At 39.8% G+C, this 57,671-nt stretch carries 46 protein-coding genes and 2 tRNA genes (2 of these 48 cut by a window edge); 40 read left to right on the forward strand and 8 right to left on the reverse strand.

From position 1 onward, the window contains the following. The 16 genes from spoIIE to BUF11_RS08750 all read left to right on the forward strand — a co-directional run. Window positions 1-2,152, forward strand: the 3' portion of a protein-coding gene (gene spoIIE / locus BUF11_RS08675) for a stage II sporulation protein E (RefSeq protein WP_073588461.1). It extends 146 nt beyond the left edge of the window; the window shows 2,152 of its 2,298 coding nt (coding positions 147-2,298); the start codon falls outside the window, past its left edge; its stop codon occupies window positions 2,150-2,152. A 48-nt stretch (window positions 2,153-2,200) separates the two neighbouring features. After that, entirely contained in the window at window positions 2,201-3,613 is a 1,413-nt protein-coding gene (gene tilS, locus BUF11_RS08680; RefSeq protein WP_073588462.1) for a tRNA lysidine(34) synthetase TilS, read from the forward strand. Beyond that, a complete protein-coding gene (hpt, locus tag BUF11_RS08685; RefSeq protein ID WP_073588463.1) occupies window positions 3,606-4,124 on the forward strand; it encodes a hypoxanthine phosphoribosyltransferase in 519 nt (172 codons plus the stop codon). The genes tilS and hpt overlap by 8 nt, the downstream gene beginning before the upstream one ends. Before the next feature lie 12 nt (window positions 4,125-4,136). After that, the gene (gene ftsH / locus BUF11_RS08690; protein ID WP_073588464.1) at window positions 4,137-6,029 is read left to right on the forward strand and encodes an ATP-dependent zinc metalloprotease FtsH; all 1,893 of its coding nucleotides are present in this window, start codon (window positions 4,137-4,139) and stop codon (window positions 6,027-6,029) included. 363 nt (window positions 6,030-6,392) lie between these two features. Then, a complete protein-coding gene (locus BUF11_RS08695; RefSeq protein WP_073588465.1) occupies window positions 6,393-8,468 on the forward strand; it encodes a glycoside hydrolase family 13 protein in 2,076 nt (691 codons plus the stop codon). A gap of 43 nt (window positions 8,469-8,511) precedes the next feature. After that, window positions 8,512-8,597, forward strand: a tRNA-Leu gene (locus BUF11_RS08700). Between the two features lie 53 nt (window positions 8,598-8,650). Then, window positions 8,651-8,721: transfer RNA gene (locus BUF11_RS08705), tRNA-Gly, on the forward strand. A gap of 153 nt (window positions 8,722-8,874) precedes the next feature. Next, entirely contained in the window at window positions 8,875-9,300 is a 426-nt protein-coding gene (locus BUF11_RS08710; protein ID WP_073588466.1) for a putative ABC transporter permease, read from the forward strand. Window positions 9,301-9,379: 79 nt separating this feature from the next. Next, window positions 9,380-11,179 (forward strand): B12-binding domain-containing radical SAM protein, encoded by a 1,800-nt coding sequence (locus BUF11_RS08715; protein WP_073588467.1) that lies wholly within the window; start codon window positions 9,380-9,382, stop codon window positions 11,177-11,179. A gap of 17 nt (window positions 11,180-11,196) precedes the next feature. Continuing rightward, complete coding sequence (gene nth / locus BUF11_RS08720; protein ID WP_073588468.1) at window positions 11,197-11,859, forward strand: endonuclease III; 663 nt, start codon at window positions 11,197-11,199, stop codon at window positions 11,857-11,859. Further along, entirely contained in the window at window positions 11,852-12,586 is a 735-nt protein-coding gene (locus BUF11_RS08725; RefSeq protein WP_073588469.1) for a 3'-5' exonuclease, read from the forward strand. The genes nth and BUF11_RS08725 overlap by 8 nt, the downstream gene beginning before the upstream one ends. A 235-nt stretch (window positions 12,587-12,821) precedes the next feature. After that, entirely contained in the window at window positions 12,822-14,384 is a 1,563-nt protein-coding gene (locus tag BUF11_RS08730; protein WP_073588470.1) for a VanW family protein, read from the forward strand. 117 nt (window positions 14,385-14,501) lie between these two features. After that, on the forward strand, window positions 14,502-15,497 hold the full coding sequence (locus tag BUF11_RS08735) for an AIR synthase family protein (RefSeq protein ID WP_073588471.1): 996 nt from the start codon (window positions 14,502-14,504) through the stop codon (window positions 15,495-15,497). Between the two features lie 62 nt (window positions 15,498-15,559). After that, complete coding sequence (locus tag BUF11_RS08740) at window positions 15,560-16,045, forward strand: Lrp/AsnC family transcriptional regulator (protein ID WP_073588472.1); 486 nt, start codon at window positions 15,560-15,562, stop codon at window positions 16,043-16,045. Next, on the forward strand, window positions 16,042-17,205 hold the full coding sequence (locus BUF11_RS08745) for an aminotransferase class I/II-fold pyridoxal phosphate-dependent enzyme (protein WP_073588473.1): 1,164 nt from the start codon (window positions 16,042-16,044) through the stop codon (window positions 17,203-17,205). The genes BUF11_RS08740 and BUF11_RS08745 overlap by 4 nt, the downstream gene beginning before the upstream one ends. 18 nt (window positions 17,206-17,223) lie before the next feature. Then, a complete protein-coding gene (locus BUF11_RS08750) occupies window positions 17,224-17,721 on the forward strand; it encodes a tRNA (cytidine(34)-2'-O)-methyltransferase (RefSeq protein ID WP_073588474.1) in 498 nt (165 codons plus the stop codon). Between the two features lie 150 nt (window positions 17,722-17,871). Here the strand turns inward: BUF11_RS08750 and BUF11_RS08755 are convergent, their stop codons facing one another. From BUF11_RS08755 to BUF11_RS08765, 3 genes are read right to left on the reverse strand one after another with little or no spacing between them, the layout of a single operon-like run. Beyond that, a complete protein-coding gene (locus BUF11_RS08755) occupies window positions 17,872-19,290 on the reverse strand; it encodes a HAMP domain-containing sensor histidine kinase (protein ID WP_073588475.1) in 1,419 nt (472 codons plus the stop codon). A 16-nt stretch (window positions 19,291-19,306) separates the two neighbouring features. Then, complete coding sequence (locus tag BUF11_RS08760) at window positions 19,307-20,026, reverse strand: response regulator transcription factor (RefSeq protein ID WP_073588476.1); 720 nt, start codon at window positions 20,024-20,026, stop codon at window positions 19,307-19,309. A 16-nt stretch (window positions 20,027-20,042) separates the two neighbouring features. Next, the gene (locus BUF11_RS08765) at window positions 20,043-22,436 is read right to left on the reverse strand and encodes an endonuclease MutS2 (protein WP_073588477.1); all 2,394 of its coding nucleotides are present in this window, start codon (window positions 22,434-22,436) and stop codon (window positions 20,043-20,045) included. Window positions 22,437-22,705: 269 nt separating this feature from the next. On the opposite strand from BUF11_RS08765, the gene BUF11_RS08770 reads away from it, so the two are divergent. The 5 genes from BUF11_RS08770 to BUF11_RS24310 are packed head-to-tail and all read left to right on the forward strand — an operon-like array spanning window position 22,706 to window position 26,879. Further along, window positions 22,706-24,070, forward strand: coding sequence for a S1C family serine protease (locus tag BUF11_RS08770; RefSeq protein ID WP_073588478.1), 1,365 nt, complete (start codon window positions 22,706-22,708; stop codon window positions 24,068-24,070). Further along, window positions 24,057-24,350 (forward strand): hypothetical protein, encoded by a 294-nt coding sequence (locus BUF11_RS08775; RefSeq protein WP_073588479.1) that lies wholly within the window; start codon window positions 24,057-24,059, stop codon window positions 24,348-24,350. The genes BUF11_RS08770 and BUF11_RS08775 overlap by 14 nt, the downstream gene beginning before the upstream one ends. Continuing rightward, window positions 24,307-25,248 carry a 3'-5' exoribonuclease YhaM family protein gene (locus tag BUF11_RS08780; protein ID WP_073588480.1) on the forward strand — a complete coding sequence of 314 codons (942 nt, stop codon included), beginning with the start codon at window positions 24,307-24,309 and terminating at the stop codon, window positions 25,246-25,248. The genes BUF11_RS08775 and BUF11_RS08780 overlap by 44 nt, the downstream gene beginning before the upstream one ends. Window positions 25,249-25,308: 60 nt before the next feature. Next, window positions 25,309-26,682: a 23S rRNA (uracil(1939)-C(5))-methyltransferase RlmD gene (gene rlmD, locus BUF11_RS08785; RefSeq protein ID WP_278277135.1), complete on the forward strand. Its 1,374-nt coding sequence runs from the start codon at window positions 25,309-25,311 to the stop codon at window positions 26,680-26,682. Window positions 26,683-26,717: 35 nt separating this feature from the next. Beyond that, on the forward strand, window positions 26,718-26,879 hold the full coding sequence (locus tag BUF11_RS24310) for a hypothetical protein (protein ID WP_175562023.1): 162 nt from the start codon (window positions 26,718-26,720) through the stop codon (window positions 26,877-26,879). Between the two features lie 425 nt (window positions 26,880-27,304). Here the strand turns inward: BUF11_RS24310 and BUF11_RS08790 are convergent, their stop codons facing one another. The 3 genes from BUF11_RS08790 to BUF11_RS08800 all read right to left on the reverse strand — a co-directional run bounded on the left by BUF11_RS08790 (window position 27,305) and on the right by BUF11_RS08800 (window position 34,324). After that, window positions 27,305-31,216, reverse strand: coding sequence for a DUF7402 domain-containing protein (locus BUF11_RS08790; RefSeq protein ID WP_073588481.1), 3,912 nt, complete (start codon window positions 31,214-31,216; stop codon window positions 27,305-27,307). 2 nt (window positions 31,217-31,218) lie between these two features. Beyond that, window positions 31,219-32,499, reverse strand: coding sequence for a glycoside hydrolase family 125 protein (locus BUF11_RS08795; RefSeq protein ID WP_073588482.1), 1,281 nt, complete (start codon window positions 32,497-32,499; stop codon window positions 31,219-31,221). Between the two features lie 157 nt (window positions 32,500-32,656). Next, the gene (locus BUF11_RS08800; protein WP_073588483.1) at window positions 32,657-34,324 is read right to left on the reverse strand and encodes a glycoside hydrolase family 76 protein; all 1,668 of its coding nucleotides are present in this window, start codon (window positions 34,322-34,324) and stop codon (window positions 32,657-32,659) included. 319 nt (window positions 34,325-34,643) lie between these two features. On the opposite strand from BUF11_RS08800, the gene BUF11_RS08805 reads away from it, so the two are divergent. From BUF11_RS08805 to BUF11_RS08885, 18 genes are all read left to right on the forward strand, one after another. After that, a complete protein-coding gene (locus tag BUF11_RS08805) occupies window positions 34,644-35,564 on the forward strand; it encodes an ABC transporter permease (RefSeq protein ID WP_175562024.1) in 921 nt (306 codons plus the stop codon). A gap of 17 nt (window positions 35,565-35,581) precedes the next feature. Next, window positions 35,582-36,475, forward strand: coding sequence for a carbohydrate ABC transporter permease (locus tag BUF11_RS08810; RefSeq protein WP_073588485.1), 894 nt, complete (start codon window positions 35,582-35,584; stop codon window positions 36,473-36,475). 56 nt (window positions 36,476-36,531) lie between these two features. Further along, window positions 36,532-38,250: an extracellular solute-binding protein gene (locus BUF11_RS08815; RefSeq protein ID WP_073588486.1), complete on the forward strand. Its 1,719-nt coding sequence runs from the start codon at window positions 36,532-36,534 to the stop codon at window positions 38,248-38,250. A 90-nt stretch (window positions 38,251-38,340) separates the two neighbouring features. Further along, the gene (locus BUF11_RS08820) at window positions 38,341-40,176 is read left to right on the forward strand and encodes a sensor histidine kinase (protein WP_073588487.1); all 1,836 of its coding nucleotides are present in this window, start codon (window positions 38,341-38,343) and stop codon (window positions 40,174-40,176) included. Further along, window positions 40,154-41,746, forward strand: a complete 1,593-nt coding sequence (locus BUF11_RS08825) for a response regulator transcription factor (protein WP_073588488.1) — start codon at window positions 40,154-40,156, stop codon at window positions 41,744-41,746. The genes BUF11_RS08820 and BUF11_RS08825 overlap by 23 nt, the downstream gene beginning before the upstream one ends. Window positions 41,747-42,399: 653 nt before the next feature. Beyond that, window positions 42,400-43,194, forward strand: coding sequence for a sensor histidine kinase (locus BUF11_RS08830; RefSeq protein ID WP_242952348.1), 795 nt, complete (start codon window positions 42,400-42,402; stop codon window positions 43,192-43,194). 16 nt (window positions 43,195-43,210) lie between these two features. Next, on the forward strand, window positions 43,211-44,332 hold the full coding sequence (locus tag BUF11_RS08835) for a response regulator (RefSeq protein ID WP_073588490.1): 1,122 nt from the start codon (window positions 43,211-43,213) through the stop codon (window positions 44,330-44,332). Between the two features lie 174 nt (window positions 44,333-44,506). Further along, window positions 44,507-46,768 (forward strand): right-handed parallel beta-helix repeat-containing protein, encoded by a 2,262-nt coding sequence (locus BUF11_RS08840; RefSeq protein ID WP_073588491.1) that lies wholly within the window; start codon window positions 44,507-44,509, stop codon window positions 46,766-46,768. Between the two features lie 38 nt (window positions 46,769-46,806). Next, window positions 46,807-46,986, forward strand: a complete 180-nt coding sequence (locus BUF11_RS08845; protein ID WP_073588492.1) for a hypothetical protein — start codon at window positions 46,807-46,809, stop codon at window positions 46,984-46,986. A 263-nt stretch (window positions 46,987-47,249) separates the two neighbouring features. Beyond that, window positions 47,250-47,600, forward strand: coding sequence for an inorganic pyrophosphatase (locus tag BUF11_RS08850; RefSeq protein ID WP_073588493.1), 351 nt, complete (start codon window positions 47,250-47,252; stop codon window positions 47,598-47,600). A gap of 269 nt (window positions 47,601-47,869) precedes the next feature. Next, the gene (locus BUF11_RS24320) at window positions 47,870-48,016 is read left to right on the forward strand and encodes a hypothetical protein (protein WP_175562025.1); all 147 of its coding nucleotides are present in this window, start codon (window positions 47,870-47,872) and stop codon (window positions 48,014-48,016) included. 201 nt (window positions 48,017-48,217) lie between these two features. Further along, complete coding sequence (locus tag BUF11_RS08855; RefSeq protein ID WP_073588494.1) at window positions 48,218-49,042, forward strand: Ig-like domain-containing protein; 825 nt, start codon at window positions 48,218-48,220, stop codon at window positions 49,040-49,042. Window positions 49,043-49,696: 654 nt separating this feature from the next. Further along, on the forward strand, window positions 49,697-50,347 hold the full coding sequence (locus BUF11_RS08860; RefSeq protein ID WP_073588495.1) for a hypothetical protein: 651 nt from the start codon (window positions 49,697-49,699) through the stop codon (window positions 50,345-50,347). 345 nt (window positions 50,348-50,692) lie between these two features. Further along, window positions 50,693-51,604, forward strand: a complete 912-nt coding sequence (locus tag BUF11_RS08865; protein WP_139243353.1) for a hypothetical protein — start codon at window positions 50,693-50,695, stop codon at window positions 51,602-51,604. 79 nt (window positions 51,605-51,683) lie between these two features. After that, complete coding sequence (locus BUF11_RS08870) at window positions 51,684-52,295, forward strand: ATP-binding cassette domain-containing protein (protein ID WP_073588497.1); 612 nt, start codon at window positions 51,684-51,686, stop codon at window positions 52,293-52,295. Continuing rightward, window positions 52,285-53,511 (forward strand): ABC transporter permease family protein, encoded by a 1,227-nt coding sequence (locus tag BUF11_RS08875; protein WP_073588498.1) that lies wholly within the window; start codon window positions 52,285-52,287, stop codon window positions 53,509-53,511. The genes BUF11_RS08870 and BUF11_RS08875 overlap by 11 nt, the downstream gene beginning before the upstream one ends. 121 nt (window positions 53,512-53,632) lie before the next feature. Continuing rightward, window positions 53,633-54,121, forward strand: coding sequence for an RNA polymerase sigma factor (locus BUF11_RS08880; RefSeq protein WP_073588499.1), 489 nt, complete (start codon window positions 53,633-53,635; stop codon window positions 54,119-54,121). Next, window positions 54,122-55,333, forward strand: a complete 1,212-nt coding sequence (locus tag BUF11_RS08885) for a hypothetical protein (protein ID WP_073588500.1) — start codon at window positions 54,122-54,124, stop codon at window positions 55,331-55,333. A gap of 64 nt (window positions 55,334-55,397) precedes the next feature. On the opposite strand, the gene BUF11_RS08890 is transcribed toward BUF11_RS08885, so the two are convergent. Continuing rightward, window positions 55,398-55,601 carry a cold-shock protein gene (locus BUF11_RS08890; RefSeq protein ID WP_073588501.1) on the reverse strand — a complete coding sequence of 68 codons (204 nt, stop codon included), beginning with the start codon at window positions 55,599-55,601 and terminating at the stop codon, window positions 55,398-55,400. Between the two features lie 305 nt (window positions 55,602-55,906). Then, complete coding sequence (gene rsmH, locus BUF11_RS08895; protein WP_073588502.1) at window positions 55,907-56,956, reverse strand: 16S rRNA (cytosine(1402)-N(4))-methyltransferase RsmH; 1,050 nt, start codon at window positions 56,954-56,956, stop codon at window positions 55,907-55,909. Window positions 56,957-57,317: 361 nt separating this feature from the next. Between rsmH and BUF11_RS08900 the strand changes: the two genes are divergently transcribed. Continuing rightward, window positions 57,318-57,671, forward strand: the 5' end (the start) of a protein-coding gene (locus BUF11_RS08900; protein WP_073588503.1) for a nucleotidyltransferase domain-containing protein. It continues 726 nt past the right edge of the window; the window shows 354 of its 1,080 coding nt (coding positions 1-354); it begins with the start codon at window positions 57,318-57,320; its stop codon lies beyond the right edge, outside the window.

Genomic DNA, 57,671 nt, shown 5'->3' on the forward strand with positions numbered 1-57,671 from the left:
TATGGTAGCGCTGGGAGTCGTATCCGTAATGGGAATATCGGAGATGATTAAATATCTGATTGCCATTATTGTATTTTCCATTCTGGTATCTATGGTTGAATACCGCAGTAAGAAAATCAACATATGGGCTATGGGCGGAATAGCCGCCGCCGTTACTACGGTACTTACCTGTTTTTACAGCACGCTAAACAGTAACATAGGGTATTATATCATGATGGGGTTTGCGGAAGGAGTCATTGTCTTTGTATCGGCGCCGGTATTTCGGAAAGGACTGGAGTCGGTCATCAATCCCAGGGCAAAGAGTGAAGTCTTGTCAAATGAAGAAATTATCGGTCTTGCAGTTATGGGGGGAGTTATCATATACAGTATACCGGATATGAAATCTCTGGGCTTTTCTCTTCCGCTAACCTGTGCAATGTTTAGCGTGCTTATTATCGGCTTTCGGTATGGGGCCGGCTTTGGCGCAGTCATAGGAGCGGCCGGCGGCATTATAATGGCACTGCGAACAGGGGAATTGAACCAGCTGGGCCTTATGTGCATGCTTGGTATCATCAGCGGAAGCTTTCGGGAGATGGGAAGAATCGTGGATTTTTTGGCTTATGCGGGAGGCTTTTTAGTCTTAGGAGAGCTTTATAAGGACAGTAAGCTTAATCTGGAAGGGTTTGGAGTGCTGATTTCCTGTGCGGTACTGTTTTTCCTCCTGCCTAAAAATCTGATATACGGTAAAGGAACAGGAGAGAGTGACAGAGAGGAGGAAGTGTTTGTCCATCAGAATCTGCAAAGTATTGCCAGGGGGAAGCTGAGGGACTTTTCAGAATCTTTTCATAATCTTTCTACAACCTTTCACTCCATCTCCGAACAGAAGGAAGGGCTTGATAAGCTTGATAAAAGGGAGCTGTTTGACCAATTATCCGAAAAGCTCTGCAAGGATTGTGAGAATTGCAGCTTTTGCTGGGAGGGGCATTTTTATGAGACTTATGAGGGGGCCTATCGTATTATGGAGCAGGTGAATGAAAACGGAACCGTATCCTTAAATGAGATTCCGGGAGAATTTACTTCCAGATGCATCTGCCTGGATAATTTTCTGGAAGAAGCCAAGCGAAGCATAGAAGTGGCGAGAATTAACATGACCTGGAGCAATAAACTGGCACAGAGCCGGGCAGCCATTGCAGAACAACTGGGAGAGGTGGCCAATATTATTGATGATTTCTCCCTGGATTTATATAAGCCATCGGAAGAGGAAGGGAAGAAGGAAAAAATCGCCTCGGAACTAAGGCGCAATCATATCATGGCTAAAAAGGTTGCAATATTTGAAAAACGGGATGGCAAGAAAGAGATTTATCTAACGGCAAGGACGGATAAGGGACGCTGTATTACCGTAAAGGAGGCGGCAGGCATCATAGGAAAAGCCTACGGCAAACCCATGAGACCCTATGAGGGCTGCAAAAAGGTGATTGCAAAGGAACCGGAAACCTTTACCTTTGTGGAAGATACGGATTATATGGTATATACCGGCTTTGCCAGAATGAATAAGGAGAAAAACCCTGTTTCCGGGGATAATTATTCCTTCTTAAATCCCGATACGGGAACCTTTATTATGAGCCTGGCAGACGGCATGGGTACAGGGCAGGGGGCCTATGAAGAGAGTGAGTCGGTAATTGAACTGTTAGAGCAGTTTATGGAAGCGGGCTTTCGCAAGGAATCTGCCATTAAGCTGATAAATTCCATTATGGTATTACGGGACAGGGAGGAGAGCTTTTCCACCATTGATTTGACCATTATTAATCTTTACACGGGCTTTTGCGATTTTATCAAGATGGGAGCTGCCGCTACCTTTCTTAAAAAAGCAGGAGAGGTGGAAGTAATCCATTCCACCTCTTTGCCGGCTGGTATCATCCAGAAGGCAGATTATGAAATCATAACCAAGAAATTATACAGCGGCGAATTTGTCATTATGGCTACCGACGGGGTAGTAGACTGTATACCTGGGGAGGATAAGGATGAATTCATCAGTGAATTCTTAAAAGACCTTAAGACTAATAATCCGAAGGAGATGGCGAATGCCCTCTTAAATATGGCTCTGGAACAAAATGGCTGGGTTCCTGTAGATGATATGACAGTGCTGGTAGCCGGCTTTTGGAGCAAGGCTTGATATTTCCTGCCGTTCGAGGTAAAATGATAAAAAACGCTGGAGTTATTCATGACAAATAAGGTAAAACAGTATATAGATAACTATAAAATGCTTGAAAAGGGGGACCAAATTATTGTCGGTGTTTCCGGCGGAGCGGATTCGGTCTGCCTTTTTCATGTACTTTTAGAGCTTCAAAGAGAATATGAGCTGACCCTTTATGTAATCCACGTAAATCATGGAATAAGAGGGGAGGAGGCCCTTAGGGACGAAGAATATGTGCGGGAACTCTGCAGAAAGGAAAAGGCATCCTTTACAGCGGTTTACAAGGATATTCCATTGCTTGCAAAGGAAGGCGGCATGTCTTTAGAGGAAGCAGGAAGAAAAGCAAGATATGAGGTTTTTAATCAGTATCTTATTGCATATAAGTGTAATAAAGTCGCAATTGCACATAATAAAAATGACAATGCGGAAACGGTTCTTTTTCATATGTTCAGAGGAAGTGCCCTTAGGGGATTGACGGGTATCAGTCCTGTAAGGGATAAGATCATAAGACCCCTGCTTTGCCTTGAAAGATGGGAGATAGAAGCATATTTACAGGAAAGGGGAATCCCTTATCTGAACGACTCCACCAACTTTACCATGGATTACAGCCGGAACAAAATACGCTTGGGTATTCTAAAGGAAGCAGAGGCAGTAAACAAAAAGGCGGTATCCCATATTGCAAAGGCCGCACAAAGTTTGACGGAAATTAAAGAGTTTATAGAAAAATCCACACAAAAGGCAGAAGAGAGAATACTCATAAAGAAAGAGAAAACCTGCATTCTCTTAAAGGCAGAGGAACTTGCGGCAGAAGACGTTGTGATACAAAAAGAAGTGGTGAGAAAGGCATTTTACTTATTGAGTGAAAGCTTAAAGGATGTAGAGTCACTTCATGTGGCAGCGGTATTAAATCTTTTGGATAAACAGGCTGGAAAGAGAATAAATCTGCCCTATGGGATTACTGCTGTAAGAGAATATCATCATATCGAGCTGACCCTGGGGAAAAAGGGGATGGAAGAAGTAACCGGCGCCGGAGAGGCGGTACAGGAAAGAGAGCTTATGATACCTGGCATCACTCCTCTTTTCGAAAAAGGAAAGATTCTTACGGCAAGTCTGCTGAATTATAAAAAAAATATGATAATTCCTCAAAGTATCTGTACTAAATGGTTTGATTATGATAAAATTAAGGATACTGTGTTAATCCGCTCCCGTAAACAGGGAGATTATCTTTGTATCGATGAGAAGGGTGGCACAAAAAAGTTAAAGGCCTTTTTCATAGATGAAAAGATACCGAGACAAGAGAGGGATATCCTGCCTTTGTTAGCGGATGGTCCCCATATTATGTGGATAATCGGAAGCAGAATCAGTGAAGCCTATAAGGTGGATGAGAATACAAAGAGGATACTTCAGATAAAATTAACGGAGGAAGAACAAAATGAATGAGACAATTAATGTATTAATATCCGAAGAAGAGGTTAATAAGAAAATACAAAGTTTGGGAGAGCAGATAAGTAAGGATTATGCAGGAAAAGAGCTGCATCTTATCTGTGTATTAAAGGGTGGTGTCTTTGCAACCTGTGAGCTGGCAAAGCATATCAGTGTTCCCCTTTCCATTGATTTTATGTCAGTTTCCAGCTATGGAGATGGTTTCGTAAGTTCAGGAAGGGTTAAGATAATTAAGGATTTGGATGATTCCATAGAAGGTAAGGATGTACTTATTGTCGAGGATATCATTGATTCCGGTAATACACTGAAATATCTTGTGGATCTTTTAAACACCAGGAAGCCAAATAGTGTTAAAATATGCACTCTTCTGGATAAACCTGACAGAAGGACCACAGATGTTGCAGTGGATTATGTGGGTTTTCAAATCCCCGATAAATTCGTGGTGGGCTACGGACTGGATTACATGCAAAAGTACCGCAATCTTCCCTATATCGGCGTAATTGAATAATAGAAAGGAGGGGTGTCTGTGAAAAGACAACTGAAAGGATATGGGGCCTATCTCGTTATCCTCGGTATTATTTTGGTCTTATCACTTGTTCATCAAAATATAAAAAGCAACCCTGGTAATAATTATGAGTACAGTAATTTTTTAGAGGATTTAAGGAATAATAATGTTACGGATGTTAAGATTTATCAGAATCAGGAGACTCCTTCCGGAAAAGCGATCATTACCTTAAAGGATAAGAGTGTGGAGAAATTTAATGTATCTGATGTCAATGAGATGCAAAAAGTTATAGATGATAAGATCGTAAATCAAAACAATAAAGACCTTACTTATCATTTATATGATGTTTCCAAGCCAAGCTGGTTTCTGACACTGCTTCCCTACCTTTTGGGCTTTGTAGTGATAATTCTTTTGTTCTCCTATCTTACCAACCAGGCAGCAGGCGGCGGTGGTGGCGGCAGCAAGGTGATGAACTTTGGCAAGAGCCGTGCAAAGATGACCACTGATGAGAATAAGAAAACGACCTTTAAGAACGTAGCCGGTCTGGAAGAAGAAAAGGAAGAATTACAGGAAATCGTGGATTTCTTAAAGACTCCCAAGAAATACACCCAGGTTGGCGCAAGAATCCCCAAAGGTGTACTCCTTGAAGGACCTCCCGGAACCGGTAAGACACTCCTTGCAAAGGCAGTAGCAGGAGAAGCAGGAGTACCCTTCTTTAGTATCTCCGGTTCAGACTTTGTGGAAATGTTTGTAGGTGTGGGTGCTTCCAGAGTAAGGGATTTGTTTGAGGATGCCAAGAAGCATTCTCCCTGTATTGTGTTTATTGATGAAATTGATGCCGTGGCCAGAAGAAGAGGAACCGGTATGGGCGGCGGACATGACGAAAGAGAACAGACCTTAAACCAGTTGTTGGTTGAGATGGATGGGTTTGGTGCCAATGAAGGAATTATCGTAATGGCTGCAACCAACCGTGTGGATATCTTAGACCCTGCTATCTTAAGGCCCGGCCGTTTTGACCGAAAGGTTATGGTAGGCAGACCGGACGTAAAGGGAAGGGAAGAGATTCTTCAGGTTCATTCCAAGGGAAAACCTCTTGGAGAGGACGTAGACCTGAAGCAGATTGCCCAGACAACGGCAGGCTTTACAGGGGCAGATCTTGAGAACCTTTTAAATGAATCTGCCATCAGTGCGGCCAAAGAGAACCGCTCTTATATTGTTCAGGAGGATATCAATAAATCCTTTATCAAGGTAGGTATCGGTACCGAGAAGAAGAGCAGGGTAATCTCTGAAAAGGAAAAGAAAATTACAGCTTACCATGAAGCCGGTCATGCAATTCTCTTTCATGTGCTTCCGGACGTGGGACCTGTTTATACCATATCCATTATCCCTACAGGAAACGGAGCAGCAGGCTATACCATGCCTCTACCGGAAAAAGATGAAATGTTTCAGACAAAGGGCGGTATGAAACAGGATATTATTGTAGGCCTTGGCGGAAGGGCGGCAGAAGAATTAATCTTTGACGATATTACAACAGGTGCTTCCCAGGATATCAAAGTAGCGACAAAGACAGCCAGAGCCATGATTACAAAGTATGGTTTCTCCTCCTCTGTGGGCATGGTTAACTATAACAACGATGACGATGAGGTGTTTATCGGAAGAGATTTAGCACATACCAGAAGCTACAGCGAAAATGTTGCCAGAATCATTGACGATGAAGTAAAAGGCATTATTGATAATTGCTACATTGAAGCAAAAAAAATTCTTACGGAATACATGGATGTGCTTCATAGCTGTGCGAAACTCTTAATTGAAAAAGAGCGCATTAACAGAGAAGAATTTGAATCTCTTTTTCTTCAAAGAGGCGAAGGTAAGTCAAACAATGAAAACTCCCCTATTTTAGAGGGATAAAGAACGATTACAAAAAAATGTTTGAAATTGCAAGGTTTTTATATATTTTATTTAGGAGAGGTATTTACGAAGGTAAATAATAAGAAAAAAACAGACAAAAAATATTTTTAAAAAATTTGATGTTTGTGCACACTTTTTGTATATAGGATGGTATACTAATAATCGTAAACCCCAATACATTATATAGTTTTTGCTACACCCCATAAGTAACAAAATACCTTCTCCAAGAAGAAGACAGCACTCGGAAAGCTGTCTTTTTCTTTGTCTAAAAATAGATATCGGTTGCTATTTTTAATAAATTGATTTAATATAGGTTATCAGAAATGAGAGGATTAGGAAAGCGGAAAGGTTTGACTGGAAATTATGATAAATAAAAGTGCGCTGTACAGTGACGGTACGAAGGATTATAGAGTTCCCCCGGAACCGGAGGAATTTGAAGCTGTAAAAGTCCGTCTGCGAACCGAAAAAGGTGATTTAAAAGTAAATATTAATCTTGCCACAGAGGCAAAAGAAATAGAAGCTGTAAAGATGGAAAAAGTGGCTGGCGACGAGTATTTTGATTATTATGAAAGTACTATTCATCTTACGGATGTACCGGTAAGGTATTACTTTGAAATAAGTGACGCTGCAGGCACCTGCTATTATAATAAAGCAGGTGGTGTTGACAGGCTGCAGGATAAATTCCATTTTAACTTAACGCCGGGTTTTCATACACCTGACTGGGCAAAAGGTGCAGTAATCTATCAGATATATGTGGACCGGTTTTATAATGGAGACACAACGAATGATGTGGAAGACAGGGAATACTTTTATGTCGGAGATTATACCCGAAAGGTAGAAGATTGGTACCAGTATCCCGCAGCTGTTGGAATCCGTGAGTTCTATGGAGGAGATTTGGCAGGAGTTATTAAGAAGCTTGACTATCTTAGCGGGTTGGGAGTAGAGGTGCTTTATTTGAACCCTATTTTTGTGTCTCCTTCGAATCATAAATATGATACCCAGGATTATGATTATGTAGACCCTCACTTTGGCATTATTGAAGAGGACTGTGAAGAAACCATGCCGGAAGGTGTATATGATAACCGTAAGGCTTACCGCTATAAAAAAAGAGTAACCAGCCTCGTGAACCTGAATAAAAGCAATGAGCTTTTTGCTAAGCTTGTAGAGATTGCCCACGAAAGGGGCATGAAAGTAATATTGGATGGAGTCTTTAACCATTGCGGTTCCTTTCATAAATGGCTTGACAGAGAAGGTATTTATGAAGGGGAGGAGGGATTCCAGGTTGGGGCTTATTGGGAAGAGGAAAGCCCTTACAAGGATTATTTTAACTTCCAGGAAAAAAGCTGGCCGGAAAACAGAAGCTATGATGGCTGGTGGGGTCATGAAACCCTGCCAAAGCTAAATTATGAGGGCTCTGAAAAATTGTATGAGGAGATATTAAAAATCGGTGCCAAATGGGTATCTCCCCCCTATAACTGCGACGGCTGGAGGCTTGATGTGGCCGCTGATTTAGGACTATCCAGAGGATTTAACCATAAGTTCTGGAAGGACTTTCGAAGAGTTGTAAAAGAGGCCAATACAGAAGCGGTAGTCCTGGCAGAACATTATGGTGACTCCAGGGAGTGGCTCTTAGGAGACGAATGGGATACCGTCATGAATTATGATGCATTTATGGAACCTTTGACCTGGTTTTTAACCGGAATGGAAAAGCACAGTGATTCCTACGAAGAAACTCTTTACAATTCAGGAACTGCCTTTGAAGGACTTATGAAGAATGCCATGGCAAGCTTTCAGATGCCTTCCCTTCTTACGGCAATGAATGAGCTTTCCAACCATGACCATTCCCGTTTTCTTACCAGAACGAATAAGAAGGTAGGCAGGACGGCAACTATGGGGCCGAAAGCAGCCGAGGCAGGAATCAATAAAGGAGTTTTTAGAGAAGCTGTAACAGTCCAGATGACCTGGCCCGGTGCTCCGACGGTTTACTACGGAGATGAAGCCGGTCTATGCGGTTTTACAGACCCTGATAACAGGAGGAGCTATCCATGGGGCAGAGAGGATATGGATCTGATACAGTTTCATAGAGATATCATTCATATTCACAAGTCCTATGAGGCTCTTAGAATCGGTTCTCATCTTATGCTCCATGCCGGATACGGCTATTTATGTTATGGAAGATTTGATAAACAGGATAAATTTATCATAGCTCTTAATAATACCGAAGCCCCCATGGAGGTCAGAATTGATGCATGGCGAATCGGTATAAAAGATACGGACACACTTTCCAGAATGATATTAACAACAAGAGAAGGACACTCAAACGACTCTGAAATGTACTATACCGATGGAGGAATATTAAATCTGTACCTTCCTCCGGTATCCTCTCTTATTATTAAAAACTTTGTGGAAAGAGAAAGCAAAAAAACTATTGAAATGTAAAGGTAACTATGTTATAATCTAACCTTGTCAGAAAGTTTCAGATGCCGGCGTGGCGGAACTGGCAGACGCACAGGACTTAAAATCCTGCGGGCCTAATCGCCCGTACCGGTTCGATTCCGGTCGCCGGCATGACTTCAAAGATATATTCTTTGGGTGGAAATCTGATAATATCATAGTAATTTGCGGGTGTGGTTCAATGGTAGAACACTAGCCTTCCAAGCTAGATACGTGGGTTCGATTCCCATCACCCGCTTTTTTCATGCCCATTTTTAAGAAAAAGAATGTGTTAAAAAAATTCTGGAAACCACTGTCAAGGGAAGTGATGGAATAGGGCAAAATTTAGATTTTGAAAAAAATAATCGAGTATACTAATTCCAAACCAATAAGATATTTTAAGAGGAAAGGAATGAATAGTATGCTCAAAATAAACAATAGTAGTCTGAAATATCTCCTTTTTTTCTTTGTAGGTGGTTTTACCTACTGCGGTATTGAAACCCTGTTTCGGGGCTATTCCCATATTTCCATGTTAATAGCAGGCGGAATCTGCTTTTTGCTAATCGATCATATCAACCAAAAATACCGGCAGGAAATCCCTCTGGCGGGAAGAATGTTTCTGTCTTCTTTAGCCATAACTATGGTGGAATTATTGGCAGGTCTAATAGTCAACCTGTGGATGCATCTGAATGTGTGGGATTATTCCGGTCAGCCCTTAAATGCCTGGGGCCAGATATGCCCTCTCTTTAGTCTGGTGTGGTTTACTCTATCTGCACCTGCAATATGGCTGGATAATCATCTTAACAACCTGTTAACAGACAGAAAAATAACCGGATGAAAAGGAATATTCCATTTTTCCGCTATTTGTGTTATGATAAGCTAACCAAGGCAAATAAGCAAAACATCAGGAGCTTGTTGTGAAAATTTTATTAGTCGGAATTAACGCAAAATATATACATTCAAACCTGGCAATCAGGAGCCTAAGAAGCTATGCGAGTGACTACATGGAATCCATAGATCTGGCGGAATATACGATAAATCAGTACACGGATGACATTCTTATGGATATATACCGGAAAAAGCCTGATTTCATTGGGTTTTCCTGCTATCTGTGGAATCTTGGCATGGTAAAGAAGCTGTGCAGGGAATTAAGAAAGATTCTCCCGGATGTCCTTCTGTGGCTTGGAGGCCCGGAGGTTTCCTATGATCCGGAGGAAATTTTAAAAGAGCTGGACTGCGCCAACGGAATTATGTGCGGAGAAGGCGAAGAAACTTTTCATGAGCTTCTTTGCTATTATATGGAGAAGAAGGGAAGCTTAAGGGATATTAAAGGTATTTGTTTTAGGAGCAGAGAGAGAAGCAGAGCATTTCCTGACAATGAATCAGTAGAATCGGATGAGCTTATCAGAACCTCTGTCAGACAGGAAATGGATATGAATGCTCTTCCTTTTCCCTATGAAGAGCTGAAAGATCTTGAAAATAAGATAATCTATTATGAATCCTGCCGGGGTTGTCCTTATTCCTGCAGTTATTGCCTGTCCTCGGAGAGAAAAAAAGTACGCTTCCGTGACTTGGATAAGGTAAAAGAGGAATTATCCATTTTCCTAAAAGCTAAGGTGCCCCAGGTTAAATTCGTAGACAGAACCTTTAACTGTAACCACGGACATGCGATGGCAATCTGGCAGTTTTTAAAGGAAAATGATAATGGAATAACCAATTTTCATTTTGAAATTGCCGGGGAATTGCTTCGGGAGGATGAGCTTGGGCTTCTTAAGACCTTAAGAGAAGGACTTATCCAACTGGAAATAGGCGTACAATCGGCAAATGAAGTGACCCTTGGTGCCATTCACCGTGTAATGAGCCTTGAAAAAATCAAGGAAGTGGTTGCTAAGATACAGGAGGGCAGAAACATTCATGTGCATCTTGACCTGATAGCAGGACTTCCCTATGAGGATTATGCTTCTTTTCGCACTTCCTTTAACGAAGTATATGCCATGAAGCCCGACCAGCTTCAGCTGGGCTTTTTAAAGGTACTAAAGGGGTCTTCCCTTTACGGGGAAAAGGACCTTTGGGGCATTGTTTATCAGGACGAGCCTCCCTATGAGGTGCTTTATACAAATTGGATAAGCTATGACGAAATTCTGCTTCTTAAAAAAATAGAGAGCATGGTGGAAGGCTATTATAACAGCGGTCAGTTTGAATACTCCTTGCAGTATCTTATGAAATTCTTTGAAACTCCCTTTGACCTGCTTTTAGAGCTTTCCGGTTATTATGAGGAGCAGGGGCTTTTTCTTTTGAATTCCTCCAGAATGGGGCGCTATGATGCGTTATTGTCATTCTTTCTGAAATATGAAAAGGGAAAGATAGAAGAAGAGAGGCTGGCAGAAGAAGCAGAGGTACTAAAGTGTCTTATGGTACATGATTTATATTTAAGAGAGAAGCTAAAGAGCAGACCTTCCTTTGCGGAGGATTTTGAAAGCTATAAGAAGCGCTATCAGGCTTTTTATCAGGATAGGGACAGGCTTTTTGGCTATTTGAAGGAAGAGAGAAGCACAGAGGAGATTAAAGGCAGGCTTCATATAGAGCACTATCCTTTTGACTTAAAAGAGTCAGCAGAAAAAGGCAGGGCGGTCAGAAGAGATTATTATATTCTGTATGATTATAAGCATAGAAATCCTCTGAACAAACAGGCGGAACAGATGATAATTGATTTATAAAGATAAGAGGGATAAGTATGGCAGTTAAAAGAATTACGGGGAAAGAACGTGAGAGAGTGGGAGAGGTTCTTGCCCTTTTGGATGAACACTATTCAATGGAATACAAATGCTATTTAGACCACGAGACACCCTGGCAGCTTCTGATTGCCACCATTCTAAGTGCCCAGTGTACGGATGCAAGGGTTAATCTGGTTACAAAAGACTTATTTGTAAAGTACAAAACCTTGGAAGACTTTGCGGCGGCGGACTTAAAGGAGCTGGAACAGGACATTCACAGTACAGGATTTTACCATAACAAAGCAAAGAATATCATCGAATGTGCAAAGACCCTTGTAACGGAATATGGGGGAGTTGTTCCAAGTGATATTGATGCACTTACAAAACTGGCGGGCGTAGGAAGAAAGACAGCCAATGTCATCCGGGGAAATGTGTACCACGAACCAAGTATAGTTGTGGATACCCATGTTAAGAGAATATCCGGAAAGCTTGGGTTTACCAAGGAAGAAGATCCGGTTAAGATTGAGTTTGACCTTATGAAAGTCTTACCCAGGGACCATTGGATTTTATATAATCTTCAGATTATCGCCCACGGCAGGAGTATCTGTACTGCCAGAAGCCCAAAGTGCAGAGAATGCTTTCTTTTTAACCTTTGCAGATGGGAGGGAAAAAACGATGAATAAAAGTGACAGGATAACATCTTTTGTATGCTTTGACATAGAGACTACAGGGTTGTCACCGGAAGAGGATTACATAATAGAGATTGGCGCTGTTAAAGTAAGAGAAGGAAAGATAACAGAATATTTCAATGAGCTGGTAAAGCCTCCGGTGGCTTTGCCGGAAAAGATTATAGAACTTACCGGCATCACGGAGGACATGTTAAAAGAGGCGCAGAACCAGGACAAGGTTATACCCCGCTTTGTGGAATTTGCAGGGGATGATATTTTAATGGGTCATAATATCATGTTTGATTATAGCTTTTTGAAGGTGGGGACTTCACGCCTTGGAATTCCTTTTGAAAAGCAGGGAATCGATACCCTTAAGATCAGCAAGGGAACCATTCCGGAAGAGGAAAGCAAGAGCCTTGCCAATCTTTGCAGCCTCTATAAAGTTGTAAATCCAAGTGCCCACAGAGCTTTTCATGATGCAAAGGCTACAGCGGTTATCTATGCTTATCTTTGCAATGATTTCTTCACGGAACACGGTGGACTTTTTATGCCGGCAGACTTAAATTACAAGGTGAAAAAAAGCCAGCCAATTACTGACAAACAAAAAAATTACTTGAATCATTTACTAAAATATCATAAGATAGAGTATGTGGAACAAATAGAGGGGCTGACCAGAAATGAGGCCTCCAGACTGATTGATAAAATTATCCTGAATAAAGGCAGAATAAATGAAGGGTTTTGAATTATACTATAATTGAAAGGAAAGGCAAAAATATGAACTTTAATAGCAGTAAAGTAAAGAGAATGATATCAACTATTATCGTAATCATTTTGGTATTAGCGATGGTAGCACCTATGGTAATTAATGTATTATTCTGATGAGGTATTCGGCTAATACATAAGAAATGTGTCTTGTAAAGAAATAATACGGAAATATGTCAGTAAGTTTGAATTATGCTGGCAAAGGAGGGTAAGAGATGAATTACGGCAAGAGAATGGTAAGAATAGTGCTTTTTTTGTTATCATTATTCCTATTATCCGCTGGCAATTTCACAAAAGTCCTTGCGGCAGGTGAGGAAGATGTAATAACAAAAGGAGTATACATCGACACGGTGGATATCGGCGGAATGACAAAAGAAGAAGCCGAAAAAGCAGTAGCAGATTATGTGGATACGCTAAAACAAAAAAACGTGACCGTTGATATAAAGGGTGAAAAAGAGCAGATAACAGTCGGTGATTTAGGCTTTGCCTCTAAGGAAAATAATTATATCGAAGAGGCTGTGGAAATCGGTAAAACCGGCAATCTTATAAAGCAATACAAGGAACTTAAAGATACGCAGGAAAATAAAATCACATATCACATGGAGTACTCCATTGACGAAACAAAGCTGAAGAGTTTTGCCAAAAAGAAGCTTTCCGGCCATAATGTAAAGGCAGTGAATGCCACAGTAACCAGAAAAAACGGGGACTTTGTATATACGGATGAAACAGTAGGACAAAAAGTGGATACGAAAACAACGATGGCAGCTATTGAGGATGCCATCTTAAATAACTGGACGGGAGATAATATCGGCCTGACTGCCAAGGTAGATGAGACACAACCTAAGTATACCAGGGAAATGGTAGAAAAGTGCAATACTGTATTAGGAAGTTTCCAGACAACCTATGCAACCTCAACATCGGACAGGGCGGCGAATCTTGCTAACGGTGCAAGGCTTATCAATAACACAGTATTATATCCGGGAGAAGTTTTTTCCGCTTATGATAAACTGGCTCCCTTTACTACACAAAACGGTTATTATCAGGCCGGAGCGTATTCCAACGGAAAGCTTGTAGATTCCATCGGAGGAGGCGCCTGCCAGGTAACAACGACATTATATAATGCGGTACTGCTTTCAGAACTTGAGGTGGTGGAGCGTTCTTCCCATTCTATGACCATAAGTTATGTAGACTTATCAAGGGATGCTGCCATTGCAGGAACCTGGAAAAATTTGAGATTTAAAAATAATACGGATGCGCCTATTGTAGTTGAAGCTACAACCTATGGGAGAACCATTTATTTTAAGATATGGGGACATGAAACAAGGGATACCGAGAATAGAAAGATAAAGTTTGAAACGGTAATATTAAATGAAAAGCAGCCGGGTGGGGATGTGGTAACAAAGGACCCGAACCAGCCTACGACTTATGAATATACTACCCAGTCAGCTCATATCGGATATACGGCAGAGCTTTATAAGATAGTATATGAAGACGGCGTGGAAGTAAGCCGCACCAGAGTAAACAGAAGTGTTTACAATGCTTCTCCAAGGTATGTAACCGTTGGTACCAAAAAGATAGAGGAACCGGATAAAAATGCCGCAGATGACAAGAAGGGGAAGGATAAGACCAAGACCTCTTCCGAAGATCCAGAGGAAGTACCTGTATGGACAGGAAATGAGAACAGCGGCAGTACAGACGGTAATAAAGCCAATAATAAAAGAACGGGCACGGAAGACGATAGCGGAGATAGTACCCAGGAAGATGATACAGGCTTTTAGGTCTGTGTGGGTTGCTGCATAACATATTTTTGTTATGCAACAACCCCTTTTCACAATCAAGAGTTATGTATTAACGGCTGTCTTATCAAATATCTGACAGCTGGGAAAGAGGTTACCATGCAGATTGGAAAGGTATCGGAACCGATATTAAAGCGTTCTGTTTTAAGACAAATAAATCATAGAAGAGAAGAAGTGCTTTTACGTCCCGGTGTGGGAATGGACTGCTGTCTGCTTGGCACCGGAGAGGAAGAAGGAATCTTACTTACCTCTAATCCCATAACCTTTGGTAAGGACCTGCCTTCCCATGTTGCTGTACATAGTGCTGCCAATGATATTACGGCAGCAGGAGGAGAAATGATAGGAATCCTGTTAACCCTTCTCTTGCCGGAAGGGTCACCGGAATCTCTGTTACAGAATATGATAAAGGAAACAGAAAAAGCCTGTGAAGCTTATCATATCGAGATTATGGGAGGGCATACCGAAATAACTGCCTTTGTAAACCAGCCGGTAGTTACTGTCACAGGAGTGGGCAAGATACGCCGCAGCAGGGTTACCGCATCCGCGGGCGTCCTGCCCGGAGATGAGATTGTAATGACAAAGTGGGCAGGACTATTAGGGACTGCCATCCTTGCCAGAGAGCATAAAAATGAGCTTACAACCAGGTATAATCATGACTTCATCCAGAATGCGGTACAGTTTATCAGTTATTTACCTACAGAAAAAGAAGCAGCACTTTCTGAAAAATTAGAGGTAAAGCTAATGCACAACGCATCAAATGGCGGAATTTTTGGTGCTTTGTGGGAACTGGGAGCCAGAACGGGAATGGGATTAACAGCGGATTTGAATAAGATTCCAATAAAGCAGGAAACAATCGAAATCTGTGAATTTTTTGATATTAATCCCTATCAGCTTCTTAGCGGAGGCTCGCTTTTACTGGTTACCGGGAAAGGAAACGAACTGGCAGATATGCTTTGCGACAATGGCATACCTGCGGTTGTAATCGGAAGATTAACAGAGGACCTCGGAAGGATAATACGGAATCAGGATGAAAGACGGTTTCTGGAACCGCCTAAGAGTGATGAACTTTACCGGATTAAAGCTGTAAAACAATAAACTTATTGAGGCAATATCGCAGACAAGCAGATGCTTTATGCTATGAAAGGAGTTGGGTTGAAATGTTAAAAGAAAAAATATTACAGGCAATTGATAAAAACAGCAAACTGACACCAAAGGATTTGGCAGCTATGTTAAATTCTACGGAGGAGGAAGTTAGCACCACTATAAAAGAATTAGAAGAGCAGACCATTATTTGCGGCTATCCTACCTTAATCAACTGGGATAATACCGGGAGTGAGAAGGTTACTGCCCTGATTGAACTTAAGGTTACTCCCCAGAGAGGACAGGGCTTTGATAAGATTGCTGAAAGAATCTATAAATTTGATGAGGTAGAGTCTGTTTATTTGATGTCAGGTGGCTTTGACCTTACGGTAATCATTGAAGGAAGGAGCATGAGGGAAGTGGCTAATTTTGTATCCAGCAAGTTAGCACCCATGGAAGCAGTCCTTAGTACCGCTACTCATTTTGTTCTGAAAAAATATAAGGAACATGGACTTCCGCTGGTTCAAGAATCGAAGGATGAAAGGATGCTGATTACACCGTGAGAGACCCGTTATCAAAGAAAGTTGTAACCATAGAGCCTTCGGGCATACGTAAGTTTTTCGACATTGTAAGTGAAATGAAGGATGCAATCTCTCTTGGTGTGGGAGAACCGGATTTTGATACTCCCTGGCATATCAGGGAGGAGGGAATTTACTCCCTGGAAAAGGGCAGAACCTTCTATACTTCCAATTCCGGTTTAAAGGAATTAAAGATTGAAATCTGCAGTTATTTAAGCCGCAGATTTGGACTTTACTATGATTATGATCAAGAGACAGTTGTAACCGTGGGAGGAAGTGAAGCCATTGACATTGCATTAAGAGCAATGTTGGATCCTGATGATGAGGTTTTAGTTCCCCAGCCAAGCTATGTATCCTATGTGCCCTGCGTTGTCTTAGCAGGCGGAAAGCCGGTTATTATCGAACTAAAGGAAGAGGATGAGTTTAAGCTTACCAGGAAAGGCCTCTTAGATTCCATCACGGACAAAACCAAAGTCCTAGTGCTTCCTTTTCCCAATAATCCCACCGGGTCTGTCATGACAAAAGAGGATTTGGAGGAGATTGTACCGGTAATTATTGAAAAAGATCTCTTTGTTATATCGGATGAAATATATTCAGAGCTTACCTACGGAAGAAAACATGTATCCATTGCAGAGTTCCCTGGCATGAAAGATAGAACCATTGTCATAAACGGATTTTCCAAATCCTATGCCATGACCGGCTGGAGGCTTGGATATGCCGTGGGGCCTGCACCTATCATAGAGCAGATGATAAAGATTCACCAGTTTGCCATTATGTGTGCGCCTACTACCAGTCAGTATGCAGCTGTGGAAGCACTAAGAAACGGTGACGGGGATGTGGAAACCATGAGAGAGGCATACGACCAGAGAAGAAACTATCTGGTAAAAGCCTTTAACGACATGGGACTTACCTGCTTTGAGCCTTATGGAGCTTTTTATATTTTCCCCAGTATCAAGAGCCTTGGAATGACCTCGGATGAATTTGCCACAAAGCTGTTGCTGGAAGAAAAGGTGGCGGTTGTCCCGGGTACAGCCTTTGGAGGCTCCGGCGAAGGATTTCTTCGTATTTCCTATGCCTATTCCATAGACAATCTAAAGATTGCCACGGAGAGAATTGAGCGGTTTGTAAAGAAATACCGCAGTTAAGAAAAGAGGATTTAAGTTATGAATATCGTATTACTGGAACCGGAAATCCCCGCTAACACGGGAAATATCGGACGTACCTGTGTGGCGGCGGGAGCAAGGCTCCATTTGATAAAACCACTTGGCTTTTCTCTGGATGAGAAGGAGATTAAAAGGGCAGGACTTGACTACTGGAAAGATCTTGATGTCACAGTTTATGAAAACTATGAAGATTTCCTTATCAAGAATCCCGGAGCCAAGGTTTATATGGCTACTACCAAGGCTCTAAAGGTCTATACGGAAGCTACTTATGAACCGGACTGCTATATTATGTTTGGCAAGGAGAGTGCCGGCATACCGGAGGAAATTCTGTTAGATAATAAGGAAAATGCTATCAGGATTCCCATGATGGGAGATATCCGTTCGTTAAATTTGGCTAATTCCGCAGCAATTGTTCTGTATGAGGCGTTAAGGCAGAATGATTTCTCCGGCATGCGGCTGGCAGGAAAGCTTCACCGCCATTCCTGGGATGAAGCATAAATCACGAAGCCAATGGGATAAAAAGCCCGGAAAAAGAAAAGGATTATAAAAAGCAGTATCACATGGGATATGCAATGATATCAGAATGTGGTACTGCTTTTTTGAACCTGTTTCCATAAGAATTATAGCAGGACAGGATCCAATGCTGTATTAAATAAAGCCTCCGGTGCGCGGCAGTGTAAAGATAAATTCCGTTCCGACACCCTGGGTGCTGACAACATTGATATTCTCATTATGGGCGGTTATGATTTCCTTGGTGATAGATAAGCCAAGGCCTGTCCCCTTCTTGTCCTTTCCTCTGGAAGAATCTGTTTTATAGAAGCGTTCCCATACCTTGTTAATACTTTCCTTTGGTATGCCGATCCCGTAATCCTTTACGGATACAAAGACCTTATCCCCTTTTTCCTGGGTGGAGATTTTGATGATGGAATTCTGATGGCTGAATTTAATGGCATTGTCTAACAGGTTATAAAGGACTTGCTGAATCTTACCCATATCGGCATTCACCAGAGTTACCTTATTGGAAAAGATGAGGTTTAAGGTGATTTTCTTATTCTTGCAGATTCCCTCAAAGCTTTCGGCTGTTTTCTTGATAATGTGATTGATGTCAAAGGAGGCTATTTCAAGAAGAATTCCTTTGTTCTCAAAGCCATTAAGGGTTAACAGGCCGCTGGTTAATTTATTTAAGCGGTCCGTTTCAAAGAGAATGATACCCAGATATTTGTCCTTCATCTCATAAGGAATGGTACCGTCTTGCAGGGCTTCCGCATAGCCCTTAATGGAGGTCAGAGGAGAACGGAAATCATGGGAGATATTTGCCACGAATTTCTTCTGATAATTGTCAAGGTTTCTTATCTCACCGGCCATAAAGGAAAGAGAAGAAGCCAGGGCACCGTATTCATCTTTGGTGTTTACCGGAATGGAATAGGAGTAATTGCCCTTGGTATATTCCAGAGCAGCTTTATTAATCTTATTTAAGGGATGTACGGTTATAAAATACAGGAAGGAAAAGATAACAGCCTGTAAGGCGCAAAATACCAGGAGGCAGAGATTTAAGGTATCCGTAAAGGATAAACTGCTCGTATGTATCTTGTTCATGGAATAATGGATAACCACATAGCCTCGTACCTGATACTTAAATAAAACCTTATATACAACACTGACCATAGGTTCTGAAAGAACATTTTGTAGGCTGGCGGAGTTCGGAAAGGATTGGTATAAAAAATCGGGGTCCAGTCCGAAGATATCAATGGAGCCGCTTCCATTTGCAGCAGGGGCCGTATCCGAGATAACGATTCCGTTTTTATTGACAATCCATATTCTGGAGTCCAGCATAATTGCCATTGCTTTTATTTTAGCGGTCAAATCTTCAGGAGATAAATTCTGGTTGTAGAAGTCTGCCATGTAATCGTTGGATATGGAAAGAGCCTGGGTATAAAGCTGCATCTTCTTTTCTTCCACCAGCTTTTGTTCGTAATGCTTTTGACCGTAGGTATTTAAAAGCAGGAACATAAATACTGCTGAGAAAAGATAAAGTATCACAAGTTTTACAAAAAGGGACTGCTTCATATTCCATCTCCATTGATCATTTCTTTACTTCAAATTTGTATCCGATACCCCATACGGTGGAAAGACTCCAGGAGGTATGGTCCTTGATTTTTTCCCGCAATCTTTTGATGTGTACGTCCACGGTTCTGGTATCACCGATGTATTCATAGCCCCATATGTGATCTAAAAGCTGTTCCCTGGTAAAGACCTGATTAGGGTGGGAAGCCAGAAAATAGAATAGTTCCAGTTCCTTGGGAGGCATTTCAATGGTATTTTCGTAGTACAGTACGGAATAGTTGCTCTGATTGATAATAAGATCCGGATAGGCTACATAATCCCCTGTCTGTTCTGAAAGAGGTGCCTGGGACACAGGCTGCTGGGGCACCTGATGGAAACGCCTTAAGACAGCCTTTACCCTTGCTACTAATTCCTTGGAATCAAAGGGTTTTATGACATAATCATCCGCTCCTAATTCTAAGCCAAGTACCTTATCAAAGATTTCTCCTTTGGCAGAGAGCATAATAATGGGAACGGAGGAATTCTTTCTGATTTCACGGCATACCTCATAACCGTCAATGCCGGGAAGCATCAGGTCCAAAAGCATCAGGTTCGGCTGGTATTCCTGAAATTTTACAATGGCCTCTTCTCCGTCATGTACCATAAGGGTGTCAAAACATTCCTTGGTAAGGTATAGGGAAATAAGCTCTGCGATATTAACATCATCATCTACGATGAGAATTTTCTGTTTGGCAACCATACAGGGCTCCTTTCTATTATTTGAATTCTACGATTGTAACTCCCTGACCGCCTTCTCCAAAAGCACCTTCCCTGTAGGATTTTACGTATTTGGTTTTCTTTAGGTGGGAGTGTACGGCATTGCGCAGGGCGCCGGTGCCGCGGCCGTGTATTACCGTTACCTGGGGCAGATGGGACAGATAAGCATCATCCAGGTATTTATCCAGCTCTGACAGTGCCTCATCTACGGTTTTCCCGATGAGGTTAATTTCAGTGCTGATATGAAGGGTTTTGGAAAGCTTAATCTTTCCGCTGCCGGATTTGTTAATGTTAGGACCTGTGATGTCCGGTTCGTCAATAAGTTCGATATCGCTGATATTTACCTGTGAACGGAGGATTCCCATTTGCACGTACAAATCACCCTTGGCATTTGGCAGCGTGCTTACGGTTCCCTTTAAGTCAAGGCTGATAACATGGATGGCATCTCCGATCCGGAATTCTCCGGGTTTGGGAGTTTTAGAGGATTTTTGCCTTCCTTTTATGGCGAGCTTACTCTCTGTTTCGGAAAGCAGACCTCTGATTTTACTGCGTTCATTTTCCATCTCTTTTCCGAGACCGCCCTCCGCTCCCCATTTGTTGAAATTCTTAATGGTGCGGTCAGCAGCATCCTTGGCCTCCTGAAGGACCTTTCTTGCTTCTTCATTGGCGTCTGCCATAATACGGTCCTTTGCCTTGACAAGTTTTTCGTTCTGCTGCTCTAATTTTAACTGAAGGTTCTTTGCCTGCTCCTTTAAAGCGGCAATTTCTTCTTTTTCCCGTTCAATCTCTATGCGGTTCTTCTCAAGGTCTGATATTACATCCTCAAAGCTCTTTTCCTGTACACCAATCAGATTCTTCGCATCCTCGATAATGTGGGAGGGAAGCCCAAGCTTTGAGGAGATAGCAAAAGCGTTGCTCTTACCGGGAATTCCGATAAGGAGCCTGTAGGTGGGACGGAGAGTTTCTACGTCAAACTCACAGCAGGCATTGCTTACCCCTTCTGTGGTAAGGGCATACACCTTTAACTCGCTGTAATGGGTGGTTGCCATGGTGCGGACACTCCGTTTATGCAGGTGATTTAAGATAGCCATAGCCAGGGCCGCACCTTCTGTGGGGTCTGTGCCGGCACCTAATTCATCAAACAGAACTAAGGATTTATAGTTTGCCTTTTCCAGTATGGACACTGTATTGGTCATATGGGAAGAAAAGGTACTTAAAGATTGCTCAATACTCTGCTCATCACCGATATCAGCATAAACCTCTTCAAAGACCGCAAGTTCTGAACCGTCGAAGGCGGGAATATGAAGACCGGCCTGACCGAGAAGGGTGAAGAGCCCCACTGTCTTTAAGGATACTGTCTTACCGCCGGTATTAGGACCGGTGATTACAAGAAGATTAAAATCTTTTCCGAGGGTAATATCGATGGGAACCACCTTTTTAGCATCAATAAGGGGATGGCGGCCTTTCTTGATATTCACAACGCCTTTGTCATTAAACACTGCTTCCGTACCCTTTATCTGCTTGGAGAGGGTGGCCTTTGCAAAGATAAAGTCAAGCTTTGGAAGTATTCTTATATTGTCATAAAGCTTTTCTATGTGGGCGCCGGCCTGTTCGCTTAAAGCCGCCAGTATACGTTCTATTTCCTGGAGTTCTTTGATTTCCAGTTCCCGCAGATCGTTGTTTAGCTTTACAACTGCCATCGGTTCCACAAAAAGAGTGGAGCCGGAAGAGGACTGGTCGTGAATCATACCAGGAAACTGACCGCGGTATTCCTGCTTGATTGGGATACAATACCTGCCGTTACGCATGGTAACGATATTCTCCTGGAGCATGGTCTTGGAGGAGGAAGAATTCACGATGGAATTCAGCTGGTCATGAATCTTATCGTTGGTAACCTTTAAGGATTTTCGGATACTTTTAAGAGCAGGGCTTGCATCATCTGCAATCTCCTCCTCGCTTATGATACAGCGCTTTATTTCGTTATTCAAAAGGGTTAACGGCTCCAGGGAGCGAAACATTTCCTCCAGGGAATCGGGGGTGCTTTGTGAGGACTCACCGTCACCGGAATCCTTTGCGCCGTAAGCCCTTATCCTGGCGGTAGCATCCAGTACGGAGCTTAAGGATAACAATTCCTGTGCACTTAGGGCAGAGCCTACTTCCAACCGCTTTAAGGAAGCTCTGATATCATGAACGCCATAAAAGCCAAGACTTCCCTTCCTTAGGATGCGGGACAGGGCGTCAGAAGTTTCTTTTTGGGCTTTTCTGATTTCTTCTATATCACTTACAGGCAGGAGGCTGTTACATAAGGCTTTTCCCAGCCCGGAACCTGCAAAAGCGGATAATTTCTCTATAATTTTATAATATTCAAGGGTTTTTAATGCTTTTTCATTCATAGTAACCTCTTTCCTAAACAATTAATACCGGATAATGATAGCTCTACGTTCCCTATTTTACCTTATTTATGCCGAAATTAAAACCATTAATTTGAAAATAGGCAGGTATCTGGCTTTTGTTTACAATTCATTCATATAATGTTCATAAGTGCATGGTACAATAAGTATACTGATTGTCCTAAGGGAGGATGGAATTGAAACAGTCTGATTTATCAAAAATCAGGTTTCTGATACAACATCAAAGATTGAATAGCCGGAGAGAATTAAAGATGCCAGAAGATAAATCTAATAAGGATTCCAGTGAATTTTTGTTTATACAGGAACAGATATCGTCCAAAAGAAGAAGCAGGAAGGTTCATATGCTGCGCTCACTCCTATGGACGATTATTTTAGCTTGTGTATTTGCCGTTGTGGCCTGTGCGGTATTCTATCTTGCCAATCCTTTCATTGCCAGGCTTTTAGGGGAAGGAACGGATAAGAAAACAGTTCAATTTCCAACACTTACACCGGAAGACGGAAATGGTACCGGTGTATCTGTGACGCCTACGCCTACAGTAACTCCTACACCGGAGGGACAAGGGGGAAAGGATTCTTCCGGAAAAGGTCAAAAACCCGGTACTATATACATTGAAAGCCATGTAGCGGCCGATATAAAGGATTTAAACAATATTTATTATGAGATAAGAGAAATTGCATCAGGGGTGAACAGTTCCATCGTTGACATTACCAGTACAAGCAGTAAGGCAGACGGACTGAATGAAAATGAAAGTTATGAAGTCACGAAGAATGTAACAGGGCTTATTCTGGCGAATAATTCAGTGGATTTGCTTATTCTTGTGACACTGGACAAGATAAAGGATGCCAAGGATATCAGGCTCCAGATAAATGAAAATATATCAGTAAAGGCAAGCATTCAGGACTATGACAAGGATCTGAATCTGGCAGTTCTGGCGGTGAGCTTGGAAGACATACCCGATGCCTATGAGACGGGCTTAAAGGCAGCTGAACTGGGAGAATCCTATTCGCTTATTGTGGGCTCTCCAATTATAGCACTTGGAAGTCCGAACGGCTATGTCGGTTCTATGGAGCTTGGGATTGTATCAGGCATAAATTATGGCACCTACATAACGGATAACAAAATTGATTTATTTACTACGGACGTTGCCGCCAATGAAAACAGCGACGGCATTATTGTAAACTTAAACGGGGATGTCATAGGAATCATTACAAATAAATTAAAGGATAAAGATAACGGAAGTGTAAGTACTGTTATTGGAATTTCCAAAATCAAAAAAACCATTGAAGCCATGGTGAACCAGACGGATCGCAGCTATTTTGGTGTAAAGTGCATGGATATGACAAAGCAGGATTTAGAGAGCGCTGATCTTGCCAATGCTATCTGCGTAACCGAGGTAGAAAGTAACTCACCGGCCCTGGAAGCAGGTCTTCAAATCGGAGATATGATAACGACCGTTGGCAGTACCCCTATCAACAATGTAAGTACCTTTAACAGTGCAATTACAGCATTAAAGCCTAAGGATACTGTGGAAGTGACCGTTAAGCGTATGATTAAGGACAAGGAAAAAGAAATAAAATTGTCCGTTGTATTGGGAGAAGTAAATGGTAAAAAGTAAGGCATGGTTTAAAAGGCAGGATTTAAGTTTGGGGAAACTTAAAATAGATGAAAGAGAAGCCGGGCAGCAGGAAGCTGTCCGGTATTTTTATGATTTGGAGTTGAGGAAAGCGGTTGAAATGACATTGCGCATGGGTTATAATGAGTCATACAATTACAGAAGGTGCAAATTTGGAGAGAATACATGCTTATCTGTAAAAAAGATTATGGTTTTACTCATATTAGAAAGAGGTCAGGATGAGATATATAGGAGATTTAAGAGATGGGGAAATGATATCTGAAACCTATCTTTGCAAAACAAAACAGGCACTTAAGACAAAAGCCGGGAAAAGCTATTATTCCCTGCTGCTGCAGGACAAAACGGGGACATTGGACGGTAAGATATGGGAGCTGTCCCAGGGGATAGATCATTTTGAAGGCATGGAATACATCCACGTGGAAGGACAGATGGTGAACTTTCAGGGAGCGCTCCAGCTTAATATAAAGAGAGTCCGCAGAAGCCATGAGGGTGAGTATGACCCTTCTGATTTTGTGCCTACAACAGGAAAAAATGTTAATGAAATGTACAGTGAGCTGTTAAAATACATCAGTAAGGTAAAGGAATCCCATTTAAGAAAACTGCTGGAGAGCTTTTTTGTTGAGGATGCAGCCTTTTCTGAACGCTTTAAGAAGCATTCTGCTGCCAAAAGCGTTCATCACAGCTTTGCGGGAGGTCTTTTAGAACATACATTAGGAGTGGTAAGGCTGTGTGATTATTATGCGGATTACTATCCGATTATTAACAGAGATTTACTCATAACTGCTGCTATTTTTCATGATATTGGTAAGATGGAGGAGCTATCCGTATTTCCGGAGAATGATTATACCGATGACGGTCAGCTGTTAGGGCATATCTATATTGGAACAGAGATTATAGGAGCTAAGATAAAGACTATGGCAGGCTTTCCGGCAGCGCTGGCTTCTCAGCTTAAGCACTGCATTCTGGCTCATCATGGAGAATTGGAATACGGTTCACCCAAGAAACCTTCTATCATTGAAGCCATGGCTTTGAACTTTGCCGATAATACCGATGCAAAGCTTCAGACCATGACGGAATTTTTAAACAGCGGGGATGAAAAGGCCACCTGGCTTGGCTTAAACAGACTCTTTGAAGCAAACATCAGAAGGACAATATTCTAAATAAACTGGTTTCGGATTATTTTACGCGATAAATGAATTTGGTTTTGAAAGGGATAAACATTGAAGGAAGATACTGTCTTAAAGAAAAATGAAGAATGTATCATTCACATAGAAGATATGGGAAATGACGGAGAAGGTATCGGCAAATACCAGGGCTATACCCTGTTTGTAAAGAATGCCCTGGTGGGAGATACGGTGCGGGTCCGTGCCATGAAATGCAAGAAAAACTACGGATATGCAAGGCTGATGGAGATAATTACCCCCTCTCCTTACCGAGTGGAACCAAGATGCAGGATTGCCCTTCAGTGCGGGGGATGTACCTTGCAGCATCTTGATTATGAGGAGCAGCTTCGGAGGAAACAAAAGAAAGTAGCAGACTGTATCGAAAGACTGGGAGGTATCACCGGAGGGTACGAGCTCTGTTCCATTATAGGAATGCAGAATCCGTATTATTACCGGAATAAGGCCCAGTTTCCCGTTGGGAGTAAAAATGGAAAACTTTCTATCGGCTTTTATGCAGGAGGATCTCATTCTATTATTGATACTGACAATTGCTGTATTCAGGCAAAGGAAAATGAGGATATTGTCAGAGCTGTCCGCTCCTTTTTAGAGGAAGAGAATATAAGCATATATAACGAGGAAACACATGAGGGACTTGTAAGACACATATTGATCCGCGTTGGATTTGTAACCGGTGAGATTATGGTATGTCTGGTCATTAACGGAAACGACCTGTCTGATAAAGAGAAGCTGGTTGAGAAGCTTAAGAGTATTAAAGGGATGAAAAGCATTTCCTTAAATATCAACAAGGAAAAGACTAACGTTATCCTGGGAAATAAGATAAGGCCTTTATGGGGAGAACCCTGCATCACAGACTATATCGGAGCAGTGAAGTTTCGTATCTCACCCCTTTCCTTTTACCAGGTAAATCCGGCACAGACGAGAGTGCTTTATGAAAAAGCCCTGGAATTTGCATGTCTGCAGGGAGATGAAACCGTCTGGGATCTGTACTGCGGAATCGGTACCATTTCCTTATTTCTTGCTGCAAAGGCTAAGAAGGTGTACGGTGTGGAAATTATACCTCAGGCAATTGAGGATGCCAGGGAAAATGCAAGAATTAACGGAATTGAAAATGCAGAATTCTTTGTGGGCGCAGCAGAAGAAGTTCTCCCGGAGAAATACAGGCAGGAGAAGATAGATGCAGACGTTATTGTTGTGGACCCGCCCAGAAAGGGCTGTGCGGAAAGCCTTTTAGACACCATTGTCTTAATGGCACCAAAGCGTGTGGTCTATGTATCCTGCGACCCTGCAACTTTAGGAAGGGATTTAAAGTACCTTACAAGCAGGGGGTATGAGCTTAAGAAGGTCCAGGCAGTTGACCAATTTCCGCATACCGGGCATGTGGAGACTGTCGTGTTGTTAAAACAAATGTAACGAATTTGATTAATATTTGAAGGGAGGAATACAAGATGTCGGTGAACGATATGGAAAAAATGAAAAAATTTTTAGAAGAGAAGAAATCTAAAGGTGGTTTCTTACAAGCCGAAAAAAAGATTGGCTCCGGTAAAGTTGAAAAGATGAATAAGAATATAGGAATTGAATTTACAAGAACTAATAAAATATCACAATAGATGTAAGGCATATTATTGTCAGGTGTCCTTTTGATGAGGTATACTACAAATGTAAAACCTACCCTGCCGCCAAGGCTCCACCAGGTTCAATCGGCATCTTTTTTATCTCCTCAAGGCATTGCGAAAGTGTTTGTCACAGAGGAAATAATGCAATAACCAAGATGATATAAATAATAACTGGTATAAACGTTGCATTTTAGTTAAAAGGAAAATATTTTGAGGCGAGATAAGAACATTTGTTCTTATCTCGCCTTTATGCTATAATTATTGAAGAAAAAGATTAAATTTCTTTGACGGATATGCTAAAAGCAAAAGTTGTTTTAAAAGCGACAGCCGGACGTTACGGTGGAACGTATGCTTATAGGGTTGTTGAAGGAAATAAGACCAATCACTTTTACAACCCTTTAACTGGATTTGGGATATCATTACCTAAAACATGCCTCTATATTTTCACTAATTAACTGAATTTCAGAGATTCCCCCCTGAATATCCCAGTGAAGAAAATTGATTTCCAAGCTGCCTATACTATGTTTGCCAATAGATAACTTAGTAGCCGATCCATCGGTTCTTAGTGAACGAAAACTAAAGCAGGTTCCGTCATTCAAGGTGAGAGTCCCGCTGCAGGTAAACGGTTCACCATATCTTCCCCAAAGATAGATTGTATCAATTGTATGTGCTTCTTCCCATTCCATCCTTATCCATGGCAGAGTATCTGCTTCTTTAGGAAGCCAATTATCCTGATCGATCATACCACATACGCCATTGGAGATATTCGTAACAAGGGAATCAAGCCCACGCTCTGATGAGGCGGTGATATGTGCAATAGGGGCGATGTCTCCTATATAGTTATAATCGGTTGTACAAACCGTAATCTTTTGGCTTTTTTCGGATTCAAGACCGGCTTCGTTAAACGCAGTAATCTCATAGGAGTATTCGGTATTCCGATATAATCCAACATCCATCCAGCTCGTCATAGAGGAAGAGATATTTTTGAATAGCACTCCATTCCTATAAATTCTATAGCCCTTTAGCATACCATTATAATCTATGGAAGACTCCCAGGATAGAGATATCCGGTAGTTTCCAAAAGCTTCTCCCATAGGATGTCCGGGTATTGTGGGGGGAATGCTTGTGATATCTTTGGGGCAAGCTTTGGTACTGAAAGAAAATTCACTTTTTTCTTTTAAACCGATTGCTTGTACCTTGTAGTAATAGTCATTCATTAGATTATATACAACCTGCTTATCATAGTAATAGGGAGTATCTATTGTGGCAAGATAATTACCTATACCCGGAATAAAATCCTCATTTGTTCCTCTGTAAAGTGCATAGCACAGATAGGAATATTCATCCGGCATTGTCCATTTCACAATTGTACCGCCTTCTGTGATACAGGCATCTATAATGCTTGGTGCCGGACAAGACTCTATCTGCAGCAGTCGGAATGTTTTCCAGCCATAAGCGGGAATGGAGAAGCAGAACCTGCCTTCGCAAGAAGGAATAGGAGCAGTATCATTTTCTATAACATCCGTTTCAATAATGTATGCGTTTAATAACAGGCCGGATATATCAACGCATACATTGCATTCAAGGCCCCTCGTTTCATGAAAGCGTATGATTAACCCATTGCCATTGCTTTCTGCCATTTTCACAGAGGTGGCTATAACATTATCCCTGTTTATTTTGAGAAAGCTATATGCATTATATGGCAGGGAGCCGGTTTGTGCATGGCAGATAATGTGTGATTTTAAAGGATTCGTAATATCAAATCCGAATCTATCGGCCTGTGCCTGTTTCCAGTCACAGGCTTTTTGCGTAGTAATACTATATCTGTAGGTAACCGGACCGGGCTGAGTATAGGTGAAGTTGGTTTTCCAAAAGTTATTGAATACCCAATTATATATCCATGGATATTTTATTTGATAGTTTTTGTCCCAATGACAGGTGCGGCGGCCTCCATATTGAACTAGAGGTGCATTGACAGAAGTAAATAATATGCTGTCTTTATCACCTTGAACATTAATCCAGTGATTTACTACATAAAAATCAGTATTTGACCAATAGAGCTGATGTGTTGGGAGATAAATATCTGGATTTACATAAGGCTCTACTTCACCGGCCGGTGTATCGTGTGTAATCCGAAAATTATCCATGTTGAAGGGAAATGTAAAGAAACCTTCTTCTGCACATTCTGTATAATCCGGCGGCGCGTCTGCTTTGAATACTTCATTGATAATGTCTATACGAGGTAAATCTGCATAAAGAATAACTTTTCTGACAACTTTTTCAACCCCGCGGGTACGGCCCTCAGAAACAAGCATGCCCATTACAGCGCCTGTTTCTGAGGAGATAGCTGCATTGGAGATTTCATCTTCTGTATATAGAACATTATCGTATAATTCGTTTTTAGAGGTATAATAGACAAATTGATTCATCTTATGGGGAGCAGCAGGATCTACCAGTTCTTTTTCATTATTTTGCTTATCAATACAGCTGCAAATGCAGCCGCTGGTATCTATGGTGACTTTAAAATAATCATTCTCTATTACATTTCCAGTCACAGCAACTGCTTTTTTGCTTTTGACTGGTGTGCTGCCTGGAATTATTCGAAAAGCCTTGTATCCATATTGAGGAACCAGAGAGGCTATAAAGCAGAGGCTCCCATCGGATGTTTTTTGCCAAGGAAGACTTATGCCTGTGCATGTATCTACAATTTCAAATGGGTGCGGAAAAGTTTCTGTTTCTATGGTGACTATATCTGTCCGTTCCCATGCACTATTGTTATATACGAAGATGGTTGGTCCTTCCGTTGGAACCAGTGACTCTAACGCTGTGAAGGAAGTGTCAAGCAGATGTCTTGCAATCCTTTGCGGCTCAAGTACTTTGTTCCGGGACCATTTTAACTGCTCATCGTTAACGTAATATTTCCAACTCGCCCAGTTATGTTCATCTGTTAACATCATGTCATCATATGCCCGGAAAAGATTGGTATACGGGTAAGGATGCCCGGGAACAAGCGCGGATGCAAGCGCTGAAAAATATTCTGCAACCGGTACATTTTCGTGATTTTCCTTGCTTATTGATGTTTCATAGGATACCTGGGCGGCTCCAAAGCTCCAAAAGCTTTCCAGTGTTCCCTGGACGCTGGGAATTATGTCTTTGTAATGTGTTTCAATATCCTCAAAGAAATCCTCAACAAGTGAATTAATGAAATGAGGAAAGACATAAGGCCTGTCTTCATCATCGGTACGTGAATTAAGAGCTTGTATATTATGCATGACATTTGGCTCAATTCCGGAATTATCACGGACCTTGGTAAGATGTATTAAATAGGAATCATAAGGGTAATCTTCAGTCTGCCTGTCTAAGAACAGATCGGTGATCCGTTTAATTGTGATATCAAGCGCAGATTCCCGAAAACCAAAATCATCAAAATGATATACAGGCCCATCAAATGTCAGTAATTTACTCTCCGGTGTCCGGCCTCTAAGATAAAAAAGGCGGGGATACTTCGGACTGTGTCCGTCCTCATAATTCCAATTGCTATCCTGTAAACGAAAGGAAAGGTATTTTTGACCTGCACTGGTCAATGCATCAACATGGGACCAGGAAAACCCTGCATCATCGGTATGAACCGCGAACTTTGCAGGAGGTGTTCCAAGGATATCATTGAGAAATCTGGCAGAATAATAATTCTGTCTGACGATTTGTTCCGTACCCATACCCTCGGTTGCAAAATGCAAATAGTTATAAGGATAGTTCATACGTTTTGATATAAGATTTCCCTTTAATTTTTCAATCCAATCGGCATTGCGGGCCGCCAGGGCAGAACCGTACAGCAAGTAGGAGGCTTCCACCGGATATTTCAATTGATTGTCTTTCTCCCACTCTTTGGTGGTATCAATTTTTTCCAATACCTCATCAAGATATTCAGGAAACAATTTGTAAATTAAATCCTCCTGATAGTCAGTGTAGCCGATATCAAGGTGCATATCGTGAGCTACATAGATTTTCCAGTGGCGGATTTTTCTCTGGGGAAGAGAAATAGAGGCTAATTCTCTTTCTATATTCCCATTCCATGCAAACAGTGAAAATGTAACAATATCATTATCTTTTATTAATTCGGGAACGAGAAGTCTGATAGCAGACTTACCCCACGCAGCAGGTCCAATCGTTTGGCTGTATACAGGCTGTCCCGGTACCAATATACGTGCAGTAATAACACAATCCTCCAGAGAAGTGTCTATGTGAAGGAGTGTTTCACTTTTTAAAACACCGTTATCATTTAAAATCCATGGTGTTTGATGAATCTTTATGATTTCGAGTTCTTTCTTCATTATTATCCCCTTTCTGCTTCGTAATATCGTTTTATAATTAATTCTGCGAATAAACTGTCTGCCCATGCAAACCATGACCGGGTAAAGATATCAGGATTATCAGGGTGGAAACTCTCATGCATAGCACCGGTGCTGCCATCCGTATTTATTAAAAGTTCAATCATTTGGTCCATTTCATCAGCAGAAGAGGATGTTAAGCCTTGCATGGCAAGGCCAATAGGCCATACATTACCATTTGGCGTATGCGGGCTGCCAATCCCTTTTGCAAATTTACCGGTATAAAAGCAGGGATTATCCTTGCTCAGTACAAAACGCCGTGTATTTTGATATATTTGATCATCATAGGTTGTATATCCTAAATAGGGGATGGATAAAAGGCTCGGTATATTAGCATCATCCATCAGGAGATAATTACCGAAGCCGTCAACTTCATAAGCATAAATTGAACCATAGTCCGGGTGCTTAATGATACCGTGCCTGTGTATTGCAGCATCAATTGTTTGCTCCAGGTGTCTCGCTTTCTGATAAAGTTGCTCATCATTCCATACACTTTCGCAAATATTGCCGATGTAACGTAAAACAACAACCGCAAACATGTTGGAAGGTATTAAATAGCCATATTTGCATGCATCATCACTGGGGCGGAAGCCAGACCAGGTAAGACCGGTTTCTTTTACAGGAGCGCCTTTTCCGCCATTTGTCAGAGTATCACTTTCAGGAGCGTTATTTCTTATAAAGGAATACCTGGATTGTGTTGGGTGGTGCTGCTCTGTAGTCCAAAGGTCAAGGATGAGGGCTGCTGCATGACGGAAGTTTTCGTCAAATATACTACTGATCCCTGTTGCCTTCCAATATTGCCATGCAAGAGAGATTGGATAGCAGAGTGAGTCGATTTCATATTTACGTTCCCAGACCCAGGGATTCTGTAAGGTGATATCATCACGAAAGCCATTATTATTAGGCTCTTCATTGAAGGCATTTGCATATGGGTCTATGTGTATATAATTAATTTGGCGTCTGATCAGGCCTTCAATAACGCGCTGCAAGCCGTGATCCGTCCTTGCAAACGGAATGTAGTGACGTACCTGGGCTGATGAATCCCGCAGCCACATTGCCGGGATATCACCGGTAAAAATGAAGGTGGTGTTGTCATCTATAATTCTTGTTGTTGTATTTAGTGTGGATAAAAAGCAATTAATAAACATCTTTTTCTGGTTCTCATTAACAGAAAACTTATCGGCGGTTCTTGCCACAGATGTTATCGTTTCGGGTGCCAGATTCATGGTTCATCTCCTTAATCTATTTTTGTTGACTTTAATATACCTGTTAATGAAAGGAATGAGAGTAGACGATTGTTAGTAATTGAGTGGATATAACTCAAATGTTGATAAAACAGGGGCTGTCGCGACAGCCCCTGGTATTGTTTATAATGTATTTAGATTAATAAATCCTTACGGAAGACATTTTATCATTGCATGCGGCTCCAACATTATGAGTACCATAGTTAAAGAGCCATGATTGACCGTCAAAAAGCATATTTTCGTAGATAGTAACAGAACAATTCTTGGGAATTGCCAGTGAACTTACAGAGTCATTAGGAATACCCAATTGTATTAATTCATCCAGGGAATAGGTTCCCTTGGTAAGTGTTACGGCGCTGCCTTGAAACAGATCCCCGGAATAAAATGTGACACCTCTATCATAATAAATAATGCAAGAAGTCATTTGGTCATTTGCCGTAGGGCCTATATTAGATGAATCACCTGTGAATTCCCACATGGTACCGGCAAAATTATCGTCACTGTAAATTTCAACAGTACATCCGTCAGGAACTTTTAGTGATGTCATCCAGTTATCCGGAACACCGGCATTTGTGAGTGCTTCCCTTGTATATCGCCCGGGACGTAAAATATAAGACGCACCGCCATATTGATCATTCTCATAAACGGTTATCTGGGGTGTTGGTATAGACAGCTTGTTCTCCGATTGATCAGGAGGGATAACCTGTAGAAAGGCAACCGCACTGCTGGCTTCGTAGGTCTGGATCATACCGCTTGAGCAGGGAACCGTATAATCTCTGTACATCAGATTTCGCTGATTATCCCTGTTTGACCAGACCAGGTTAATATTGTCATTAATCCAAGATAGCCATTGTGTCTGCCCGCAGTCATTGATAAGGACAGAAATATAGTGTGCAAAAATCGCTTTCATGGTACCCTGTTCATTCCAATCACCTTCCGCAGGTAAGATACCGTCATTATTGCACATGACTTCCCTGGTATAATTGGCTGCCAAATTTGCATCGTTTAGGTAACTTATGTTGCCGGTGGCAAGATAGAGCATAGAAGCAGCTCCAATCATTGTGCCCTGATTATATGTATAATTGGTCCAATCTACAATTCCCTGGTCGGATATCAGATCAGGGACGCTGCCGGTTGAGGCATTGAAAAGGTGGGTTCGTGCCCAACTGTAGATATCCGTTGCTTTATTCAGATAGTCCACATTACCGGTTATTTCATAAAATTGCAGGGCTGCTATGATCGTCGGATAGTTGATGCATGAGTTTTTATGACCTTTTCCCATGCCGTTCGGCCCAAATCCCCAAAAAACGCCGCCATTAACAGAATCATAGGCTCTGGAATATACATTATCAAAGCCATCTAAGGCTACGTCAAGGTATTCCGTATTTCCCGTAATTTCGTAAGCACGGGCCATTGAAATAATCCACCACATCAAATCATCAAAAACAAACCATACCTCCTGATTATTCCAATTATATCCGTCATATTGCGCATATCCGCCTTCGTAAATATCATTGATTAAGGTAAGATACTTACTGTCACCGGTTCTTTCGTATGCATCCATTACCGTGTTCCAAAAAATTGCATGGGTCCATATTGCAGCAACGCTGTTCTTATCAGTATTCCCGTAGTATAGTTTGGTGTTTGGGTTATAGCAATAATTCTGAAATGCATCCATAGCAACATCAGCAATGGTAGAAGTGTGGGCCTTAACAGTTACCGGGCCTGGTAAAAATGTTGAAATAATTAATAATGCAGTTAAGAATATTACCAGTGTTTTTTTTGACTTGTCTTTTAGATTCTTCATTAAAGTACCTCCTCAGTTTAATAAGTAAACCCTCAATAGTAAATGTTACATAATTAAAGTAGCTTTTATTTGATTGGTATGAAATGGATAAAAGTTGGAAGATGGTTGGAGATTTCTTTGTTTTATACTGGCAGTGTCCGGATATAGATCATCTGGTTGAGTTTTGTTCGATAAGGAGGCTTTTGTATCAATAGAACAAAGTTTTATCCACATAGAAGTTGAGATTTATCCATTATATAAATATTTATCAGCAGATATAATTCACTTATAGACAGAGATATACAGGATTGATCGACCTGATTTTATGAAGGAGGCACATATGAGATTGTCAGATAAACATTTACGAAGAAGAATATGGCGTTATCGGGCTTTATATATTTTTATCCTGCCTGCGGTGGCCTGGTATATTATCTTTTGCTATATACCGATGTACGGTCTTGCACTGGGCTTTAAGGAATTTCATTTTAATATGTCAATATGGGAAAGCCCCTGGGTGGGAATGCGTTATTTTAATCAATTCATACATGACAGGATGTTCTGGCCGCTGTTGCAGAATACGGTCATTATCAGTTTGTTAAAAATGGTAATAGGATTTCCGGCTCCGATCATACTGGCGCTGATGATTAATGAAGTATCGAATAAGTACTTTAAGAAAGCAATTCAAACAGTGACATATCTTCCTTATTTTGTTTCGTGGGTAGTGTGTATTGCGGTTCTGGTTAAATTCATATCCCCTCATGACGGCATCATTAACAACATTCTGGTAAATGTGTTTCATAAAGAAGCTATTTACTTTATGGGAGAAAAAAACTGGTTTTATCCGTTGGTATTATTTACGGACATATGGAAAAACGTCGGGTGGAACTCAATCGTATATCTCTCGGCTTTATCCGGAATAGACCAGCAGTTATACGAGGCCGCAAGTATTGATGGAGCCGGAAAGTGGAAAAGCATGCTGCATATTACGCTTCCTAATATTATGCCCACGGCATGTATCTTATTTTTACTTAATATCGGAAACCTTCTGAAAGCCGGTTATGAGCAGATTATTCTTCTAAAGACACCCGGAAACAGTGCCTTGTCCATGATATTAGATACACAGATTATTCAACAGGGAATTCAACAGGGACGTTATGAGTATGCCACGGTTGCGGGTTTGTTCCAAAGTGTTATCGGACTTATCCTGGTTATCATAGTCAATAAAATCACAAGAAAACTGGCTGAAGTATCCTTGTGGTAGATGATTGGAGAAGAGGAATGATGAAAAAAGGTAAAATACAAATTGGTACTATTTTAAATTACAGCGCCCTATGTTTTCTTGGAATTATAACACTATATCCATTTATTTATATTTTAGTTCTGTCGTTTAATGATGGGTATGACACACTAAAAGGAGGAATTTATTTTTGGCCAAGGAAAATAACGTTTGCTAATTATATCAAGGTATTTCAGGATGGCAATATTCTGAATGCATATGGAATAACCATATTCAGAACTGTCATAGGTACGCTGATTGGAACAATCATGTGTGCTATGTTGGCCTATGCACTGGCCTTTAAAGATATGCCAGGCAGAAGATTTATAATTTTTTTCTTCTTTTTCACTACGATATTCAGCGGCGGAATGATACCTTATTACATACTGCTCCGTCAGCTGAAGCTTACACAAAGTGTATGGGTATATGTCTTGCCGCAAATATATAACTTCTTTAATATTATGCTGCTGCGGACTTACTTTGAAACAATACCCGAATCGATTGGAGAATCGGCTCGCATTGACGGTTGCGGATACGCCAGGGTTTTTTTACAGATGTTTCTGCCCCTGTCTAAACCGGTTTTAGCTACAATTATGCTGTTTTTTGGTGTGTCTCATTGGAATGAATGGTTTACAGGAGCGTATTATGTCCAGAATAAAGAGCTGTTTCCGGTGGCAACCCTGCTTCAGAATATTTTAAATGAAGCAACCTTTGAAAGTGCGACTTTTGATGCGACTAAAATGAATACCAATATTGCAACAGCAGTAAGCAGTACAACACCCGAATCATTAAAGATGGCCTTCATCATGGTTATGACTCTGCCAATTTTATGTGTTTATCCTTTTTTACAGAAATACTTTGTGAAGGGAATCATGATAGGTTCTGTCAAAGGATAATGAGTATTGTATAATCGCCCTAAGGGCAGTTATAATAAATTATAGGAGGAAAAGGTATGAAAAAGAAATTTAGGCAACTAACCGGATTGTTACTGATCATGATATTTCTGGTATCCTCATTAGCGGGGTGTCAGACGAAGGGCAGTAAAACATCCAAGGAAGGAGATAATTCCGGACAAACACAGAGTGACACGGCTACTCCGGCGGATACCGGAAAAAAGGAAGATGTTACACTTAAGTTCCTGATGTGCTGGAACGGTGCATCAAGCAGTGGTATGTCAGATTCCGTGAACAATATAGTAGCTCAGAAGATTAAAGAGGCGACAGGGGTGTCTCTTGAAATTGAGTATATTACTACAAGCGAAGTGGAACGACTGAACCTGATGTTTGCCTCCGGAAATATGCCGGATATTGTGAATGCACCGTATTGGGGCGGTACAAGTGCCGAAACAGTGGTTATTAAGAAGGCTGCCAAGGAAGGTCTGCTCTTAGACCTTAATCCATTGATTGAAAAATATGGTGAAAATCTAAAGCCTGCACTTACAACCGGTATTGCCGTTGGGTATAAGGAGAATGATGTCAATGATCCTGAATTTGAAGGAAAGCAGTACGTACTTCCGCAGCAGGCACCGGCTACCAATGAAGATGTGCTAAATTGGGGCGGTGGACTGTATTGCAGAAAAGATATCTTAGATGCTTTAAATATAGACCCAGCAAGCATAAATTCTGCCGATGCCCTTTATGATCTTATGAAGAAGATTAAAGAAGGCGGATTTAAGGATATCAACGGGAAGGAAGTCATTCCTGCCGGTGCATGGGGAGACGGATGGGATTATGTAGAATTCTGGCGCCCGTTCCGTCAGGATCGCAGAGAAGAATTTGACTATATTGATGGAAAGTTCGTATATCGTGCGAATAATCCTGCGGTGGATGACCGCGTATTGTATATGAGAAAGCTGATATCAGAAGGGCTATTTGATCCCGAATGTTTACGCCAATCAGATACACAGGGTAAAGAAAAGATGGCAACAGGCCGTGTGGCAATCGTTGGCAACCATTATTTCCATATCAGTGAATTTATGAGTTCAACACTTTATAAAACGAATCCCGAAATGCAGTATATCGCAATAGGGCCGCTGCCGTGGTCGGACGGTAAAACTACCGTGGTGGAAATGCCGGATCGTAACGGCACACCGGTAATGTTCCTTCCCAGTACATGCAAAAATCCGGAAGCTGCAATTAAAGTACTTAATTATATTAATTCAGATGAAGGCCAGCTCCTTGCCTATTACGGTGTTGAGGGGGAGCAATATGAGATGGTTGACGGGAAACCCAGAATGAAGCAGGAGTGGCTTGATAAATATAAAGCCAACGCAAAAGATCTTCAGGATATGGGTATCAGATCAACTTTTACAGATATGATTTGTCTTGACAAAAGATTAAGTGCTTATGGTGAATTGCAGCCGGGTGATGCAGATAAACCTGATGTATGGTATGAGCAGGCAAAATCAGTCCGCCAGATTGAGTTCCTGTCCGGGTACACAATTAAAGATGTAACAAAGAATTATCCTAAGAAGGAGGAGATTAGTTCCTTGATAGACTGGAATGCGTATCGGGATGCCACAGAGCGTGCATATTTTGCGGACTCTGATGAAGAAGCATTAAAAATCCTTGAGCAATTCCGTCAGCAGCTTCGCGATGGCGGCGTTACAGAATATGAGGAATGGGTAACAAAGGAAATGCAAAAGCCGGAATACGCAGATTATATTTATTAATACAGTAAAGCTGACAGTAAAGGTTACCAAGCTAGACGTTGGTAGCCTTTCTGTGTTAAACTTTCCTTCACACGAGGTGACATGTAAGTTATGAAAACAATCAAAAGAATGATACTGTCTCTATATCAGGATACTCCCATTGTCCGTAAATTTATGCTCTCTTCCTTTGTCCTTAGTCTGATTCCGCTGATATTGATGTCTGTACTATTCTATAGCCGTTTTAGGCAGATTATGCGTAATGAAGTGGCCTCTTCCTACGAACTGGTAGCATCACAGTATGTTTCCAACTTGGAAAATAAGATTAATATATATAACAGCTTAATTGATTCGATTGTGGTCAATGGCACAGTGCAGAATGTATTTTCAAAGCAGGACAAATATAGTGTGAAAGATACAATTGATATTTGGAGATTATTTTACCGTGAAATTGATAATTTAATTTATGCAAAAAATCCGCAAGAGATTTATAGCATTATGCTTTATGCAAAAAGTGATAAGTTCCCAAGAGACGGTATGCATTTGAGTAATTATGAGCAGGTGGCTGATGAGCAGTGGTTTGTTGAGACTTTCAGGCAAAGAAAGCCAATTTATGATTATCAGTATACAGTGGATGCTTTGAATATTGATTTATTATCATTTGTAAAATTCATACCTAATTTGAATGGTAATACTTATACAAAAGAACTGGGATTGATTAAAATTGATTTACTTGCCCATGAGTTCTTTGGAGTAAGTCAGAAGAATGCTGCTATGGAAGCTTATGATTTGTTTGTTCTGAATCCGGAAAGTGAAATTATCTATACGAATTCGGATCAGGTATTCCCGGAAGAAGAGCTGACAGATATGATTAATCCGTCCCGTGGGCAGTCAGGACATATCATATTAAGCCCAGAATACAGTAACCGGATAGCAGTTGTTGATAATATTAACGGCTGCAATTGGAAGGTATGCCTCATATTTCAGAATAACAAATTAGATCAAAAATTTAATGATACGTATGTATTTATCTTTATGATACTGCTGATTATGCTGGCTTTTATGATATTACTGACCTTCCTGTTCACAACGGCATATTCCAGGCGGACCAACCAACTGATAAAAAAGATAAAAAAGATAGGAAAAGGGGATTTAAGTGTCAAGGATGTTATCTATGGAAATGATGAGATTGGGATGATTGATGCCGCATTTAACCATATGATAATAAGCCTGAATGAGCAGATTGACAAGAACTATATTCAATGGATCGCCATGCAGGAAGCGGAATTAAAAGCCTTACAGCTTCAAATTAATCCCCATTTCTTATATAATACGTTGGAATCCATCAGCGGTATGGCTTCAATAAAGGGATGTCCCGATATCAGCAAGGTCAGCGAAAAATTAGGAATGATGTTTCGGTATAGTATTAATAAAAGCGGTACAGAGCTGGTTGCATTGAATGAAGAAATACAGCACGTAATGAATTATTTTTATATACAGAATGTTCGGTTTGGTGATACCATAACCCCTGTCATTGAAATACCCGATGACTTGAAAAGAAGTAAAATTCCGCGCTTTATCCTGCAGCCAATTGTTGAGAACTCAATTATACACGGCTTTGAAGGAAACAAGCGCCAGGGTTGTATTGAAATATCTGCAACTTCTGCTGAAGACAATCTTATCATTGATATTTATGACGATGGGGTAGGCATGAGTGAAAAGCAGGTAGATGATTTAAACGAATACATCAGTCAGATAAAGACGGTTTTACATGAGGAGGAGAATAGAAGTATAGGAGTCAAAAATGTTAATACCCGTATTAGGCTAATGTTTGGAGAACAATATGGCCTGCAGATTCGCAGTAAACTATCAGCGGGTACCCAAGTTCGCATTATATTGCCGCTGAATAGTCGGATGGAGGGAAAAAATGTACAAAGTATTGGTTGTTGACGATGAGCAATGGATAAGGAAAGGAATTGTATCAAAGCTTACAAATCATGGATTTCAATTTGATTGGATTCGTGAGTCGGAGGATGCGGAAACCGCACTTATTTTCATTAGAGAAAATAAGCCGGATATTGTGATTACGGATATTCGCCTTCCGGAGATGAGTGGAATTGATTTGATCCGTGAGATTAAGAAAATATATACTGCGGTGCAATTTATTATTATAAGCGGCTATGCAGAATTTCAATATGCGGAGCAGGCATTGAATATGGGGGTAAGCAGTTATTTACTGAAGCCGGTACCGGAAGAGGATCTTGCGGAGGCAGTGGAGCATGTTATTGTGAATATAGAAAAACAAAAAGAAATTGGCCAAATAGAGACAAAAAAGAAACGTTTAGAGGAGAGTAATGAAACTCTGGTTCTGGAACGCGCGATCAACAAGGCCCTTCACAGCAGAAATGAAGCTGGTGGTACAGAGGGATCTGTGCAGTTTAGCCCCATGGGAGAAGATAAAATATATAATTACATGCTGCTGCTAATCCATGTTGACAGCTCCAGTTATTCCGACTCAACATTTAAATATGAGGATATCGGACTTATTAAATATGCAATTAAAAATATTGCTGATGAAATCCGCCCAAATAATAATTTCGCAGTTGTGGATAATCTCAAAGATGTAACACAGGTTATGATTATCATTGCGCATCCGGATGCAGAAGAGCTTCAGCGTTTATGCAAAACTTTTGCATATGACTTGTATTCAAAAATCATTAAATATGTAACTATTTCTGTTACAATTGCCATCAGTGGTATATGCAGTAAGATATCACCGGAAATCTATAAACAGGCTGTGTCGGCACTCAACATGAGACTGGTAAATAATAGCAGGATATTCAGCTATGACAGGATTGACTATAATGCAAAGTTTGAATTGGCCGAGCATCAACTGCGTATATTGGAGAGATACGTTACTGTTGGTGATTATAAGAATATAAGGGTTATATTACAGGAGATTTTTTCAAATGATAACCTTCGTAATCGCAAGGCGGAGTATGTAAAAAGCATTTATTATGAAATTATCCGTATTATACTGAAAAATTGCAGCATAATGGATGAGCATGAGAACAGCATTAGTATTCAGCAACTGCTTTCTGATGAAGTAATTGATCATTCAGATAATCCCCAACAGATAGTTGATTATCTGTACGATACCATGACCCGGATTCTTAAGGAAGATACGAGTGTAAATGCTAATTGCCGTGAGATTATTGGGAAAGCAAAAGAGTATATCAAGAGAAACTATGTGAATGAAATTACGGTAAAAGAACTGGCAGGTCATTTTTCCGTTAATCCTAATTACTTTTCGACAATTTTTAAGCAGGAGACAGGTGTTACGTTAACAAATTATCTTAAAGATACCCGTATTGAAAAAGCTTGTGATTTGCTAAGGAACACACATAGTTCAATTCATGAGATTGCGCAGATAGTAGGTTATGAAGATACTCAATATTTTTACAGAGTATTTAAAAAGACATTAGGAATAACGCCTCTGGAATATCGAAATAAAGAATAGTGAAATGGATGAGTGGAATCAGCTATAACAACAGGGTTGTAAAACGAATGGGAAAATGATAAAATATTTTTGTATTATGTATCAAAACGAAGAGGTGCCAAAATGAAAACAAGCGATAAAAGGCTCTAAGAAAGATTAATGGAAAAGCTGGTATCAGCTTGTTTCAAACCGCAAACTCAACCCAGAGGGAATACTACAATATACTAGGGAAGATAACCTCTGCATCAATTTGAAAAAAGGTGAGATGGAATATGAATGCCGGGCAAAAAATGCCAATAGATTTAAATAAATGGTGCCATTATATTGTAAATGTCGGTCATGTCACGGCTGCCCTTATAATCCTGGCGCATGTGATCTGGTATTTTGTGGCAAGAAACGTTCTTGCCTGGCCTCCCGATATTTATCTGCGTAATTATATCATTTTACCTGCGATAGGTTTTTTTGTTTTAAATTTGTCGGTCGACAGGTTTGTTCGATCCGCCGGTTTTTCACTTTCGGCGAAGGAATATTTATCTGTTTCGCTTTTTATAATCTTTTCTCTCTACCTTTCTTTGACCCATGACATTGCAAAAGTTTTGTTATGCTCTTACATCCTTCCGATTTTTGCTTCTACTATTTTTTCTAATGTGAAGCTAACCCGTCGGATTTTTTTTATGAGTGTAATCGCTGTTCTGCTGCCCGGTGTCAAGATATATTTCGCAGGAGAATTGGACAGCGATATGCTCATGGAGATTTTTGTCGCGTGTTTTATATTCCTCTGTTCGTATCTGCTGGCTAAGGTTTTGATACGATATAGTCATGATAATCTTGCGGCGCTAAAGGATTCTAATGAAGAAGCAATGAATAATGAGCTTGCTTTTCTCCAGGCGCAGATTAAACCCCATTTTTTGTATAACGCAATTAACACTATGGTCTCGTTTTGCTATACGGACAGCGAAAAGGCGGCGAACCTGCTTGTTAATTTCAGTAAATATTTAAGACTCATATTTGATATTGACCATAAATTAATGATAGTCCCGTTAGCGAGAGAAATTGAGTTAATAAAAGCCTATGTTGAAATAGAAAAAGCTCGTTTTGGCGAGCTGATAAATGTTGAATACGATATTGACCCGAAATTTTTGAGAATGGAAATACCTTCTTTTTGCATTCAGCCTTTAGTGGAAAATGCTATAAAGCACGGGCTGTGTAAAAAAAGCACTGGCGGAACCGTCCTTATATCGGTGAAAAAAAGAGAGGGTGTTATTATCATAGGGGTCTGTGATACGGGAATAGGGATGCCGGCGGAAAAGCTCGATAAATTAAGAAACAACGAATCGGCAAACGACGGAGTCGGCTTTTTCAATGTCAGCAGACGTATCAGGGGCTGGAGAGATGCGCAGATTGATATCCTCAGCACAGAAGGTGAAGGAACCGCTGTAACAATAAAAATATCTGAGGGTATTGCATAAGGGGGTGCTGCGACATATGTTAAGAGCAATTATTGTTGATGATGAGAAACCTGCAGTTGAGGTTCTCAAGCTCTTACTTGAGAAAACCGGACAGATATGTGTTGTCGGTTCTTTCATGAGTGCTGTGCACGCCCTTTCGGAAGTGCAGAATCTAAAACCTGACGTTGCGTTTCTCGATATAGAAATGCCTGAAATGTCCGGACTGGAGCTTGCTGAAAAAATCATAGAGGCAGGTAACGATATTGAGATCGTATTCGTTACCGCCTATGACAAATACGCCCTCGAAGCTTTTCGGGTAAACGCTATCAATTATATACTCAAACCGTTATCTTCAGACTATATTTCACAGACGATAACAAGGCTGAAAAAAATAAAGCCGTCGCCGGTTTCTCCCCAAATGCCCGCGGACAAAGGCCGCATATATTGTTTTGGCAGATTATTGGTGTACGGGGCCGGATACAGACAAGCTGTCAAATGGCGCACCTCAAAGGCAGAAGAGCTTTTCGCCTTCATGCTGCAAAATTTAAATAATGAAGTTTCGAAATGGAAGATCACACAAGCTCTTTGGCCGGAATGTGAAACGGAAAAACTCAATGTGAATTTGTATACGACCGTTTATCAGGTAAAGAAGACGCTGTTGTCGGCAAATATTAAATTTGATTTCGCGTTTGTAAATGGCAGATACAAGCTGGAGCTACCAGAGGTATATATTGATTCTGCTGAGTTTGAAACAATTACAAATACCAAGATTATATTGTCAGCAGCATCTATTGAAAGATACAAAAAAGTTCTTAGCTTATACAAAGGGAATTACCTGGATGAAAATGAGTATCGCTGGTCTCAAAGTAAGGTTGAAGAATATTCAAGAAGGTATTGCAGTTTGGTTTTTGATTTTGTCAAATACTACGAAACCGGGATGGATTATGCAAATGCTGAAAAAATCCTTCAGGAGGCCCTGACAAAAGTTCCCCTTGACGATGATTTAAACGGAATGCTGCTGAAACTGTTTTTTATAAAGAAAGATAAGGTATCATTGGTTATGCATTATAACAAAATCGAAAAGCTATATAAAGCAGAGCTTGGTATTGCGCCAAATGCGGCCATGCAGGATTTGTTCAACAGAGCATTCAAATTATAATCATCTCGGTAATAAGTTTCATGGCAGTGAAGGGATGCGGGCGAAAGATTGATAATACACCGGACCATCCGGCGTTTGAAATTATTAATTCCGTAGTAGAGGTGCAAATTGACGCCACTGGAAAAAAGCGGTACAATACCGTTATCTCATATTAATCGATAGGAGGTTGTCTATATGCAAAAGCGTAACCATTCTTGGGGGAGGAATATGTCTTTTTGTAAACGTATACTTTCGTTAATTCTCGTTGTATCACTCATTCTGTCCCCCACTCCGGTGTATGCAGCCAGAACTTACTCTAATCCGGAACTTGCCAGAGCCATGACGCTCGGGTTCGGAACATACCGTTTAGACAACCCGGCTGTAACCTATGCACAATTTATGAGCATGATTGACAGGACGGTTGAATTGGCAGACAAGAGTAAACTTGCCGGGTGGAAAGCGAAGTTCAAGAACGCACGAACGTCAAAAAAGGTTATGACGCGGTTTGAAGGAATGATGATCGTCCTTAATGCGGCAAATACGCTCGGTGGAGATTATCCGGAATTTAATGCCAATTGGGGAGAAATTAATGATAAGATTGGCGAAAAAGTATGGGACGAGATAGGTAAAATAAAAGATCCCTATAAATATATTCCTAACCATGCTCCCTATGGTGGAGGCGGATTTAAGAATGACAAGTATATATATGAATGGGATGACTGTGGCGTCGCATATCGTTATGCGTTTGGCAGAGTGTCACTTTATAGTGGCAAAACACTTTTTGACTATGACACTGCTAAAAATACAATGCGTCCCGACAAAAATTTTTTGTATACCGAAGCATTGCTCGTGGCGTTGAGATTGTATGATTCCTCTGAAAGTGCGTTCCCTGTCACCGAGAGGCCGAAAAATGCAGACGACATTGCCATACTGGACAAAGCCGAGAAACGAAAACAAGTGATACGAAGCAGTCCGACGACTGTAACTGTAACCGGCGCCAAATACTATGTTTCCAATAGCGGAGATGATAATAACGACGGGCTGTCGCCTGATAAACCGTGGGCGACACTTGAAAAAATCCGCTGGGCACTGGACAATCATGTCATTAAAAATGGTGATGGAATTTTTCTTGAACGTGGCGGTCTATGGCGTGGAAGCATAAGCTGCTGGGGTATTGACGGAGTGACTTATTCGGCCTATGGAGAAGGCGAAAAGCCTAGAATCTACGGTTCTCCTGAAAGTGGCGCCGGCGCGGCGAAATGGTCTTTATGGTATGAAAAAAATGGAATTAAAATATGGAAATTTTACAAAGATATTTCAGATTGCGGTGGTATCGTATTTAATGACGGTAAAAGTTATGCCACACGCGTATTTTCCTACTGGAACGGCAAACAGGCGTTGTCCTGTAAAGATTATAAAACAAAGTTTAATATTGCCGCCGAATTGACGTATGACTTACAGTTTTATTCAACATTTGATATGAGCAAATATCAAATTCCCTACGGAGTACACGATGTAGACTCAAACGGCCCAATCTATTTACGCTGTGACAAAGGAAATCCGGGAGCGCTCTATAAAACGATTGAATTTCAGTCATCAGTTCAGCCTGCGGCTGGTTATACAGGTATTATCTACGGCGGAAATAATATCGTGGTTGATAATATCTGCGTTATGTACCGCAGTACAATGGGGCTTGACCGTTCGGGAGGAAACAATGTAACATATCAAAATTGTGAAGTGGCCTGGGTCGGCGGTGGTTCTCATATAATCGGAGCGGGCGCCGCATCTGATGAACCCTGGCTGTCGGCATACAGTGAGCCTTTTGTCCCAACTTCAGGCGAAGGAATAAGGCTGGAAGGAAACAACAATAAAGCGCTAAATAACTATGTACACGATTGCTTCGATGGAGGTATTACCGTTGAATTCGACTATTTTGACACGGCATGGAACTGTAATGGTATGACAATTCGCGGGAACCTGATTGAACGTTGTGTGTCAGGCGTACTTGTTGGTGAACACTATGAGGATAAAGAAGCGGGTAACGCAGGTAAAATTAAGTTTAGTGGGATAAACATTACTGATAACTACATTATGTACAGCGGTTACGGCTGGAGCAGCAGCAAGAATTACCACACCTGGATAGATAAAAGCTATGCTGGAAACGCAATTACCTGGTGGGAGGGACCTGTGTGGAATAAAGGAGGAACGGTCAGTAAAAACGTGCTGTACAAAGCCAAATACTCACTGGTACAATTTGGCGCAATCGGCAAAAATAGACCGGTATTCAGTGGAAATGTTTTTGTACAAAACAATAATGGCATAATAGCATATATTTCACCAACAAATGACAGGATAGGGAAAGCAGAATTTAAAAATATCGACAACTATACAGCCGAAGTGACCATACGAGATTATTTGGGTGACAAAACTGCCAAAATACTACCGGTGTCGCGATAGGGTATTAAATTCTGTGGATATTCCCGGGGGTTATTGAGATGGACAAGAATACTTTCATGAAGGAGAGCGGCAGCTATACCTATGTGGCCAAGGGATATGGAGTGAAAATTGCCGATATCCTGTGGAGTTCCACGAAGGAATCCATCCTTGCAGTCAATAAAAAGACTGGCAGGGCAATGGCCAAAAAAGCCGGAACAGCTTTATTAGGCTCTGATTAGAAACAAAAGTGGCGGATAATTTCCCCAAATTTATAAAATGAAACAAAGTTTGCACATAAATAAAAGACAGAATAAGAAGTCATCGCAAAATTTGTATAAATAAGGATGTATTACTGTTTTTTCCTAAAAATAGCATAATATTAAAGCCGACATAAAGTCAAAAATGGTTCAAGACCTTAAAGTGTATCTATATTAGGACGAACCAGCGATATAAAATTTAAGGAAGGAATAATATTATGCATTTGCATTATATGGGGCGCTAAATGAAATACGATAAAGATTTTTGGAGTTATATTGATAAAATAGTCAGTCAGTCTGAGATAGTAATTGATAGGCCTAAAGGCACGTGCCATCCTAAATACCCCGGGATTAAATATATTGCTGATTATGGATACTTGAAAAATACATTTTCAATGGATGGGGATGGTATTGATATTTGGAGAGGGTCTTCTCCTGATAATAATATAGAAACAATAATTTGTACAGTAGATTTATTAAAAAAAGATTCAGAAATAAAAATACTTATAGGATGTACAGAGACTGAAAAAAAGGAAATTTATGAATTTCATAATAACTCAGAATATATGAAAGGAATAATGGTATCAAGATATTAAATGATACAGTGGCATCATGATTTAGGTGAAACTATTATGAGTAAAGAAGAACAATTAATTTTAGAACTTGTAAATAGTATTTCTTTTTTAGAGCGAGGGAATATAGAACATATTAATTGAAAAGAAAATTTTCCTGTTTTTGTATCCTCCAATTAATAATTATATACCAGAAGAGTATAAAAACAGTCTTGAAAAAAATATATTTTATTAAAACAAGAAATTGACAGACATATAAAAGAAGTTGAAAATATTCAGAAAGGCCTTACGAAATGAGTGTTAGAATGTACGATATTAAGAAAGGCATAAAAAAGATAAAGCTGTTTGACAATGCAAACCATGTTACAAGCTATACAAAGAACAAGGAAGAATATGATAAGACTGTTGGTGAATTTCTAAACGAAATTGGAATCGGTTAAGATGAAAAAAAATTTTTGATTGTGAATTGATCAATTTTGTTGGATAGAGATATTAAAAAATGCCTTTTTTCTACAAAAATACAACAAATAGTGATTTACATCTTATGTATGAATAGATATAATATGTATAGGAATCTTATGGTATACAAGGAAGAAAGATACTATAATAGTCTTTAACGATAATTACAGAGGAGAAGGACCATGAAAAAATCACTAAAACTACTAACCAGCATTCTTTTATGTATCACAATCATTGCTTCCTATACTCTCATTTATGAGCAAAGAACAGAGGCAGCAACTGTTAAGATTAGCAATACCACGCTAACTCTGAGCGCAGGGAAGACACAAACCCTAAAAATAACTGGTACTACAAGCACAGTAAGTTGGTCAAGCAGTAATAAGAAGGTTGCAACAGTATCAACAGGTGGTAAAGTAACTGCCGTGTCTAATGGATCAGCTGTCATAACAGCTAAGGTTGGCAGTAAAAAGTATACATGTAAAGTAAAAGTACAAGGAAGCCAGAAGTTATCAAAAAATTGGAAAGACCTTGAGTTTACGATGAACGGTGAAGCATATAAATTGTTCTTTGATTTTAAACAGCTGAAAGATAACGGTTGGGACTTCAACTTATCTGATTACGGTCATGATAGTTATGTTATGAACAGTGGTGATAAAATTACCGGAACAATATATCTTAATAATACAAAGTATGATTCTGAAATTATAGCGGGCTTTATCAATACAGATAAAAAAGCAAAAGATATTAAAAAATGTAAAATATGGACGATTAATATTAATAATAGATTTGCAAAAAACCCTGTTTCGTTTGCTTTACCCGGTGGAATTAAATCAGGAAGTACTTTAAAAGAAGTCGTAAAGGCTTACGGTAAACCGGATGAGACCTATAGAGCGGCTGATATGGGATATTGGGTTTACACTTATTCATCAAATTATGAAAAGTATTTCAAATTAGAGATTGATGATAAAAAAGGCGTACTTGGAATGACGATGCAGTTATATGATTAAAATAGAAGGGCAAGACCATTTTACAGTGGTCTTGCCCTTTTGTATAGATTGAAGCCTTTCCGAGGAGCAATTGCCATGGAAGCCGAAAAAGGTGGAATCACGGTGAATACCGCTGCTCCTGGTTGACAGAACAGGTTATTAAAGCGTCGGGAAGCTATGAATTATAATTCAATATTCAGCTCAATCATATCCCTATGAAACTCATTTTTCTCGTAATGAAACTCTTAAAAATGACTATTGGAATAGTAGAATAGGCAAAAAACATGTAGAATAGACATGAAATATTGATTGTTAGCCAAAAATGTATTAATGTGGAAATGTAAGGAAATAAATTTTGTAAAGGGGGGGAGAATTTTATTTCTTATTACCGGTAATAAATTTATATTAAAAGAGTAGTCCTTACTTTAATCGATCATTGTAAAAACAAAAATGAGTATATATTAAAAACAGCGAGCTAGTGTGAATTATTGAAAAGCATAATTCACACACAAGTTTGTGCCTGCGAAATCCTCGGCACAAACTTGAGGGGTACTGAAGAAGGCATAGGAGCTAGTGTGAAAAATAAAAAACATTTTTCACTTTCTATTTAGGCAGTATCATGTACATTGCAAGCAATCTACTGGCAAACCTGCGGTATTCACGAAAGGAGATAAAATGAAACGAAATTCAAAATTCAAAAATGGAATTGCATTGTTTATGTTATTAGCATTAGTATTATCGAATACTAACATAGTTAGTGCATCAGAAGTTGTGGATGGTGCTTCTGGCGAACCCCAAACAGCGGACGAGCAAATTAATAACGAAACGTATGGTGATGTAGGTATATATAATACATGGAATTATTATCAAAGTGAACAATCTACAAATTGCAGCGCTCAATCCGGTGGTTCGCTGGTCTCATATACGGAAAGACATAAAACGGGTGAGGCATCAGGAAATGTTAAAACATATCCATATTATTTATATTCAAAATATACCGGTTCAAAAACGGTAGAAGAAATCAAATCTACATGGACAGTAGGCTGTAATCTTAAAAATTCAGCCAGTCTTGGATTAAGTGCTAATGTTGGAGCCGGAACAACTACTACTGTATCTGCTTCGGCTACTACCAGTGAAAGTTGGCAATGGATTCAAGCATCAAAGTATTATTCAAGTACGAATGGCTCAAAATTGGTGTATTCGAATTCTAATTTTACTATCGCACCATATAAGTATTCTGATTCCGATAGTATTTACCTTATTAATAGCTCTTACTTGAAACTAAAAGGAGATAATCAACCTTACAGCATAAGTAGCGGCTGCTAACATCAGCGGAGTTGTTAAGGCATCTTAACAACTCCGTTTCTTTATCTTATAGGAGTTTATGTCCTATAAGATAAAAAGCCCTGCGGGCAGGATGCACATGATGCGCCAAGGAAGTTGTCACTGCGTGACGGCGCATCAGCACCAGAGTCTGGCAAGCCAGACTCTTTCTTATAATTTCAGGGAGAAGTGTGCTAATAAGCACGCAGATGGAAGCCAAGAGTGAAAGAAAATTTAGAAAAAGAAAGGTGCCATAATGTGATTCTTTCACTCCTTTTTATTTGAGGCAGTATCGCGTAGCTTGCAAGCAATCTACTGGCTTGCCTGCGATATACAATGGGTATAAATATGATTAAAACAAAACACATTATATTTACACTAATACTGATCCTGCTATTGGGAGGCTGTAGCAAGGCGCCTTCCACCCCTAAGGACAATATTGATGATTTATTTAATATAAATCTTAATGATAATAATAAAATAATGTATAGCCTAATGGCACATCGGCTGGGGATTTACGATTTGGAAAAAAAACAATGGAGAGCTTTAGATGACACCCCTAATCTCTTTCAATATACTTTTCCAAAGGAAGACAACTATTTTATAAGTGGGCACAGTCTTGAGAATAATTATGTGATTCTTAAGTATTCTGGTGATAAATTAGAAATCGTTCACTATATGGAAAAAGATGAAAAAATATTCCCCCTGGTTGCTAATGATGGAACGAATTATTATTTAATTCAAAAATATACGGATACGGATATAGTAGAATCAAAAATTGTGACCTTTGACGTAAACTGGGGAGCTAAAGTATTATTGGATAATAGTCAGAGAATTTGCGAGGGTATAATATCAGGCAATAACTTATATTATACAGCCTATGAAGGTAAAAATGATACATATAACCTGTATAAATTAAATTTGGAAACAAATATCAGTGTACTTGAACAAAGTAACTTAATCAGCGATGATATATTTTTATATAAGAATTCACTATATGTCAGTGATGGCCAAAATATTTATAACAATAAGAATACATTTACAAAACGAGCATTTAATTATTTCTTTGATGACGATGATATTTTGTTTCAAGTGAATATTAATAAAGATGGTGATCTGGAATATTATATTACAGATTTAATATCAATGAAAACATTAAAAGATAAATTTGACATTGTTAACTTTGAAAAGAAAGAAGGCAGCATTATCTTATACGGTAATGGGATTGTAAATGAAATATCATTAAAAGATGGGGAGTAGGTTGAAAAGTACAATGTATTTTTCATTTTCTATTTGGGCAGTTTCGCAAGTAAACTTGTGAAATGCATGAGGAGTTAAAATGAATTCAGAAATTATAATAAGTAATTTGTGTTTTAAAATAAAAAATAAAATAATATTCCATGACTTAAATATTAAACTAAATAACGGTATTTATGTACTGCAGGGTAAAAGCGGTATTGGTAAAACAACATTACTAAATCTAATTTCCGGTTTATACGGAGATTATAAAGGAAATATAATTATAGCCGGTTGTAATAAGCTTTCTTATATGTTTCAAGATGAAATGCTTTTTAGCAATCTGACTGTCAAAGAAAATTTATTTATAAAATATTGCGCTCAAAATACCGACAAATCTGTGTTCACTACTATACTGGAAAAGTTATTATATAAATATGACTTAGGTGATTTAACAGATGAAAAAATCAAGTATTTATCCGGCGGAGAGAGACAAAGATTGCAGCTGGCCGTTTTGTCAATAGACGAACCGGATATAATTCTATTGGATGAGCCATTTTCTAAACTGGACTATGAAACCAGAAATAAAACATTTAATTATATTTTGAAAGAATGGTCTGATAAGATGGTGATAATTGTAAGCCATGATACTATTAGTACAGATTATAATATAAAGTATTTACATATGGAAGAGGGCAAATTACATGAATTATAATTTACACCAGGTTTCAAAATATTTAGAAAAAAAATCAAGCTCTTACTTAAAAGTATCTATATTCATATTTATATGTACATTAATTTCGCTGTCATCGGTTCTAATTATAAACAGAAATCAACAAAATCAGAATGATAAAAATTTTAACTCTAACAAAAATGTACATATAATAAGAATAACCAGTAAAATGTCTGATAATACTGATTTGCAGCAGCTTACGATAAAGGATCCGGATTATATTAAAAGCATATTTACACATAATAATATTCCGGAGGAAAAGTATTCTTTAAGTACAGTGTATGCTATTAAATTCGGGATTACTGATTATGAAACCAATGAAGCTTTGGAAATATATGGAGTAACTGATGAAAACAAGAATATAATTGAAAACATTAAGCTTCTGGATGATACTCTATATATGGAAGATTATGATAACAGTTCAATTACTTTAGATATTCCGGTTTTAACCATTGAAGACGGGGGTATCTCGTCAAGTAAATCCCAGAAATTAAGAATGGACTGTAAGGAAATTGAGCTTAAAGATTCACCTTTAACATTATATAAAGTTTCTCATAAGAACTTGAAATATGCCTATGCGAATGAATCTGCCTTTCTTAAAATATTTAAAATAATGAACGGCTTGAGTAATGATGTGACCTCTCTCAATTCTCCTGATTTAGAAAATTATTCAGTAATTGATGAATTGTATCTTTTTGTTAACAATATCTATGATGTGGATTTGATTGCAAATCTTCTGGAGAAAAATTCTTATCAGGTTATTTATTCATTATCAGCCTTTAATTCATTAGGGAACAGTTTGAAAAGTTCCAGTATATTACTTGTTGTTATTACCGTTGTTATGGTTTTATTAACCTCATTGCATCTAATACTATCCTTTAACTCTTTTTTGAAATTACAACAAAAAGATATGGGGATTTTAAAATTTTACGGTTATTCAGATTATCAGATCAAACAGATATATAGTTATAATATTCGTAACGTATTTATCAGACTTAATATCGTATTAAGCCTGTTTAGTTTAACCCTTGGTTTTATACTTCTTGGTTTAAAGGAATTTATCAGTATTCTAAGTATAGTATTGGTTCTTGTCTTAATAATGAAAGGTATAGAAATTATTATTACATCTCTCATTTTAAAAAGAATAGTGTCTAAGGACATAATATCATTAGTTAAGACTTCGAAAGAATTTGAATAAAGAATCAATATCCTTTTGCGCCTTTGGTGTTCATACCGGAAATAACTCGTTTACCGCTGTCAAAAATCACCCCGACACTTCCTGCCCATCAATCGTATTACTATTGAAAGGAGGCAACACGATGACTAAACCTTTGTCGCGTACGGACAAAGAGATTGCGGAAATATACTCGCGCCATATAAGAACCGTTTACCGTGTCTGCTTTGCTTACATGAAGAATACTGCTGATACCGAAGATGCGGTTCAAGATACCTTTGTGAAGATGATCAGATACAGCGCAGCCTTTGAGAGCGAAGAGCATGAAAAAGCATGGCTGATCAGAACGGCATCCAATGTATGCAAAGATATTCTCAAGGCTTGGTGGCGCAGGCGGGAGAATCTGGAGGATTATGAGCAGTTGTATGGTACCGAGGGTATCGAAGTCGATGACACGCTAAAGGTGGTCATGGGTTTGCCGGATAAATATAAGACAGTTGTATATCTGTATTATTATGAAGGTTATACAAGTGTGGAGATAGCAGAGATTCTTCATAAGCCGCAATCAACAATCCGTAACTATTTACATGAGGCTCGTAATGTCCTCCGAGAACAATTAGGGAGTGATTTTTAAATGAAGAATAAGAGTATTATCGATTCCTGGAACAAAACTGATCCGGACAGCGCGGCACAGGAGCACATGTTGGAGAATATAATTAGCCGGTCTGGCGAGAAAAGAATGATCATGCATTGGAAACCATTAACTGCAGTCGCGGCTGCCTGCGTTATCTTGCTGGCGGGAGTGTTTGTCTTCAATCGTATAGATACGCCGGACCAGCTGCCGGATTCAGTTTCTTCAGGCAAGAATTCAAATCTGGCGAATCAAAATCCGGAATCAGAAGCCGGTATTGCCGATTTATCCGACGAGATTAAAGGGCTTCCGGTAAAAAATTTTAAGTTGTCTGAAATAGAGTTGAATATAGCAATGGACAGGATTGCCTTCTCTAATTTTCTTAACTTTTTTGAGTATGGGACTAGCAGCTTTGTTATTGTCAAAGTAGCTGATACGCAGCCGGTTCCTGCAACAGGTGATGATATGAGTGAAAAGCAGACCTCTGCGGTGAAAATTCTGGAGACGGTATGGGGTGATGATGTACCCAAAGCGATTGATGTTACACAATATTTATATGGCGGCTGCACCGGTGATGAAGCCACAAACCTATTACGTGAGGGTGGAGTGTACCTGCTTCCACTGGAAAATTATAAAGGAGAGTATTATCTGAACGGTGATTTAGACGTACTGTTTGAAATCGACGATCAGGGAAGGATCTGGTCACATTCTGATTATCCTGATTTTAACCGTTATGATGGTGAGGATTATCAGGCTGTTACCAAGGAGATTATGCGCATTTCACAGGATGATGCCCTAATACTTGCCACATCGAGTTTTGGCATGGCTATGCGTGGATGGCAATTACTTGAGGTTACGATTACCTCTGACCCCGAAGAGGAAAAAGACGAATATGGCTATATTGAAGTTGTATATGCTGCCCGTGTGGAGAGCACTTTAAGCGGAGATGACCCTGGTACTAAGATCTTGCTGCATTCCAATACAAATGAGGATGTGCCGTTAAGCAGTGGTAAACGCTACCTGTTATTCGTAGATAACTACGACGGAAAGCATTATATGAACCCAAACATGTTAGCCAGTGTTGAGGCGGATGGCACCATAAAGAATCTTGGCGGTGAGGGAAGCACGTTTGCGGAGTATAACAGCTATACAGTAGAAGAGGTTTCCAAGCTTGCGCATGAAGTGACAGAGTTTCTTAAAACTTTTCAACAATAAAGAATAGCCCCGGACAAACAATTTGTTTTGTCCGGGGCTACTGCTTTATATGGTCTTAATAGAATTAAGCTAAAACAACGTTAACAGCCTGTAAGCCACGAGCGCCATTAGTAATATCAAAAGTTACGTTTTGATTTTCTTCTAAAGATTTAAAGCCATCTGTAACAATTCCTGAGAAATGTACAAATATATCTTCGCCATTTTCGCTGTTTGTGATAAATCCAAATCCCTTTTGTGCATTAAACCACTTTACTGTACCTTTATTCATGAAAGATACCTCCTAATAATATAATTTTGAATATTTTTCGGTGAAAATAAAAAATCACATATCTTTGTAAATCATTAAATGTTTTAATGACTTACAAAAATATGTGAATCAAAATTTGCATCTAAAATAACTTCTTAATAATATCATGAATATCATAGGATGTCAACACTTATTAATAAATATTTTTATAAAAGATAAAGAGGTGAGCTTTCGGCAAATCATATTACTGTTTGGCAAAGGCTTACCCCTTTATTGATACATGTGCTAATGTTATTTTAGTTAAACAGAGTGATGAAAACGGTAAATCAAGATTTTATAGCCCAACGCAATTTTGCACAACGGGCACGGCTGTTGGAACTGCATTCGGCTGCTGACGGTCGAATAGCCTCGGGAGCTATTTCTTTGTAGACACCTTGATTATAAAAGCGTTTAAAAGATTTTTTAACAAGACGGTCTTCTCCTGAATGAAAAGTAAGGATAGCAACACGCCCGCCCTCTGTCAGGGTGGCCGGAAGTTTTTCTAAAAAATCATATAAAACTTCAAATTCATTATTGACATCAATTCGCAACGCTTGAAAGCATCGCTGACAGGATTTTTTGACCGCATCATTTCTGGTGGCTTCCGGAATGAATTTCAGAGTATCTTTGATAACTTGTTGGAGCGAAGTTGTTGTTGATATCTCTCTTCCTTTTTTGATTTCGGCAATAATAGCACGGGAGATTTCAGCAGAATACGGCTCGTCTGCATTTTCCAGGAGCATACCCTGTAATTCATTTTGTGAAATGGTTTTTAAACGTTCTGCTGCGGATATACCTCTATCCGGATTCAGACGTAAGTCTAATGGCCCTTCGCTTTTAAATGAAAATCCACGTTCCGGATTGTCTATTTGCATGGAAGAGACACCCAAATCTGCCAGTACAAAATTCAATGGTCCTGATTCTAAAGCAACCTGATCGATGTCAGAAAAGTTCATTTGCTTGATTGTTAAAATGTTAGAATCATAGCCTAAGCGTTCTAAACGCTCCCTGGTGCGGGGTAATTCAATTGGATCTATATCCAGTGAATATAAGTGCCCTTTTGAATCTAAACATTTAAGCATCTCTAAAGTATGGCCGCCATAACCCAGTGTTGCATCTAATCCGGTTTGTCCGGGAGTAATCTGTAAGATTTCCAATATTTCGTTCACACAAATGGAGCGATGCATACCGGCGGGAGTACTGCCTTTTTGAATCACCTTTGTCACGGCATCAGCATATTTCTCTGGCTGCAGTTCCTTATATTTTTCATTAAAAGCTTTCGGATGAGTACCTTTATACCGAACACGCCGCTGATGTTTTTGCTCTTGATTATCCATTGCATGACCATAAGGATTTTGCGCTTATGAATTCGGAATTTAAAATTGATACTTTATAAAATGCTTCGTTCATTCGTTCCTCCACCTTTTTAGTATATTTTAATGTTGTTATAGTGATATGATAGCAAATACAAATCATAAAAGCAAATTGTTAATAGATATTTACAATGTTATAATGATATATGCCCCAATAATACTGTTAGAAGATTACAGGCTAAATGACGGAGAATGCTATTTAAAGATAAATTATGGTCTTTAATTACAGCAATTGAAGGATTTGATTTTGGTATTTGTGTAATGGGGCATGCTGAACCGTTAAGAAAATTTGATAATGTAAATTGGCATATGGGGGTAAGTGAAAATGAATGCTGAAACAAGAAGAAAGATTTTTGATAAGAATGAAAAACTTATTAATATGGTTATAGAACGTGCGAAGAGAGATTTTGCAGATGATATCGCAATCATTGGTCTTACAGGCTCATTTAGTACCGGTGATTTTCATGAAAAAAGCGATCTTGACCTTATTATAATTAATAATACAGACCGAGGCTGGGGCATAGCTTCCTGCTTTATATTGGAGGATGTCGGATATGACATATATTGTACTCCATGGGAGGCAATAGAAGATAAAGCAAATCTTGGGAGTGAAATGATTTCACATCTAATAGATTTACAGATAATATATTGTGCAAAACCTGAATATTTGGAGAAATTT

Origin of the sequence: Anaerocolumna xylanovorans DSM 12503, from assembly GCF_900143645.1 — a bacterium.
In the GTDB taxonomy this organism is placed as follows: domain Bacteria; phylum Bacillota; class Clostridia; order Lachnospirales; family Lachnospiraceae; genus Anaerocolumna; species Anaerocolumna xylanovorans.

Excerpts from the sequence above, each read along its gene's own strand:
- tilS (WP_073588462.1), top strand. The coding sequence starts at position 2,201 with ATGACAAATAAGGTAAAACAGTATATAGATAACTATAAAATGCTTGAA.
- hpt (WP_073588463.1), top strand. The coding sequence starts at position 3,606 with ATGAATGAGACAATTAATGTATTAATATCCGAAGAAGAGGTTAATAAG.
- BUF11_RS08695 (WP_073588465.1), top strand. The coding sequence starts at position 6,393 with ATGATAAATAAAAGTGCGCTGTACAGTGACGGTACGAAGGATTATAGA.
- BUF11_RS08710 (WP_073588466.1), top strand. The coding sequence starts at position 8,875 with ATGAATAGTATGCTCAAAATAAACAATAGTAGTCTGAAATATCTCCTT.
- nth (WP_073588468.1), top strand. The coding sequence starts at position 11,197 with ATGGCAGTTAAAAGAATTACGGGGAAAGAACGTGAGAGAGTGGGAGAG.
- BUF11_RS08725 (WP_073588469.1), top strand. The coding sequence starts at position 11,852 with ATGAATAAAAGTGACAGGATAACATCTTTTGTATGCTTTGACATAGAG.
- BUF11_RS08730 (WP_073588470.1), top strand. The coding sequence starts at position 12,822 with ATGAATTACGGCAAGAGAATGGTAAGAATAGTGCTTTTTTTGTTATCA.
- BUF11_RS08735 (WP_073588471.1), top strand. The coding sequence starts at position 14,502 with ATGCAGATTGGAAAGGTATCGGAACCGATATTAAAGCGTTCTGTTTTA.
- BUF11_RS08740 (WP_073588472.1), top strand. The coding sequence starts at position 15,560 with ATGTTAAAAGAAAAAATATTACAGGCAATTGATAAAAACAGCAAACTG.
- BUF11_RS08750 (WP_073588474.1), top strand. The coding sequence starts at position 17,224 with ATGAATATCGTATTACTGGAACCGGAAATCCCCGCTAACACGGGAAAT.
- BUF11_RS08755 (WP_073588475.1), bottom strand. The coding sequence starts at position 19,290 with ATGAAGCAGTCCCTTTTTGTAAAACTTGTGATACTTTATCTTTTCTCA.
- BUF11_RS08760 (WP_073588476.1), bottom strand. The coding sequence starts at position 20,026 with ATGGTTGCCAAACAGAAAATTCTCATCGTAGATGATGATGTTAATATC.
- BUF11_RS08765 (WP_073588477.1), bottom strand. The coding sequence starts at position 22,436 with ATGAATGAAAAAGCATTAAAAACCCTTGAATATTATAAAATTATAGAG.
- BUF11_RS08770 (WP_073588478.1), top strand. The coding sequence starts at position 22,706 with ATGCCAGAAGATAAATCTAATAAGGATTCCAGTGAATTTTTGTTTATA.
- BUF11_RS08775 (WP_073588479.1), top strand. The coding sequence starts at position 24,057 with ATGGTAAAAAGTAAGGCATGGTTTAAAAGGCAGGATTTAAGTTTGGGG.
- BUF11_RS08780 (WP_073588480.1), top strand. The coding sequence starts at position 24,307 with ATGAGATATATAGGAGATTTAAGAGATGGGGAAATGATATCTGAAACC.
- BUF11_RS24310 (WP_175562023.1), top strand. The coding sequence starts at position 26,718 with ATGTCGGTGAACGATATGGAAAAAATGAAAAAATTTTTAGAAGAGAAG.
- BUF11_RS08790 (WP_073588481.1), bottom strand. The coding sequence starts at position 31,216 with ATGAAGAAAGAACTCGAAATCATAAAGATTCATCAAACACCATGGATT.
- BUF11_RS08795 (WP_073588482.1), bottom strand. The coding sequence starts at position 32,499 with ATGAATCTGGCACCCGAAACGATAACATCTGTGGCAAGAACCGCCGAT.
- BUF11_RS08800 (WP_073588483.1), bottom strand. The coding sequence starts at position 34,324 with ATGAAGAATCTAAAAGACAAGTCAAAAAAAACACTGGTAATATTCTTA.
- BUF11_RS08805 (WP_175562024.1), top strand. The coding sequence starts at position 34,644 with ATGAGATTGTCAGATAAACATTTACGAAGAAGAATATGGCGTTATCGG.
- BUF11_RS08810 (WP_073588485.1), top strand. The coding sequence starts at position 35,582 with ATGATGAAAAAAGGTAAAATACAAATTGGTACTATTTTAAATTACAGC.
- BUF11_RS08815 (WP_073588486.1), top strand. The coding sequence starts at position 36,532 with ATGAAAAAGAAATTTAGGCAACTAACCGGATTGTTACTGATCATGATA.
- BUF11_RS08820 (WP_073588487.1), top strand. The coding sequence starts at position 38,341 with ATGAAAACAATCAAAAGAATGATACTGTCTCTATATCAGGATACTCCC.
- BUF11_RS08825 (WP_073588488.1), top strand. The coding sequence starts at position 40,154 with ATGTACAAAGTATTGGTTGTTGACGATGAGCAATGGATAAGGAAAGGA.
- BUF11_RS08830 (WP_242952348.1), top strand. The coding sequence starts at position 42,400 with ATGAGTGTAATCGCTGTTCTGCTGCCCGGTGTCAAGATATATTTCGCA.
- BUF11_RS08835 (WP_073588490.1), top strand. The coding sequence starts at position 43,211 with ATGTTAAGAGCAATTATTGTTGATGATGAGAAACCTGCAGTTGAGGTT.
- BUF11_RS08840 (WP_073588491.1), top strand. The coding sequence starts at position 44,507 with ATGCAAAAGCGTAACCATTCTTGGGGGAGGAATATGTCTTTTTGTAAA.
- BUF11_RS08845 (WP_073588492.1), top strand. The coding sequence starts at position 46,807 with ATGGACAAGAATACTTTCATGAAGGAGAGCGGCAGCTATACCTATGTG.
- BUF11_RS08850 (WP_073588493.1), top strand. The coding sequence starts at position 47,250 with ATGAAATACGATAAAGATTTTTGGAGTTATATTGATAAAATAGTCAGT.
- BUF11_RS24320 (WP_175562025.1), top strand. The coding sequence starts at position 47,870 with ATGAGTGTTAGAATGTACGATATTAAGAAAGGCATAAAAAAGATAAAG.
- BUF11_RS08855 (WP_073588494.1), top strand. The coding sequence starts at position 48,218 with ATGAAAAAATCACTAAAACTACTAACCAGCATTCTTTTATGTATCACA.
- BUF11_RS08860 (WP_073588495.1), top strand. The coding sequence starts at position 49,697 with ATGAAACGAAATTCAAAATTCAAAAATGGAATTGCATTGTTTATGTTA.
- BUF11_RS08865 (WP_139243353.1), top strand. The coding sequence starts at position 50,693 with ATGATTAAAACAAAACACATTATATTTACACTAATACTGATCCTGCTA.
- BUF11_RS08870 (WP_073588497.1), top strand. The coding sequence starts at position 51,684 with ATGAATTCAGAAATTATAATAAGTAATTTGTGTTTTAAAATAAAAAAT.
- BUF11_RS08875 (WP_073588498.1), top strand. The coding sequence starts at position 52,285 with ATGAATTATAATTTACACCAGGTTTCAAAATATTTAGAAAAAAAATCA.
- BUF11_RS08880 (WP_073588499.1), top strand. The coding sequence starts at position 53,633 with ATGACTAAACCTTTGTCGCGTACGGACAAAGAGATTGCGGAAATATAC.
- BUF11_RS08885 (WP_073588500.1), top strand. The coding sequence starts at position 54,122 with ATGAAGAATAAGAGTATTATCGATTCCTGGAACAAAACTGATCCGGAC.
- BUF11_RS08890 (WP_073588501.1), bottom strand. The coding sequence starts at position 55,601 with ATGAATAAAGGTACAGTAAAGTGGTTTAATGCACAAAAGGGATTTGGA.
- rsmH (WP_073588502.1), bottom strand. The coding sequence starts at position 56,956 with ATGGATAATCAAGAGCAAAAACATCAGCGGCGTGTTCGGTATAAAGGT.